The organism is Pseudonocardia sp. P-1 (assembly GCF_058111925.1).
Map to the genome: position 1 here is coordinate 55,856 of NZ_JBYJZH010000002.1, position 57,671 is coordinate 113,526.

A 57,671-nucleotide genomic window follows, 5' to 3' on the forward strand; every position below is an offset into this window, starting at 1 on the left:
TCGGCGCTGGCGTCGTCGCTACGCTCGATCGCAACGAGGCCGATGGCGTGGGGGCTGTCGAGGAAAGCGGCCTGCCAGCGCGCGACGAAACCCGTGCCGAGGCGCGGGAAGAAGCCGATCGGCAGGTGTGCGACATGCAGGCCGGCCATGGCGGACAGGTCGTAGGTCGTCGCGGTACGGACGAACACACTCGGACGGCGTCCGGCGGGGCGGGGAGGGCCGTTCGGTGCGGTGGGAACGGGAAGTGTCGCTGCGGATGCTCGATGCCGACACGTCGAGATGACGCCCATGACAGAACTCCAGGCGGGAAGCTCCGGAACACCGGAGACGGGGGTGATCGGGCCATGGGCCGCCCAAACACCCGTGCGAGATGTCTCGGCGAGGTCAGGCGGCGAGCGCCGACACCGGGGGGCCTCGTCGGGCGACGTCGCGGACGATCGACCACTGGGGCACGGGCAGTGCCGGCTCGTAGCCGACCAGGCGCGGCGAACGAACCGGCCGCTTGGGCGTCGAGACGATGCGCCGGATCAGCGCGACCAGCAAGGGACGTAGGGCAGCAACGAGGCTGCCGAGCTGCTGAACCTGGGTGATGGCAACGACGATCAGTACCGCCACGATGATGTGCACGACCGAAAGCGACACGTCCCCGGAGTGGTCCGTGGTCGGCGGGACCAGCTTGGTCGAGGCGTGCAACGCCGGCTGCGCCACGACAGCGCCGTTGACCATGGCCAGCAGTCCCTTGTACCGACGTGCGGTGACCAGGCGCGCGAGCGCAGCCGATGCCGCGACCCCGCCGACCGTCGCAGCGTGCACGGGGTGCTCACCGGCCGCGAGGTCCATCCCGATCGCGAGGACGGCGGTCGCGAGGGCGGCCACGAGCAGCGCCCGCGGCGAGGAAGGACGTGCGTCGGCCAGCACGACACTCCTCCCCTCAACCGGACCGAGTGGCATCACTCGGACGTTTTCACGGTAGCGCAGGGCAGCAATTGATCCGGCGCAGGCACAGATCGGCGATCGACTGTGCCGCTGGACGTACGACCTACCTCTTGTGGACGCGACCTGGCGATCCTGTGTCAGTCAATGGGTGGCTATGGCTTCTTGGTTCGGCACACGTCGCGTGCCGCCATCCGCTCGTAGTGTGACGGCCCGCAACAACCGATCACTGCAACATCAAGTAGGACGATGAGCTAACGAATTGAGCCCGACGCGCAGGCCTGGTTCCAGGAGCTGCAGATCGGCGACAAGGTCCAGGCCACCACCGCCTCGGTCGAAACGGGGAACGGGACGGTCGTTGCATGCTGGCTGAGGCGCCGCCGGCTCGTGCGCTGTGACAGACCGGCGGGACGAGGTCTTCAGACGGGGACGGGGCACCACGCGCGTACCGGACGACTTCACGCCGAGCCACTGGCGAGCTCAATCGGCGGGCGCGGCAGCCTTCACGATCGTGCGGGGCAGAACGGGGCGCACGCGTCGACCTCACACGTCGCGACGCCGCCGTGGTCGGCCACGATGTACTCGACCAGCACGAGGTGGTCATTCACGCCGCCGAGAACCCGGTGACGGGTCACTGGTCGCGGCCTTTCCACCCTGCCGCGCCACGCAGCACCACTCGCGCGCCGTCGAGCAGGACCGCGCCGAACAACGCCCAGATCAGCGGGGCCAGTGGCGCGAACGCGGTCCGGGTGCGCATCAGCCGCGCGGCGCGGTGGTGCGCCACCGCCGCACCGCCCCAGCCGAGCAGCCCGGCCGCGACCAGGCCGATAGCCCGGGCGCTTCGGCCGCGTCCGGATCGGCCCGGCGCCCGCGCCACCCGCCGGACCCGCAGCCCGCACACCACGGCAACCGGCCCGGCCAGCGACATCGCCGCGTGCGCCAGCCCGCCCCCGGCCAGCACGAGCACCGACCGTTCGGTCGCGGCCACCAGCGTCTTGCGGAACGACGCCCAGCCGGCGCCGAAAGGGTCCAGCCCGCTGGTGGTGACCAGGCCGCCGGCGTCGACCAGCCTGGTGCGGCCGCCGTCGTCGCGCACCCGGGTGGCCAGCAGCACGTCCTCGGTCCGGCGATCCCGCAGCGCCGCCCAGCCACCGACCGCGGCGAACCGGTCGCGGCGCACCAGTAGGCACTGCCCGATCGCGAACGCCCTGCGTGCCCGGCCCTGCGGGTCGGCGTGTTCGCCGATGAACACGATCCCGGTCGGCATCAGCAGCGACCACGCCGCCGACCCGCCCGGCGGCGGGGTGCCGGCCGCGGAGACCAGGTCCGCGTCGTGCCGCACCGCGGTGGCTCGCAGCCGGCCCAGCAGCTCGGGCGCGAGCTGCGTGTCGGCGTCGACGAACAGCAGCCACTCCGGTGGCGCAGTCTCGGACCGGTCCCGCGCGACGCGGTCGGCATCCAACCCGGTCTGCATCGCCGCGACCTTCCCGGACCAGCCGGGCGGCGGACCCTCGCCGCGCACGACCGTCACCCGCGGGTCGTCGTCTGCGCGCCGGGCCGCGATCTGCCCGGTGCCATCGGATGAGTCGTCGTCGAGCACGACTATCCGCACATCCGGCACGGTCTGCGCGCGCAGCGCATCGACGCAGGCCCCGATCCGGGGCGCCTCGTCCCGAGCCGGGACGACGATTGTCACCGAGCCGTCCTCGTCGCCCGCCGCCCCGACGAGGGGGGTGATCCGGCGCACTCGCTCGACCGTGCGCGTGCCGCGCCACGCCGTCGCCAGCGAGGCCGCGATCAGGAGGAAATGTCCACACCCACCCAGCACGAGCGTGATCGTCGCGCACCAAGGTTGGCGGGCGACGGACGGGCTGTTGGCCACGCTTGGGTGACGGTGACGGTGGCGGCCCCGGGCCGGCCGAACACAGGTAGAAATTCGGACAAGGCGGACGACGTGACGACGCGAGGGGTGTCGATGAAGGTTCTGGTCCTCGGCGGCGACGGCTACCTGGGGTGGCCAACAGCGCTGCACCTGTCCGACTGCGGCCATGAGGTGGCGGTGCTGGACAACGGGGCACGCCGCGGCTACGACGACGAGCTCGGCGTCACGAGCCTGGTCCCGATCCGCGGGCTCGACGAGCGCGTCACCGCCTGGGAAGAGCTCTCCGGTGCCCGGCTGGGTGTCTATCACGGCGATCTGCTCGACGCGGAGTACGTCCGCGCCACCCTCGCCGAGTTCCGCCCCGATGCGGTCGTGCACTTCGCCGAGCAGCGCTCCGCGCTGTACTCGATGCTGGACCGCGCCCACGCCGTCTACACCCAGCACAACAACGTCGTCGGCACGCTGAACCTGCTCTACGGGATCGCCGAGACCGACCCGGACATCCACCTGGTCAAGCTCGGGACCTTGGGCGAGTACGGCACCCCGAACATCGACATCGAGGAGGGGTGGCTGACCGTCGAGCACAACGGGCGCAGCGACCGGGTGCTGTTCCCGAAGCGACCGGGCAGCTTCTATCACCTGTCCAAGGTCCACGACAGCCACAACATCGAGTTCGCCTGCCGCGCCTGGGACCTGCGGGCCACCGACCTCAACCAAGGCGTGGTCTACGGCCACCACACCGCGCAGACCGGCCGTGACCCGCGGCTGGCGACCCGCTTCGACTACGACGCCGTGTTCGGCACCGTGCTCAACCGGTTCATCATCCAGGCCGTGCTCGGCGAACCACTGACCGTCTACGGCTCCGGCGGTCAGACCCGCGGCGTGATCGACATACGCGACACCGTCGACTGCGTGCGGCTCGCCGTCGAGAACCCCGCCGAGCGCGGCGAGTTCCGGGTGTTCAACCAGCTCACCGAGTCGTTCTCGGTCGGCGAGCTGGCCAAACTCGTCGCCGATACACACCCCTGCACCGAGATCACGCACCTGGACAACCCACGGGTGGAAGCCGACCAGCACCACTACAACGTCGTCTCCACCGGCCTCGCCGAGCTGGGCCTGCGCCCGCACCTGCTCGCCGACACCCTGATCACCTCGATGTTCGAGCTGGTCGAGCGGCATGCCGGCCGGGTGAACCGCGCCGCGCTGCTGCCGGCCACGCAGTGGCGCCTGCCCGGACGATGACGTCGGGGCGACAGTGGCCCGGGCCACTGAACACGCCGGTGGGGCTGTCGGCGGTGCACGCACCCGTCGCCGGACCCGCCGTGATCGGGTCCGCCACCGCTTCTCACGGACGCCACTGCAGCGACGAGAAATGAACGACGGGCGGTACCCATCCTGGAGCGGACGTCCCGCGTTGAGCACTCGCGGTCGAGGCGGTTGCCGTGCTCGTAGTCGCATCGGCCCGCCCGTGCTGCGGCGCGGTGGCGGTGGCGGCCGCCCCCAGTGGGCCGCGGATGTCGCCAGACCAGGCCATCCAGCGGGTGCAGCGTGCACCATCAGGACGAAGCGATAGCTATCGGCAGGTATACGTTAAGTGACGATCTTTCGTCGAAACGGGGACCGCATTCACCAATGGGGGGTCTTCGTCATGAAGCGGCGGGGGTCAGCCATCCACCGTGGTCGTCGACCTGCTGGCGCCTACGCCTCAGACGCCGCACTCTCTAACCGCTCTGACCTGCAGTGTTGGTTGAGACATCGATGGTCGTGTCCATAGCCGCGCCCCGATAGGACGTCGTGCACGAGTTGTGTGATGACGCACCAACGCTGGGATGCGCGGACGAGCCTGCCGATGACGCTGGTACGGTTCGGCTACTGTGAGCAACCTCGTCGGCGTGCTGGGGACACGGGTGCCAAGATCCGGTGCCCGCCGCGCCGTGGTACTCCTCGCCCTGTCGATGGTCATGCTGATCTGTGGGCTACACCTGCTCTTGCCGGTCCACGGCCCTGAGCTCGTCGCCGGTGAATCCTCGACGCAGCTGACAGGGTCGCAGGCGTCCGCAGGCGTCGCGGCTGACCAGTCGGCCGACCACCGAGACCAGATCGGTGCCGAGCGCCCCGCCGCTCCGCATTCGCATCCTGATGCTCCTGTGTGCCATCAGGACGGAGCCCACGACGAGTCGACTCTCACTGCTCGCGCTGACCGTCCCGTCCCACCGGACGTCTGCGCCGGAGCGGGCGTCGAGATCCGCGTAGCGGCCGCGATGCGGGCACCGCCGCGGATACACCGCGCAGTCAAGACCACGCCCGCTCGAGCAGAGGGTGGGCGTCACCACTTAGTCCTGGCACAGATCTCGCGGACGTAGAGGCCTCGGCGACCACGGACCAGATCCCGGTCGTCGTTCTCGCGCCCCTACATCGCTCCCTGGCGGTGCGGCACATGCCCGCGCCCGAATGAGGTCTGTCATGTCCACTCCTTTCACGACTCTTCCCGCCGATGCCCCCGGCGTCGCTGCGCGACGTTGCTTCCAGTTGACCGACGTCGTCGGCTCCACACCGACGGTGTGGATCGACGCACCCTTCAGCGCTGCCGGACGGGGGTTCTGGGCCAAGCTGGAAGGCACCAATCCCGGCGGGATCAAGGACCGCCCTGCCCTGCATATGGTCGAGCAGGCCCGTCAACGCGGTGATCTCGAGCCGGGCGGGCGGATCGTCGAGTCCACCAGCGGCACCCTCGGTCTCGGCCTCGCCCTGGCCGGGATCGCGTTCGGGCACCCCGTCACGCTGGTGTCCGACCCGGGTATGGAACCGCTGATGTATCGGCTCCTGTGTGCCTACGGTGCCGAGGTGGTGACCGTGCAGAGCCCGGCGGCGTGCGGTGGGTGGCAGCAGGCCCGCCGCGACCGCGTCGCCGAGGTGCTCGACCAGCATCCCGGCTCGTGGTGCCCTGACCAGTACAACAATCCCGACAACGTGAGCGCTTACGCGCCGCTCGCCGACGAACTGCACGCCCAGCTCGGAAACATCGATGTGCTCGTCTGCTCGGTCGGCACCGGAGGCCACTCGGCAGGTATCTCCCGCGCGCTCCACCAGCACCTGCCCGACCTGGAGGTCGTCGGGGTCGACACGGTCGGGTCGACGATCTTCGGTCAGCCCGCACGACCGCGCCTGATGCGGGGGCTCGGCTCGAGCATCCATCCCCGCAACGTCGACCACAGCATCTTTAGCGAGGTGCACTGGGTCGGCGCGGACGAGGCAGTCTCGGCGTGCCGGGCGATGGCCAGCGCCAGCTACTCCAGCGGAGGATGGAGCGTCGGCGCCGTCGGCACGGTGGCCGGTTGGCTGGCCCGGACCCGGCCGGAGGGCACCCGGATCGCTGCGGTCTTCCCCGACGGCCCGCAGCGCTACTTCGACACCGTCTACAACGACGAGTTCTGCGCGGCGAAGGGGATCACCGTCGGTGCCCCTCCGCTGCACGACCCGGACGAGATCGACCGGCCCGACGCGGTCGAGGTCCACCGCTGGACCCGCTGTGCCACCGTGCTCCGGCCTGCAGGACGCGAGAGCTGATGCGGGTACTCGACAGATACCGGTCGTTCGACCGGCCGGTCCAGCTGCTGCTGCTCAACCAGCTGACCATCAACCTCGGCTTCTACATGCTCATCCCGTACCTGGCCGACCACCTGTCCCAGGGGCTCGGGCTCTCGGTGCTGATGGTCGGCTTGATCCTCGGGGTACGGAACTTCTCCCAGCAGGGCATGTTCCTGGTCGGGGGCAGCCTGGCCGACCGGTTCGGCTACAAGCCGATGATCGTGGCCGGCTGCGCCTTGCGCACCGGCGGATTCGCGCTGATCGGCCTGGTCGACAACGTCCCGGCCCTGGTCGTGGCCTCGGCCGCGACCGGATTCGCCGGGGCGCTGTTCAACCCGGCCGTGCGCGCCTACATCGCCCATGACACCGGTGAGCGGCGCGTCGAGGCGTTCGCCCTGTTCAGCATCTTCTACCAGGCGGGCATCCTGATCGGCCCGATCGTCGGACTGGCACTGACCGGCATCGGCTTCGCCGTCACCTGCCTGGTCGCCGCCGCCGTGTTCGCCGTGCTCACGGTGCTGCAGATCCGGGCCCTGCCGGCCCGCCGCGGTGACGGCGGCGGCGACGCCGATCGGCGCCCGGTCCTCGCGCAGTGGCGCGACGTCGCCACGACCCGGGGCTTCCTGCCCTTCTCGGTCGCGATGATCGGCACCTACGTCTTGTCGTATCAGGTGTATCTGGCGCTGCCGTTGCACGCCCGAACCCTGGCCGGCGACGGGAACCTGGGCACGGCGTTGGTGACGGCGTTGTATGTCGTGTCCGGCGGGGTCACCATCGCGGCCCAGATGAAGGTCACCGCCTGGTGTCGTGCGCGGTGGGGGCCGGCGGGCTCGCTGAGCCGGGGCCTGGTCGTGCTCGGCGTGGCCTTCGTGCCGCTGCTCGCCGCCGACGGGTTGCTGGTCGCGCTGCCCGACGTCAGCGCGATGATCGCGACGGTGCTGGGGGTGGCGGCGTTGCTGTCGACCGCGGCGCTGCTCGCGATCGGGACCGCCGTGGTCCTGCCGTTCGAGATGGACACCATCGTCGGGCTCGCCCGCAACCGGCTCGTCGCGACCCACTACGGCTTCTACAACACCGTGTGCGGGGTCGGGATCCTGCTCGGCAACGCGGGGACGGGCTGGGCGATCGACCTGGCCCGCTCGCTCGGCGCCCCCTACGCGCCGTGGTTGGTGTTACTGGTCATCGGGCTGCTGTGCGGGTTCGCCCTCGCGGTGCTGTATCGGCGCGGACTGCTCACCGCACCCGCCGAGGACACCCAAGCAGCGCAGAGCGAACCGGATGGCGACCCCCCCACCACCCAACTGTGGGCGGTCGGCCAGCACGACGACAGCCCGACCCGCCCGCTACCGGCCATCGGTGCTGCCCAGCAGCAGCCGGCTCCCACGCCGGTGGAGACGACGCGGCCGCTGGCCGACCTGCCTGGGGCCGCCCGACGATGGTGACCCCCGCACGAGCGGACAAGCCCAGCCGTCCGCGACGACCACCGAGCGGCGCGTCCGTCATGGGGCGGTGAACGGCGTCGGACACGCCGCCGTGGCGTTGCGGCGGCTGGGTGTTCGGCTGCTCGCCGTCGGTGTCGTCGTGGGGGTCCTCGCCGCGGGGCTGGTGTTGGTCCGGATCGCGATGGGGCACTTCCTCACCCCGGTAGCGATCAGGCCGGGGTGCCTGCCCCCGGCAGCGGCCGTGCCCATCTCCGCGACCGGCCCCAGCGGACTCGGCGCCGAGCAACTGGCCAACGCCGCAACCATCGTCGCGGTGGGCCGGGACCGCGCGGTCCCGGAGCGGGCTGTGTGGATCGCCGTGGCCACCGCGCTGCAGGAGTCCGGCCTGCGCAACCTCGACTACGGCGACCGTGACTCGCTCGGGCTGTTCCAGCAACGCCCGTCGATGGGCTGGGGCTCGGCCGAGCAGGTCACCGATCCCCGGTACTCGGCCGCGATCTTCTACGACCGCCTGCTGCAGATCCCCGGATGGGCCGACATGGAGCTGTGGGAGGCCGCCCAGGCGGTCCAACGCTCGGCGTTCCCGACCGCCTACGCCAAATGGGAGGACACCGCCGCGAATGTGCTCACCGAGGTCGGTGACGGGGCGGCGCGAACCACCGGGGCACGCACGATCGCGGACGGCGGCAGCTGCGCCGACCCCTCGAGTGCGGTGATCGGCGACGACCCGCGGCCGCGCCCAGCCGGCTGCACCGAGGACGACCCCACCACCCGGGGCTGTGTGACCCCCACGACGCGGTTCGCACTGGAGCAGGTGCGGACCGCCTTCGGCGCGCTCAGCGAGACCACGTATCTGACCTCGACACGCTGCTTCGCCGACCGCCCGGCGAACCCGACCAGCGATCACCCCCTCGGGAAGGGGTGCGACCTGTTCCCCGGACCCGCCGGCAGCTTCGCCTCCGGCCGCGACGTCGACGACGGCTGGGTGATCGCCGAGTGGTTCCGGCGCAACGCCGTCGCCCTCGACGTCTCCTACGTCATCTGGCAGGGTCAGATCTGGCTACGGCCCCAGGCAGGTTCCGGTCGGTGGAGCGACTACACCGGGGGCGGGGTGTACGACCCCGCCGACCCGGTGGGCGGGCACTACGATCACATTCACGTGTCGTTCCGCCGCTAGCCGACCCACTGCTCAGGCGATGCGCGCCAGCGTGGCGCCGCCGTCGGTCGACCGGTGGATGCCGTCGTTGGTCACGATCGTCAACCGGCCCCCGGGCTCGGCGGTGATGGCCTGCGGCGGGCTCTCGGTACCGGCACGCCGCTGCCAGGTCGCGCCCCGGTCGGTGCTGGCGTGCACCGTTCCGTCCGGCCCGATCCCGTACACCGCGCCGTCGCCCGCCCACGACACGAAAGCCAACAGCGGGCTACCGGTGACGCTGCGGAAGGTGGAGCCACCGTCCTGGCTGGCGGCCACCCCGTTCTCGGTCGTGGCCAGTACCCGGGTCCCGTCGGAGGGGTCCACGGCGATGTCGAGGGCATCCAGCGCGGCGCGCTCCTGCCAGGTGCGACCGCCGTCGCTGCTGACCATCAGCAGGCCGCGGGTGGCGTCGAGCCCGACAACCGAGGTGCCGGCGGCGTCGAGAGAGTGGAAGTCGACCTGGCCCTGCAGGCTCACGGGCTCCCACGTCGTGCCCGCATCAGTGCTGCGGACGAGCCCGACCGGGTTCGGGGTGCCGGCGTCGTCGGGGGCGGGGTGTCCGCTGGCGAGGAAGGTGCGGGGCCCGGCGACGGTGAACCCCATCAGGTCCGGCCCCGCGGTCTCCGGTGGGTCCTGGCGAGGAACCAGTGTCCCGTCGGGGGCGAGGGCGAACAGCCCGTAGTGGCCGGCAACGACCACGCTGCCGCCCGCAGGGTCGACGCCCACTCCGTGTACGTGTCCGACCGGGGCGAAAAGATCTGCGGTGGTGGTGTTGGCGGCGGTGTCCGAGGTGTCGGACGCACTCCCTGCGCCACAGCCGGCCAGCACGAGGACGGTGCCGGCGGCAAGGAAGGCGTGGGCCCGGCGCGGTCGGACTCTGCGCTGGGGGAGACCTGTGCGGTGTGCGGGCGATCTGTTGACCATGGGACGGAGGATTACCTTTCTGCGGGGCGCGGGGATCCGACGATGCGTCCGCGACGTCGGGCTGCGGGGAGCCAAGCGACGGCGACGGCGGCGGCCGCAAGGATGATGTAGGGGCCGTCGCCGAGACGGGTGTACGGGGTGAGGCCGGTGCGCAACGTGACGGGCTCGCGCAGCAGCGCCGGATCACCGAGGGGCGACAGTGCGCGGACTGTCCCGTCGGGGTCGACAACGGCCGAGTAGCCAGTGGGTGCGGCTTGGATGACGCTGCGTGCGCTTTCCAGCGCGCGCAGGCGTGCCGCGGCGACTTCGATCGAGGGGACGTCGTCGGTGACATACGACGAGGCATTGGTCGGGACCAGGACGAGTTCGCCACCGGCACGGACCGCTTCCCGCACCCGGTCGGCGAACAGCACCTCGTAGGAGATGACGACTCCGAGCCTGCGGCCGGCGACGTCGAGAGCCGCCGTGCCGTCGCCCACGATGGCGTCGCGGGGGACCAACGCCGTCAGATCGGTGACCTTCTCCAGCAAGGCCCGACCGGGGATGTACTCGCCGAACGGCACACGATGTTCCTTCTCGTAGCGCCCGGTCTGCTGGCCGCGGGCGTCCCACAGCAGCGCGGCATTGCGGAACCCGCTGCCCTGCGTCTCGGTCACACCGGCGATGACCGGGGCGGCGAGCCGCCGAGCCAGTTCGGCGACGGCTCGGTCGTTCGGTCCGCCGATCACCGGCCCGCGGGAGGTGATCACGTTCTCCGGGAACAACACGAGGTCGGGAGATGCGGTGATGTCGCGGGCAACAGCCAGGTGCCGGTCGGTGGTGTCCTGCGGATCGGTGAAGACCGCCCGCAGCCCCCGCGGGCCCCCGCCCTGCACGATCGCGGTGTCCAGCCGGCCTGTGGCGGTGGTCGTGGCGGCGGCGACGGCGGCCCCGACCGGTGGGATGGCGACACTTCCGGCGAGGGTCGCGGCGAGAACGACGACCCGCTGTCGACCGGTGGCCGTGATTGTGGCCGCGAGCCCGGCCCCTGCAGCGGCGGCGAGCCCGGTGACCAGTAGTGACCCACCCACGGGGGCCGCATCGGCAAAGGGGCCGTCGAGCTGGCTGAGCACCAGCGCGGGGAGCGGGAATCCGCTGAAGGGGAACGCAGTCTGAGCGGCGTCGAGCAACATCAGCAACGCCGGCACCGCCCACCACCCGTGCCATGGGCGTCCCGGCGTCGATCCCGGCACGGCGCAGGCCACCGCGACGAGCAACGCCGTCTCGACAACCGTGACGGCCAGATAGCCGGCCACGGCGAAGTCGGACAACCAGTACAGCGACGAACTGAACCACACCAGACCGGTCGCCGCGCCGATGCCGGCGCGCTGGCGAAGCGTGCGACCTCGAAGCGCCAGAACCCACATCGCGACACCGAGTGGTACCAGTGGCCACCAGCCTCGAGGTGGAGCTGCTGCCGCGAAGGCGGCGCCTGCCGCGACCGCCAAGACGAAGCTTGCCCGGAGACCGAGCCGGCCCCGCCCGCGCCGTGACGTCGTTTCTGTGCCTGATGCCCTCTCGTGTCCTGACGCCGGAGAGTGCGGCGCACGCTGTCGTGGAAACCGGTCTCGGTTCGTCACGAGCCGGCTGCCAGGAGTGGGTGGCCTGCGTCCTGCCAGGCTTGCATCCCGCCGGCCAGGTCGGTGAGATTGCGGTAGCCGAGCTTGGCCAGTGTCGTCGCAGCGGCCGCGCTCATCGTTCCGGTCCGGCAGTACACGGCCAGCGCAGCGGCTCGATCTGCCGGCAGCTCCGCGACCCGCTCGCCGATCTGGTCGAACGGGATCGAGGCGTCGGTGCCGGCGATGGAGCCGTCGTCGGGCGTGTGCACGTTGACGACCACGACGCCGTCTCTGTCCACCAGTTCGGCGAACTGCGCGGCATCGACGAGCCGCACCGGGGACGCCGCAGCGCCGGTGGAGACGGTGGCAGCGCTCGGTGCTGCGGCCTCACGGGCTGTCGGGGTGCTGGCGCAGGCGGCAAGCAGGACCAGCGCGGCGAGAGCGATCGTTGCGGGACGCACGAGGCCGAGGCCGGGTCGACAGGTCATCGCGGTGCTGGCTCCAGTGGGCGCGTCGGCTCGGTCGAGGGAAACGAGACCCTCTTGTGGTCCTATGTATCGTAGGAGATGCCGTGATGGCGATGCCGCGCACTGCACCCCCCTCCGCGGTAGCGCACATCGGCACCGCCCGGTGCGGCGGGCGGACCGGTGGGCATCGGCCCACTGGTCCGTTCCCGCTGGCCCGCGATGTCTCACCGGTTGCGGACGTGGTCGCACGGCGAACCGTGCCGTACGAGGCACCAGTGGCACCCGCTGCGCTGCTGGCGCGGTTCGACGCGCTCGCGGCGTCGTTGCCACCGGGGGAGACGAGGCAACCCGGCTTGTTCACTGGTACGTCGCGTTGGAGCAGGTGGCGGCGCTTGCGATCTCACTCGGCAGCCAGACGTGCAGGTGGAAGGGGGCCAGGGTCTGATCGTCCACCCCTCGACGGCGTCGAGATCGACGAGCTGACCGTCGCCGTCGAGCATCGAAGTTCTGTCCGTCGATCGTGAAGGCCATCCCCATCGGGCCAGAACCCGTTGTTCCCATTCTCTGGTGCCCAACACACGACAACGCCTGCCTGCTCCGGGACCACCCTTCGATGAGGCAGGACAGCGGGCGGCGTCTCTCTCAACGAAGCGGCCCCACACCTGGGCTCGATGCTCTTCCAGTCACGGCGAGGGTCTCGTCGCGGACGGGGTCGATACCGATGATCCGGTGGCCGGCCGTCCGACCTCGCTTGCCCACGCGACACACGATGACCCAGTCAGTCGCGATCACCCCTCGACGTGCCCCGGCGCGAAGGCCCGGAGCACAGTCGTCACAATCAGCTCAGCAGCATCGGAAGGGTGGATGTTCGCCCTTCCGACCTCGTCGGCAGCACCGTGGATGAGCCGATGCAGAACCGCGACCATCCAGGAGATGGGGAGGTCATCGCTGAACACACCGTCAGCTTGTCCTCGTTCGAGCACGCGTACAGGACGCTCGGCCAACCTCTCATGGAGCTGGTGGATCCGCTCTGAGGCCAGTTCCTTCTCTGCGGCGGCGACAAGACTGAGGGAGCGACCGGTGTGCTCCCAACTGGCGCGGATGTAGCGCGCCAGTGCTTCCCGCGGTGGACCTTGCAGATCGACCGACTTCAGGGCGCCATCCACCTGCTCGAGTACGTGCACGACAGCGGCATCGACGAGTTCCGCCCGCGAAGGGAAGTGCCCGTAGACGGTCACCCGGCCGACCCCGGCCTCCTTCGCGACGTCGGCCACGCTCGCCTCCGGGCGTCGCCCTAGGCAGTCCGCCGCTGCCTCGACGATCGCATCGATGTTGCGGCGAGCGTCCGCTCGCCGGGGTCCACCCGAGGCCATCTGCTCTGAGCCAGCTCCCATGAGCTCGAACATACCTGTTTGACTTAGAACGGCAATTAGGTAACTCTGACAGCACTGTACGAGTTAAGGAGTTGCCATGCCCGACTCGACCGGCACGACGCCGGATTCCAGAGCGGTCGCACACACCGGACGCTGGCGGACGCTGGCGTTGCTCGGCGTTGCGCAGTTCATGCTGATCGTGGACGTCACCGTCGTTGCGATCGCGCTACCCCACATGGGTGCCGACCTGGGTCTGTCCCGCGACGCGCTGACATGGGTGACGAGCGCCTACACGCTCACGTTTGGCGGTCTGATGGTGCTCGGAGGACGCGTTGCGGACCTCATCGGACCACGCCGGCTCGTCCTCGCCGGCCTTGCGGTGTTCACGATCGCGTCGCTGACCGCCGGTATCGCCGATGGGTCGGCGATGTTGATTGTCAGTCGGATCGCGCAGGGCGTCGGCGCCGCCATGCTTTCGCCGGCGGCGCTGTCTTCGGTCGTGCGACTGTTCGCCGGCGAGGAGCGGAACAAGGCCCTCGGTATCTGGTCTGCCATGGGCGGCGCCGGCGGCGCGGTCGGAGTGCTGCTCGGCGGAGTCCTGACCGGCGGACCGGGATGGCCATGGATCTTCTTTGTGAACATCCCCGTCGGCGCGGTGATCCTCGTCCTTCTGATCCGCATGCTCCCGGCGTTGCCCGGGGTCCCGGTGCAGGAGCGCCAGGGAATCGACGTTCTGGGCGCCGTGCTGATCACCGGTGGGACCGGCCTGGTCATCTACGCTCTGATCGGGGCCGGTGATCGGGGCTGGCTCGCCCCCGTCACGGTCGGCCTCGTCGTCGCGGGCGCAGCACTGTATGCGGCCTTCGTCGTCTGGCAACGACGAGTTCGATTCCCGCTCATGGATGTCGAGCTGATGACCCGCCGCTCGGTGGGGTCGGGGACCTTCGTGATCCTGATGGCCACGGCCCTCATGGTCGCCATCTTCTTCCTCGGCTCCTTCTACCTGCAGGACGCGATGGGCCACAGCGCGCTCACGACCGGCCTCCTGTTCCTGCCGGTCGCCGGTGCGACGATGCTCGGCGCCAACCTCGCAGGCTGGGTCATGGCGCGCGTCGGCGGCCGAGCACTGGCGCTCGGCGGGTTGCTCCTCGCCGCACTCGGACTGGCCGTCCCCGCGCTGTGGGCGGGGACGCTCAGCATGGTGCTCGGGCTGAGCGCAGCCGCTGCGGGGATCGGCTCGCTGTTCCTCGTCGCCTCGGCGACGGCACTGGGGCAGGTCGAGCCGGAGAAGTCGGGCGTCGCGTCCGGCATCGTCAGCACCTTTCACGAGTTCGGAGCGTCTATCGGCACCGCCGTGGTCTCGAGCATCGCGGCAGCAAGTCTCATGACCGGCTCGGGCGAGGGGTTCGGCAGAGCCTTCGGCGTAGCGGCCGTGATCGCACTGGGCGCCGGCCTCCTCGCGACATGCTGGATTCCGGCACGCGTTCGCACGAGCGGACCGACCGATTGAGGCGGCCGGATCAACCCTGGTGCCGCGACGGCACCGCGGGCTCCGTGGATGGCTCGCCCCGGCCGGAATCAGGATGATGCTGAGGTTCCGCCGCTTCTCCGGGAACCTGGGGGAAGCTCAGTCGATCCACCAGCTCGTTCTCTCGGTGCGCCGGAGAGCGGGTCTCGGTCGCGACCGGGAGCAGCAGCGTCATCGTCGACGGGACGGTACCGACGGTGAGTCGTCCGCCTTCGCTCTCGGCGAGTCGACGAGCCAGCGGTAAGCCCATACCGTTCCCGATGTGTCCGTCCGTGAGAGCGGCCGTCGGGACACCGGACCCTTCGTCGCTGATCTCGACCGCGATCGCGCTCTCTCCCAGCTCGTGGACGGAGACCGACACCGCCCCTGCACCGTGGAAGTAGGCGTTGTCGAGGAGGACACCGACGATCTGGCGGACGGCGGCCGACGATGCGTCCGGCCGGGGAAGAGAATCCGGTAGCCGGATCGAGAACCTTCGGCTCTCCCGGGCGAGGCGAGAACGCCACTCATCGTTGAAATCGGCGAGCAGCGCAGGGAGATCGGCCGGTGCTGAGGTTGTCTGACGTTCGCGTGCCAGTACCAGGAGCTCGTCGATCGTGCGCTCGAGCCGGTCGATCGAACCCAGACCGTCCGCGATCTCTGCCTTCGTCATGCGCTCGGGCCGGTCGAGTGCAGACTCCAGCCGGAGCCGCAGGCCTGCCAGGGGCGTGCGTAGTTGATGAGAGGCTTCCGCTGAGAACGCTCTCTCGCGCGCGACGAGGTCGTCGAGCCGCCGCGCGGTTCGGCTGAGGGCGGCGCTCGCCCGGTCGGTCTCCGCGATACCGGTCGAATCCGGGGTGATACCGAAATCCCCGTCTCCCAGCCGGTCCGCGTCGTCGACCAGGCGCTCGAGCGGACGGGACAGACGGATCGCCAGCCGTCGTGCGAGTAGCCAGGCTGACACCAGCACGACAGCGGCGAGGCCCGCCATTCCCAGCCAGATGGGGACCAGGGCGCCGTAGACTTGAGACGGCGGTGTGGACGTACGAACCACGCCGATGATGTCGCCCGTGTCGCTGACCGGGACCGCGACGGTCAGGTCCTCGACCGGCGGTGGACCGGTGCGGCTGCCGAGGACGTACTCGACCGGCGGGTCGCCGTGCGCGGGGCCGTCTCCGAGCAGCCGCGTCCCCTCGTCGTCGTAGAGGGCGATCGCGGCTTCGCCGGGGCCGTCCGGCAGGCGTCTCGGCACGAGATCGTCGGTCATGTCCTCCTGCACCGTGCGAGCGGCGAACCCCGCGAGACGCTGCAGTGAGGAGCGTTCCTCCGCCACCGAAAACTCGGCCAGTCCGATGACAAGCGGTATCCCGAACAGCGCCACCGCGAAGGCCGCAGCGGTGACAGCGAGTGCCACGATCCGCGACCTCATCGATCGGACCCTCCGCTGTCGGGCAGCGGCATCGCCAGGCGATTGCCGTGCCCGCGCGGTCCTGTGATGGCGGAGCCCGATAGGGCGGGAAGGCGCGAAGCCTGCGCAGGATCCCGACCTGACTGTTGAATTACTCGGCTAGTGTGCACTGGTCAGCCATCGCAGCGAGCACCTCCCGCGGTCCCGTGTAGGGATCACGGCCGTGGGCAGTGCGGATGTTGTCGACGACCAGGAGGTCACCGCTCTGCCAGGGCTCGCGGACGGCGTTGGCGGAGTATGCCTGCATGATGTGGGATATGAGGTCCCAGCCGATGGGGGTGCCGTCCCCGAAGCAGGTGGTGGCCGGTAGCCCGTCGGGCCCGAGCAGGTCGCGCAACTCGTGGGCTGTTTCGGGGCCGAAGACCCACTCGCTGTAGTAGGCGATCTCGTTGAACCAGCAGCGCACTCCCGTGATCGGGTGCCGGACGACGGCCGGGCGGCGTTGCCGGGTGCGGAGCTGCCCGCCGCGGCGCCACTCGAAGTCGATGGAGTGTGCTCGGCAGTAGTCCTCGACGCCGTGTCGGTCACCGATGCCGAAGGCCTGAGACCAGGACGGACCGACGTCGCCGTTGTAGGTGCGCACCAGCATCCATCCCTCACGCTCACAACGCTTCACCAGACTCGCGGGCAAGGCTGCGAGCACGGTGGAGGAGTCGACGAGGACTGTGGCCCCGCCGAGGACGGGCGGGGACAGGCAGACGAACATCATCGAAGCGGGGAACCAGTCGCGGTACGACAGCTCGTGGTGCGGGCACATCGGGATCCCGTGTGGCCATCGCGTCGTCGAGTAGACGCGGTCGGTGTAGGGCACCCGCGGTGCGAAGGCCTCACGCTCGGCCATCAGGTCGTCGGCGAGCATCCGTACCACGTCGCCGGCCAGGATCGGGTCATACAGGCCCAGACCGCGGACCAGCACTGCGCCGTGGTCGACCACGGCCGCACGGAGCGCTCGCCTCGTTTCGAATGCCCACTGCAACGGGTCGTCCGGGTCGACCTGCAGGAGAGCAGGCGTGCCGGGGCGGCATTCGACCTGGAGCTCCACGTTCTGGGGAGGCCGGGACGAGAAGGACATGTCGACTCCCCATGGTGCGCGGTCGGCGCTCATGCCGACGCCGGGATGGATCTGGTGGGCAGCTCGCGGGCCGGGTTGGCGCCCCAGGTCTCGCCCGCGGGGACTTCCTCGCCCTTCATGAGGAACGAATCGGCCTCGATCACGGCGTCATCGCCGATGGTGATGCCGTAGTGCACGAAGGCGCCGATCCCGAGCGTGACCCGCGACCCGATGACGGTGTAGTCGGACTTGAACGCACCGTCTTCCTGCGAGTGGTTCTGGACGATGCTGCGCTCATTGAGCGTGCAGTCGTCACCGAACCTGATGAATGGTCGCTCGACGAACGCGGCGCCGTCGTCGAACAGGCGCGCGCCGACCCGCATGCCGAGCATGCGCAACAGCAGCCCCTTGAACGGGGTGCCGTTGAACAACAGCAGGTAGCTCGGAGCGGGTACCTTCCAGAACCGTTCGTGCCCCCAGAAGATCGGCTCGTAGATCGAGCACCCCTTCGGCGCCCGCAGGAGCAGTCGCCGCACCGACCGGTCGACCGCGGTGAACCACCCGACGGTGAGCACGGTGATCAGCACTTGGGCGACCAGGATTTCGGCAGCGCCGAGCGTGACCTCCCAGATCGCGATCCCGGGGACCAGCAGTGCGATCCCGAAGAAGTAGAGCCAGCGCGCGATCAGGTGCAGCGCGATCGTGACGGCGTTGTGCCGGTTCTTGCCCCGTAGCGCGCGTCGCAGGCCCTGCTCGTCGAGCTCGAGTTGTGCGTCGCGGGCGACCGTGCGGGGAATCTCGAAGCTCGGTGAGCCGAGCAGGCCGACGTCCTCTCGGACCGGGCCGTCGACGGGGATCATGACCTTGGTGCCGAGCAGGCAGTTGTTTCCGACCCTGCCCTGCGACGGGTAGGCGATCCGGTTGCCGAAGAAGCTGTTTGTGCCGATCGTGGTTTGTGACAGGCGGAAGGAGGTGTTCGAGTACTCCGCGTTGACGATCGAGAGGTCGTCGGCGACGACGGTGCCGGTGCCGATCCTGGTCAGATAGGGCGACTCGTGCTTGATCAGCATCCCGAAGTTGTTGCCGGTCTGTACCAGTGGCCGGAGCTGGTAGCCCACGGCCCGGAGGTAGTGCGGGATCGCGGAGCTGTCCCCGAGCAGCATCGTGAACGTGACGCTGTTGGTCAGCAACGCAACGGTCTGGTGCAGGAAGTAGTGCACTCCGTAGAGCGGGTAGACACGGTCCGGCCGCACCGCGCGAGCCAGCAGGCGTGGAACGGTGATCATCACCAGGAACGCCACGAGCAGGACGCCGAAGAACAGCACGAAGCTCAGAGCGAGGATCTCGAGGTAGAAGTACCAGTGGACGAACGCCTCCGGCCCGGGGAACAGCAGCGCCGTCAGCTGCGGAACCTCGCGCAGCAGTAGCGCGATGCCGCCGAGGGCGAGCGGGAGGGCCAGGCCCAGGATGATGGTCAACTGCACCAGCGAATAGACGATCTTGCGGGTCAGCCCGGACCTGGCGGGCGGGACGGTGCAGTAGTTCACGCCGGCCGGGCGGGCCGGTGATCCGTGCCAACGCTCGCCGGCGGGGACCAGCTGACCGCTCAGCAATGCGGAGGTGTGTCCGAGCTGGCCGCCGTCGTCGATGCGGGTGCCGAGCTCGAGGACCGTGGCTTCGCCGACGAACGCATCGGCGCCCAGGGTGACCGACCCGATCTCGATCAGACCATCGCGGGCGCGGTAGCCAGAGAACATCGCGTCCTTGCGGATCACCGTGCGGTCACCGATGGACAGCAGGTCGGTGCACACCGGCATGGATTGGGCGAACAGTGCCACGTCGCGGCCGATCCGGGCGCCGAGCGAGCGGAGATACAGCGCGTAGAGCGGTGAGCCGCGGAACAGAACCAGCGGGTTCATGCGCACCAGCGTCTTGACGATCCAGAATCGGACGTAGCCTAGGCTCCAGATTCGGATCGAGCGGGGCTTCCACCGACCGATCAGTACCCACTTGACCACGATCGGGAACAGGCACAGGAACGCGAAGCTCGCTGCGCCGACGACGACCGCCCGCGTGTAGAGATCGAGCAGGGTCGGCGATGCGACGAACCACTCGTACCCCAGGAACAACACCAACGCCATGAGATAGGACCAGCCCACGGCGAACGCGACCTGGAGCGCGCCGCACAGGACATATCCCGCGGTGCCGACCCGGCGGACCGAGGCCCACCGGTCGAGCACGACGGCCGGCTCCTCCGGTGGAGTCGACGCGGTGAGATCACCTCGTGCGGCCGGGGCGAGCGAGGCGGCCAGGCCGACGAGCGTCGGAGTGGCGTAGATGTTCTCCATCGACAGCGTCGGCAGCCGGGGGTCCTTGCGGACGCGGGCGCAGAACTTCGCCATCATCAGGGAGTCGGCGCCCAGGTCGTCGAAGAAGTTCGCCTCGTCCGGCACCTCCCGTTCCACCACCGCGGCGAGGACCTCGCCGAGCTGCACCGCCAGTTCCTGCGCCGCTTGTGCGGTCCCGTCGGCGGCGGGGGCCACGGCCGCCGCCAGGTCGGTCAGGGTCGGATGGCTGTAGACGTCCTGTATCGACAGCGTCGGCAACTCGGGGTCCTTGCGGACGCGGGCGCAGAACTTGGCCATGTCCAACGAGTCCGCGCCGAGCTCGAAGAAGTTCGCCTGCGGAGGAACCTCGTCACGGTCGAGTACCTCCGCCAGGATCTCGGCCAACTGTTCCTCCACCACGACCGGCGACGGCGGCGCCGGTGCCTCAGCCGGTGCGAGAGCGGTGGCCGGTAGTGCGAGAGCGGTGGCGAGGCGTCGCAGTGTCGGGTGCTCGTAGATGTACTGGATCGACACCGACGGTAGGTCCGGGTGTGTGCGTACCCGGGCGCAGAACTTTGTCATCAGCAACGAGTCGGCCCCCAGGTCGTCGAAGAAGTTCGCGTCGACGGGGACCCGTTCGCGGTCCAGCACCCCGGCAAGCACCTCGCCCAGAAGCGCCTCAGCGCCGGTGGGGGCGGTGGGGGCGGTGCCGGCACCCGGTGCGGGGACGGGGGGCATCGGTGCGGCGTGTTCTACCGCCATTGACTGCGTCGTGGGTGCCTCCGGGGCGAGGGCCTCCAGGTTCGGGGGTGCCGGCTCGAAGCGACGGCCACGTGCGGATGGCCCTTCCTCGAGTCGGGCTCGGTACTCGATACGACCGTCGGCGGTGATGCGGCCCAGGTCGCCGGTGCGAAAGATCCGCTGCGACGGATTGCCGGGCACATCCAGCGAGTCGGCAACGAACGCTGCCTGTGCCAGGTCGTCACGGTTGACGTAGCCGCGGGCCAGCCCGACCCCGGCGATCCCGATCTCACCGATCGCACCGCGCGGTAGCGCCGAGCGCGGATCCTCGACGTCCAGCACGACAACGCTGTAGGTCGGCAACGGAACGCCGAGCGAAGGGGGCCGGCCCGGCTCCAGCTCGGTCCAGGTGGTGGTCACGGTTGCTTCGGGCGGACCGTAGGTGCCGATCAGCCGACGTCCGGGACGGCGCCAGCGCCTGATCACCTCCGGTGGGCACGACGCGCTCGACAGCACCAGCCGCAGAGCGAGCAGACGCTCGTCGAGTGCAGCCAGTGTCGCGGCGTCGCTGCGCAGCACCGTCACACATCGCTCACCGAGGAAGCGCCACAACGGCTCTCCCTGCAGGTTCGACCCGGCCGGCGGAGCGACCACCGTGGCTCCGGCGACCCACGGCACCCAGGTTTCCTCCACCACCAGGTCCGACGCCGGTGACTGCCCCTGGAACACCCGGTCACCGGGCACGATGCCATACACCTCGGCTGCCACACGCACGAAGTTGCATACGCTGCTGTGGTCGATCGCCACTCCGTGCGGACGTCCGTCGGTGTCGAAGCTGTAGACGATGTAGGCGACCGGCCCGCCCGGCACGCCGCGTTCAACGTCGAGCAAGCGTCGTGAACTCTGTTCGGCGATGAAGCGCCCGGCGAGGTCGAGCTCGACCACGGTCGTCGCCGTCCGCGCATCGAGTTCAGGGATCCCGGCCGCGACTGTCGAGGTCGTGAGCACCAACTGCGCGCCTGCATCAGCGATGATGGCGACCACGTGGTCGCCATCGAGTCGCACGTCCAGTGGAACGTAGGCGGCACCGACCTTGGCCACGGCGAGCATCGCGACACAGAAATCAGCTGAGCCGCCGAGTAGCAGCGCGACTCTGTCCCCCCGGCCGATGTGGTGCAGTCGCAGGTAGCGGGCCAAGCGGTTTGCCTCGTCGTCCAGCTCCAGATACGAGAGGACACCCTCCGGGGCATCCACGGCCGAGCGGTCGGCGCAACCGAATCGGACCAACCACTCGCACTGCGCCTCAAACAGAGCCTCAAGTCGCTCGGTCGGGTGCGCACGCCTGCCCTGTGGCTCGTCCTGGTCGATCAGGATCCGTCCGGGTTCAGGGCTGCCCGCTTCCAGCCCGGTGGATCCCGACGTGCCGGGACCGCTGCGCAAGCCCGTCCGAACATCATCGTCGGGTGTCCGAATGAGTTGGTCCCAGCGGGTCATTGCGTTTCTCCGGTGCTGTCCCGCGGCACCGCGCCATCAGATTGAGCGACCGGACGTCGGATGCACGGCCCGATCCGTACGCTTTGCACGCCGCTGGGCATTCCGATCCTCGTGTCCGATTCCACTACGATTCTCGGGCGGCCGGTGATCGGATCGATGGCTCTCACTCGCTGCCGCAAGATCCCTCCGCTCGGACCGGCGAGCCTGGAAGAGCCGAAACGATCTATGACCGGAGCAGCGCAACCGCTACCTCCAACCACCTGCGCCGGGTCCGCCGTGCCGATTCCCCGCGCCTCGATGAACGAGCACACTGCGTTAACACCGCTCGCGCGTCCTCGCGAGTCGCATCGATGACGGCCCGGCCGGCCACTAAGAGCGTGTTTGAGAAGATCAAGTCGCGGGTGTGAAGACGTACTTCTGTTGGCGGGCGGCCGGCTTGCCGCGGGCGATGCGGCGGGTGATGGTGTTGATCGCGGCCCAGCGGATCATGGCCTCGGAGACGGCGGGGTGGCGTTCGTAGTCGCGGGCCAGACGGCGGTGTGCGGTCAGCCAGGCCAGTGTCCGCTCGACCACCCAGCGGCGCGGGAGGACGGCGAACCCGCGCTGCTCAGGCGGTTTGCGCACGACCTCGACGCTGGTGCGCAGGATCGTGTTCGCCCACTCCAGCAGGCGTCCGGCGAACCCGGCGTCGGCGTAGACGAACCGCACCCTGGTGCGCAGGTACAGGTCGAGCAGGATCGACTTCGCCCCGTCGCGGTCCTGCACCGACGCCGAGCACACCACAGTGGTCAACAGCAGGCCCAGGGTGTCGGTCACGATGAACCGCTTCCGGCCGTTGATCTTCTTCCCTGCGTCGAAGCCGCGCGAGTCCTGCCCGACGGTGTCGGCACCCTTCACCGACTGCGAGTCGATGATCCCGCGCTCGGTTCCGGGTCCCGCCCCTCGTCGGCACGTAGCTGACGGCGCACGACCGGGAGGATCTTCTCGGTGACCTTCTGCTGTTCCCACCGGTTGAAATACCAGTAGACGGTCTGCCAGGGCGGGAAGTCCGCTGGTAGAGCCCGCCAAGCGCACCCCGCCCGCACGACGTAGAGGATCGCGTCGACCACGTCCCGGCGCGGGTGCTTCTCCGGACGCCCACCCGCCCCGGCCTCGGGCAACAGCGGTTCGATCAACGCCCACTGCTCATCGCTGGTGTCCGAGGGATACCGCCGCTGACGCCGAGCCACCCGTCCACGATGGACCAGAGCGCGGCCCGCGCGGCGCAGACACGCCGACCCTTCTCAAACACGGTCTAAGGCGCGTGCGGTACCCCGCAAGGGTCGCCAGCGGCTGGGTGATCTCCGGTTGTCTCCCTGTGCGCACGACGAGAACTCCCCCAACAGGCCGGTGGCGTTTCCGTGCAGCTTCACGAAAAGTGGCGCCGGACTTGCTCGCGCTTCCCGCTGCATCGCGAAGGTCACCATTCTACTGTTGGCCGAGCAAGAGGAAGGTAAAATGATCGCCTGGAAAAGCAAGAGGAGGGTTAACGAAAGGCGATCACATTCGGCCAATTGGTCCTGTCTCGTCCAGGCGTGCCCGGCAGACTGCTCGGCGGAGGCGGCAGATGGCTGTCCGACGTGCCGTCCGAGGGACACGCCGCTGCGGCCTCGTCGCCACCCGAGGCCCCGCCTCTTCCGATCGCCGACCCGCGTCGTGGGGTGGGGCTGACTGTCGTGTTGCCGACACACCGCCATAGTGCGAGCTGCGTCGACCGGCTTGGTCCCGGGAGCCGCATCCTGGGCAGGTGCGATGCGCGCGAGGTGGTGCAGCCACTCGGCTGCACCACCTCGTCGTGATGGACCCGATTAGTCCGCGTGTCCTCGGAAGCGGCGCAGTCGCAGGCTGTTGCCGACGACGAAGACGGAGCCGGACGCCATGGCCGCGCCGGCGATCATCGGGTTGAGCAGGCCGACCGCGGCCAGCGGGATGGCGGCGGTGTTGTAGGCGAAGGCCCAGAACAGGTTGGTCTTGATCGTGGTCAGGGTCCGGCGGGAGAGCCGGACCGCGTCGGCGGTGGCGCGGAGGTCGCCGCGGGCCAGGTGTCCGAGGGATACCGCTGCCTCCGGCGAGCCGTCCGCCTACCGTGGACCAGGCCGACCTCCGGCCCTCACGCAAACATTCCGACGCTTCTCAACCACGCTGTCCAGCATCAGGACTGCTGGGTGCAGAGTTCGAAATAGCCGCAAGTGCCTGACCGGCTTCGGTGCCGGCGAACAGCCCACCTGGTCCCCTGTGTCGACGTCGAGGAAGGGGGCGCGTGGATCGGTAGGTCGAGTCGGCGTCGCTGGGAGGTCGAGTCGGCGTCGTTGGGCGCGAGCGTCTGCGGCCCTCGGCAGACCTGGGTCGTCGCAGACCCGGGTCCCGATCCCCGGCGTGTTGACCGATGAGCTAGCTTCTACGGAGCGTAGGAGTTCGGACTGCGGAGGGGAAGGAGGCCGGGGTGGCGGCGTACCGCAGGTTTTCCCACCAGCGCGGTGTTGTGAGCGCGCACAGGCGCCAGGTGCGCCCCGCTCTTGCAGCGATTGCGGTCATGGTGGTTCTGCTGTCGACCGGTTGTGGAGTTGGCCGGGACGCGGCCGGGTCGGGGCCGGGACAGGAGTTTCAGTTCGTGGCACCCGGCGGACAGACGCGGATCGCCTACGACCCGCCAGAGAGCCGTCAGCGGATCACCGACCTACGCGGCGAGAGCCTGATGAACCCGGGGACCGAAGTCGGTATCGGGGACTTCCCCGGCAAGGTCCGCGTGATCAATATTTGGGGTTCGTGGTGTGGCCCGTGCCGGGTGGAGGCGCCCGAGCTGCAGGCGGTGCAGGACGCCACGCGTGGCGATGCCGTTGTGCTCGGCATCGATGTTCGCGACGACCGGCAGGCTGCGCTGGACTTCAAAACCGACCGTGGGCTGACCTACGACTCGATCTATGACTTCTCGGGCCGCAGCCTGGCACGGCTCGACGGGTATCCGCGCAACGTGGTGCCCTCGACGATCGTGCTGGACCGCGAGGCTCGGGTGGCGGCGGTGTTCCTGACCCCGGTGTCGAGCTCGGACTTGCTGCCGCTGATCGCCAAGCTGACCGACGAAGCGGGGACAGGCCGTGAACGCTGAATCTCGACCGCTCCCGCGCACTTGTGGAGCGCGTGACTGATGGGTGCGACCACAACTCTCGCGATGTCGGGGCCGTTGGTACTCGCGGTCCTGGTCTCGGTGGCGGCGGGGCTGGTGAGCTTCGCGTCGCCGTGCGTCGTGCCGCTGGTTCCCGGCTATCTCGCCTATCTGGCCGGGTTGGTGGGCGCGCAATCACCGCCGGTGACCTCGGCCGAGGCTCGTGCCCGCGCAGCCGCCCGGCGCACAGGTACCGACGCCGATACCGTACTGGCGCTCGCCGACCCGGGCGCTCCCCGCGCCGCTGCCGGCGACCCGCCCTGGCCGGCGGCGGAGGACACGGCGGGCTCGCCTAGAACACGACCGGTCGACGGCCGCTGGCGTGTTGTCGGCGCGGTCGCACTGTTCATCGCGGGCTTCACCACCGTGTTCACCATCGTCATGGTCGGTGTGGTCTGGCTGTCCGATGTACTGATCGACAACGAGGCCGTGCTGCAGCGCATCGGCGGTGTCGTGATGATCGTGATGGGGCTGGCGTTCGCCGGGCTGATCCCGGCACTGCAGCGCGAGTACCGCGCGCACTGGGCGCCACGGGCCGGGCTGGCCGGTGCGCCGCTGCTCGGTGCGGTGTTCGGACTCGGCTGGGTGCCCTGCATCGGCCCGACCCTGGCCGGGGTCGTTGCCGTCGCCGCCGGGACCGGGGGCGGCTCGTTGCGCGGGATCGTCCTGATCCTCGCCTACTGTGCCGGGCTGGGGATCCCGTTCGTGCTCATCGCGCTCGGTGCCACCCGCGCCGTTGGCGCGCTGGGTTGGCTGCGCCGGCACACCCGAGCGGTCCAGGTCGCCGGGGGTGTGCTGCTGGTCACGGTCGGTGTGCTGCTGGTGTCCGGGTTGTGGGCACAGTGGCTGGTGAAGCTGCAGGTCTCGATCGCCGGGTTCACCCCGCCCATCTAGAGATGAGCTCACCACCTACCGCGCCCCCGACGCCGCCGCAGACCAGCTCCGGCGGCGAGCCCCCGTCGCGCCCCGGGCCCTTCCGGGCCGGGGCGGCCCTGCTGCGCAACACCTGGCGCGGCCTGACGAGCATGCGCACCGCGCTGGTGCTGCTGTTCCTGCTCGCCGTCGCCGCGCTGCCGGGCGCTCTGTTCCCGCAGCGCTCACTCAACGCGTTCCTCGTCGACGACTTCTACGCCGACTACCCCGCCGCGGCGCCGATCGTCGAAGCACTGGGCGGATTCGAGGTGTTCGCCAGCCCGTGGTTCGCCGCGATCTACCTGCTGCTGATGATCTCGCTGGTGGGGTGCGTGCTGCCCCGCTCGCGGGAGTACTGGCGCGGGATGCGCCAGCCACCCGTAGCGATACCGCGGAACCTGTCTCGGCTGCCGCACCACGTTTCGGGCGCCTCTGTCGAGGCTCCCGAAACGGTGCTCGGGCGCGCCCGCACACTCCTGCGTGGCTGGCGAACAGTCGAACGCAGCGAGGTCGACGGTAGCCGGACGGTGTCCGCCGAGAAGGGCTACCTGCGTGAGACCGGCAACCTGGTCTTCCACCTCAGCCTGATCGGGATCCTGCTCGGTCTGGCCGGGGGCAAGATGTACGGCTACGAGGGTGACGTCATCATCCGCGCGGACGGCACCGAGTTCTGCAACTCCTCCGTCCTCGGCTACGACACGTTCCGGGCCGGGCTGCGCGTCGACGGCACTGACCTCAACCAGTTCTGCGTGCGGGTCGACCGCTTCAACGGCAGCTGGCTGCCGAACGGCCAACCGGCCACCTTCGGCGCAGACGTCGCGTACCAGACCGGAGAAGACCTCCGCAACGGCAGAACCAGCTGGCGCCCGACCGACATCTCGATCAACCAGCCGCTGCGCACCGACGGCGACCGCATCTACCTCACCGGCTACGGCTACGCGCCGGAATTCACCGTCACCTGGCCGGACGGGCAGAGCCGAACCGGGGAGATCCAGTGGCGCCCGGTCGACCTGAGCGGCACCCAGCTCTCCGAGGGCGCGACCAAGTTCGAGCGCCCCGGCGTCACCGACCCGGAAGCCCGGCGCACCACCCAGCTCGCGGTGACCGGCACCTTCGCCCCGACCGGGGCGATCGACCAGCAGGGCCGCCTGGCCTCGGTGCACCCCGACCTGCGCGCACCGACCGCCGACGTCAACGTGCTGCTCGGTGATCTCGGCATCGACGACGGTCGCGGCCAGTCGATCTTCGCCGTGGACCAGCAGCAGATCGACGACGGTGAGCTGCGATCGGTCGCGCAGGACCGGCTCGGTATCGGGGACACCGTGCGGCTGCCGGATGGCACCGTCGTCCGGTTCGATGGCGTCACCCCGTGGGTGAACCTGCAGGTCGGCTACGACCCGGGGCAGGTCTGGGTGCTCATGTTCTCGATGTTGATGGTGGGCGGTCTGTCTCTGTCGCTGTTGATCAAGCGGCGCCGCTTCTGGGTGCGCGTGCAGGCCACCGACGGTGACCCCACGGGCAGCCGGGTCGAGCTCGGCGGCCTGGCTCGCACCGACCGAGCGGGCTACGGCGAGGAGTTCGACCGGCTCTCGACCGAGCTGCTCGCACCGACGCAGAACAAGGACGGTTGACATGCTCGTGGACCCGATCACCGCGATGTGGAGTGACCGCCTGTTCCAGGCGACGCTCGTCGTGCTGCTACTGGCGATGGTATTCACATCGCTGGAGTACGCGTCGCGCCGGATCGCCCGCAGCAGGCGCACGTCGGAAGCACCTGTGGCGGTCGGCGCCCCTGCGGCGGAGGCCGACGGGGAGACTGAGGTCGCGGTCGCCGAGCCGTCCCCAGCGGGCCTCACGCCCGACGGCGGCAAACCGGGTCGGGCCCGCGTCGACCGCTACGGCCGCATCGGCGTTTCGTTGATGATCCTCGCGGCGCTGCTGCACCTCGGGTCGATCGCACTTCGCGGCCTCGCGGCCTACCGCTGGCCGCTCGGCAACATGTACGAGTTCGTCTCGGCACTGTGCATGTTGGCCGTCGCCGCGTGGCTGGTGCTGGTCTACCGGCATCCCGCGATCCGTCCGGCCGGGGTGTTCGTGCTGACGCCGGTCGTTCTGCTGATGTTCCTCGCGGGGACGGTGCTCTATCTCGACGCTGCGCCCGTGGTGCCGGCGTTGCAGTCGTACTGGATCATCATCCACGTCACCACGATCACGCTGGCCTCCGGCATGCTGCTGGTATCCGGCGTCGCGAGCCTGCTGTTCCTGATGAAGCGCAGCGGGAAGCCCGCCGTGCTGGCCGCGAAGCTGCCGTCGGCCGAGACGCTCGACCGGCTCGCCTACCGGGTGACGGTACTCGCCTTCCCGCTCTACACCTTCGCCATCATCGCCGGCGCCGCGTGGGCCGAGGCCGCCTGGGGCCGGTTCTGGGGCTGGGACCCCAAGGAAGTCGTGTCCTTCGTCGCCTGGGTGCTCTACGCCGCCTATCTGCACGCCCGCGCCACGGCCGGGTGGCGGACCACGCGCGCGGCCTGGATCAACACCGCGGGCTTCGCCACAATCGTGTTCAACCTGTTCTTCATCAACATGGTGGTCGCCGGGCTGCACTCCTATGCGGGAGTGTGAGCGACTATCGGGCGAAGATTCACACCTCAAGCTGCACCGCAAGCCACGTCCTCGTCCGGTGCTGGATGGGCTCTCCTCGAGGCGGGCCAATCCCGCCGCCTGGTCGGCCAGGGCCGGAGTGACGACCGCGAACTCACTCGGTCAAGGATTCGAGGGCTGCGCGCAGGCGTGCGCCAGCGTCTGTGGCGGGGCCTCCTCGCCGAAGCGCTCGAGCGTGCCAGGGGTCGCGCCAACCACAGCAACGTACCCCCGCGGGGTATACCAACGTGCGTGCGGTGGAGTATCGCCGTTATGCGCTGAGCCCCGCCGTCGGCGCGGCGGTGCTCACAACTGCCAGCGATGTGAGGTCAACACGAGGAGGCCACGACTGTGATGGGTGAATCAATGATGGGCTGGGGCTGGATCTGGCCGATCCTCCTGCTGCTCGGGGTGTCACTGCTGGTTTATGGAACGGCACAGCTGGCTCGCGGGCGCGGCTCCTCCGGATCCGTGGTCGGTCCCGGTGCTTCCCTCGAGGCTGGGGTCACGGCCCGGCAGATCCTCGACGAGCGCTACGCGCGCGGCGAGATCGATGACGAGGAGTATCGGCGTCGCCGGGATGAGCTGACATGAACGCAGGCAGGGCGCAACCCGGGTGTGCTCGCCAGCCGCAACGGCAGGCTGGCCGGGTTACGTCCGCGGAGGTGGTGTACGGGTTCGTCGCTGGTGAGCGGCGTGGCGTCGTGACGTGAGACGGCCACCGCGTGATCTTTCTCGAGTACCGACCAAGGAACTCCAGGAAGGACCACCACGATGGCCGCACCACACAGTGTGGACCCTGCCCAGCTTGTCGAGGAGTTCGCCTCGGCGGGTGTGTCGCCGGATCTGTTGCAGACGATGATCGCGACGATGGCGAACGCGTTGATGTCGTCGCAGGCCGATCAGCAGTGCGGGGCCGGCTATGGCGAGCGCAGCAGCGAGCGGACGAACCAGCGCAACGGCTACCGGGCCCGGGAGTGGGACACCCGAGCGGGCACGATCGAGTTGGCGGTGCCGAAGCTGCGCCAGGGCTCCTATTTCCCGGACTGGCTGCTGACCCACCGCCGCCGCGCCGAGCAGGCCCTGGTCACCGTCGTGGCCACGGCCTACCTACTCGGTGTCTCCACCCGGCGGGTGGAGAAGCTGGCCGAACAACTCGGGGTGAAGTCGCTGTCGCGTTCGCAGGTCAGCGAGATGGCCACCCACCTCGACGGGCAGGTCGCCGCGTTCCGCGAGCGCCCGCTCGACCAGGGCCCGTACACGTTCGTGTGGGTCGACGCGCTCACGGTGAAGGTCCGCGAAGACGGCCGGGTGGTCAACGTGCACGCGCTGCTCGCGACCGGGGTGAACGCCGACGGGCACCGCGAGATCCTCGGCCTGGATGTGGCCTCCAGCGAGGACGGAGCGGGCTGGTTGGCGTTCCTGCGCGGTCTGGTCGCCCGCGGCCTGTCCGGGGTCCAGCTCGTCATCTCCGACGCCCATCCCGGCTTGGTGGCGGCGATCGCCTCGGCGTTGCCGGGTGCGGCGTGGCAGCGGTGTCGCACCCACTGGGTCCGTCAAGAAACAACTCGTTGCTTTAGATCTTGCTCGTCGTTGGTGTGGTATGGCGATCGACGCGGCGGTGGTCTCCCAGCTCGGGGACCGGTTCGGGGTGTTGTTGCCGCATCTGAACGAGCGCCAGCGGCGGCTGGCGGCGGCCACCGAGGCTCGGCTGCTCGGCCACGGTGGGGTACGAGTAGTGGCCCGGACCGCGGGGATGAGCGAGACCACCGTGCGGCGCGGGATGGCCGAGCTCGAGGCCGGCGAGGCCCCGTTGCCGCAGGGCCGGGTCCGCATGTCGGGCGGCGGGCGTAAGCCGGTCGAGCACAACGATCCCGCCGTGGCAGCGGCGCTGCTGGCACTGATTGAGCCGGACGAGCGCGGGGACCCCGAATCGCCGCTGCGGTGGACGACGAAGTCGTTGCGGCACCTGGCCGATGAGTTGTCCCGCCAGGGACATCAGGTGTCGGCGCCGACGGTGGGCCGGTTGCTGGGCGCGGCGGGGTTCAGCCTGCAGGCCAACACCAAGACCCTCGAGGGCACCCAGCACCCCGATCGCGACGCCCAGTTCGGCTACATCAACGATCAGGCCAAAGAGCATCAGGCCGCGGGTGAGCCGGTGATCAGCGTGGACACCAAGAAGCGTGAACAGCTCGGGCGGCTGCCGATGGCCGGGCGCGAATGGCGTCCGGCCGGGGAGCCGGTCGAGGTCGAAGACCACCACTTCTTCTTCACCGGCCCGGATGTGGAACAGGCGATCCCGTATGGCATCTACGACATCGCCCGCAACAGCGGCTGGGTCAACGTCGGGGTTGACCACGACACCTCGGTGTTCGCCGTGGAGTCCATCCGCCGCTGGTGGCGCGCCCGCGGCCGCCGCGATTACCCGGCCGCCACCCGGCTGTTGATCACCGCCGATGCCGGCGGCTCGAACGGCTACCGCTACCGAGTCTGGAAAAGCGAACTCGCGGCGCTGGCCGCTGAAACCGGTTTGGCGATCACGGTATGTCATTTTCCGCCGGGCACCTCGAAATGGAACAAAATCGAGCACCGGTTGTTCTCCCACATCACCCATAACTGGCGGGCTCGTCCGCTGACCAGCCACGAAGTCGTCATCAACACCATCGAAGCGGTCCGCACCCGCACCGGGTTGCGCGTCGAAGCTGCGCTGGACACCGGGGACTACCCGACCGGCGTTGCGATCAGCAAGGAGCGCTTCGCCGCCCTGCCCCTGCACCGGCACGCCACCCACGGGACCTGGAACTACACCCTGCGCCCCGACCCTCTCGACCCGGACGCGGCGGTCGTGGTCGGCGAGCAAGGTGGACCGGCCGAGCGCCGCCGGGACATGCTCACCCGGCTCGCCGACCCACGGTTGACCGGCATGACCGCCGCCGAGCTCGACGTGCTCGCGGCCGCGCTGGCACCAGCTCAGGCAGCCCGCGCGCAGCAGCGCTACAGCGAGCAGCGCGGCGGCCGGGCCCGCCGCGCCACCGGGAAACTCCGGGGCAAGCCGTTGTTCGACGATCCCGCCCGGCTGCTGCTCACCCTGCTTTACCAGCGGCAGGTGTGCTCGATGAGCCTGCTGGCCGACCTGCTCGAAGTCAGCCAATACGCCATCGGCGCCCCGATCCACGAGACCCGCGACGTCCTCGAAGACCACGGACACGACCCTGGCTTCGCCTCGGTCCGGTTCGCTACCGTCGCCGAGCTGTTGGCCTTCCTCGACCACGACACCCCGCCGGGGCGCACCGCGATCATCGAGGCGCTCAGCGACCCCACATTGACCGGCATGCCCCGCGACGAACTACGCCGGCTCATCGAGCGCCTTGCGCCCCGCCAAGCCGCCCAGGGCGAGCGGCTGGCTCACCAGCGCCGCGGCGGGCCTCGTCAGGCCGGCGCCCGCGGCGGCGTGTTCCCCCAGAAGATCCCCAACAGCGAACGGATACTGCTGGCCCTGCTCTACATGCGTAACCAGGCCACCCTCGACGCCCTCGCCGAAGCCCTGGGCGACGTCAGCCGCTCCTTGATCGGTGCCGTCGTCCGCGAAACCCGCCCGCTGCTCGAACGAGACGGCCACCTGCCAGCCGCCGCCGCAGTCCGCTACCGCACCGCCACCGAACTGCTCGCTGACACGCCGACAGGTTAATCCTTGACGGCTTCACTACCTGCGTAACCTGCTCTCCCGTGTTCCGAAGTCGGCGCAGCCGCATGTCGCTACGCAGGTGCGCACGATCTTCGACCAGCCCGACGCCGACGCCGTCACAGCCCAGTACGGACGCGTGGTCGACACTCTCACCGCGCGCTGGCCCGACGCAGCCGAGCACCTCGACAACGCCCGCGATGAGCTGCTGGCGTTCACCGCATATCCGCGCGAGGTCTGGCGCCAGATCTGGTCGAACAACCCTCAAGAGCGACTGAACAAGGAGATCCGCCGTCGCACCGACGTGGTCGGGATCTTCCCCGGCCGCGACTCCCTGATCCGCCTCGTCGGCGCCGTCCTGGCCGAACAGAGTGATGAGTGGACCGAGAACCGCCGCTACATGGGCCTCGATCTACTGGCCCGCTCACGCATCCGCATCGTCACCACCGAAGCCGCACCGACCGGCAGCGAGGCACTCATGACAACCGAGGCAATAACCGCCTAGAATCCCGAACCAAGATCACGCGGAGTCGATCTCATACACCACTCCGCCGGACGTGACCGACGGTTCAGCAGTGCGTACCTGATCGTGGGTCCAGCCTGCGCGAGTGCGCACTCGATAAACATCATCTCCTGCTGTTGAGCCAGACGACGCGAGCTGTCGATGAACCACGGCCACAGGCGTAGCGCTTCAGCCGATTCCGTTCCGGGTGGCCCTCGTCGAGTGGCCAGGCGTGCGGCGAGGACGACCGCGACCTGTGGATCGACATGCTGTGCTACGTCGATGCCTACTTCGGCGACGATCCAATGCCACAGGTCCGCAGGTACATTTCCCGGTCGACGTGGCAGCGAGTCCGCATCCTCGAGCACAGACACCTCCGAAACAACAGGATCAGCGGGCCGCAATCATGTGATACCGCCTCGGATACTCAAACGAGCGACTGCACGGACGGGGGTACCACATCCAGCGGTTCGGCACCCGGTCGCCGACGTTGGGCGGTGGCCCCTCAATCGCGGATCGTCGAATCGGGCGCGTTCGACATCTGCGTGCTGACGACTGCCGCGGTCGATAGCGTGGCTGGCGGGGACCGTCGGCGTTCGACAATTTGTTAGCTCGGGGGCGATGACGCCGGGACGGGTTGCGCGTCGCCTGCTCCTACGGCTCGGCATGGATCAGACGACCAGCAGGCCGCCCGCGACGGTGACCGCCACGGCGCTTGCCACGATGATGGCGGCACGGCCGTATCGGGTGTTCCGCGGTAGTGATCGCAGGGGAAACACGAGCTGGCGTGCGAGTAGGTAGGCCGCAAGTGTGGCGACGAACAGGGCGCCGACCGGCGCCGGTCGTGCTGACCAAGCCACTGTTGCGGCCGCCAGTCCGATCCCGGCAGCGGCGCTTGCTTCGATCAACTGCGTAGGGACTCGTCGCATCCCGAGGCGGCGATCAGAGGACCACAGACCCCAGCGCGACGCTGTCGGTCGCCCAGCGCAGCAGCCCCCGAACCAGCATCCGAGCCGGCCGATGCTTGCACCGATGACGAGGGCGGGAGCGCTCAGATCGAGGACAGCGAGGACCGGCACTTCGCCGACGACACTACCGATGATCATCGTTGCCATCGCGGCGAGCACGAACCCCTGCAGGCACATGCCCGTCCATCGAGCCGGCCCTGTGCGTGGCCGATCTCGGTGTTCGACCAGATAGTAGACCTTGGCGCCGACGAGCCCGACGAAGCAGGCGAGCAACGACGTGCTCAGCACCGCCACCATCGGCAAACCGCTGCGCAGCACCAACGCCGACTGCAGCCCCAGGGCCACGACCGCACCGAGCCCAACCAGCCCCGGCCAGGAGCCCAAGCGTGTCCCGGGCGCCTTCGCCGAGACGACCGGGGCGTAGCCCGTGCGGCCGGACGCTGTGGCGGACGAGGCCCGTCGCAGGTCTGCGGGCCCCGCGACGATGGAGGCTGTCACGTCCCATTCACCGGAAGGGATGTTCTCGACACGGCGGGTGAGCGTGATGGGCCCGGCGCTGGGCAGGACCGGGTCGATGACGTCGTGTGTGGTGAAGGTGTCTGGCGCCCCGGCGGTCGAGGAGCGGTGAACACCGTCGAACTGGACCGTGACCGGTCCGGGCGCACCGCTGGACGGGGCGCGGAAGGTGTAGCTCAGGCCCAACGACTGAGGGTCTGTGTCATGCAGTTCTTCGCACCCGACTCTCGTGACCTCGAGCGCGCTGGGCCCGCGGCTCGGACTGCCGTCGTCGACGTCGAGTGCGGCCGCTCCTGACGCGCTGGCGGCCTCGACACCACTGCCGTCGGTCACCTTCGGCGCTGCTACTGGACGGCGGCGCGGGCCACCTGTCGACGGTCGGGCCGAGCTGATCAGCTCCGACGACGGAGCAACGCTGCCAGATTGGAAGCCAGGAGCCAGGTCGACCGCCGTCGCCCCAGCGCGACCGGACTGCTTCGCCCGCCGAGCGGCACGACGCTTCTGTTTACGTCCCATGCTGATCATGCCTCCAAGCCCCAACTCCTACGCACCATAGTAGTTGGAGGTGCACTTGGGCGTGAGAGCGGAGAAGTCGAGGGCGTTGACCAGGGCGTGGCGCCGAGTACCTGCTCGAAGACTGCATCGTTCGGGCCGACCCGCCTGCAGGGCGCCGCGACGCGATCTACTACGCTCCGTAGGATACGCTGGCATGGGCACACCATTTCGATGCGCTGCCGAGGGGCGGTGCTGCCCGCGTTGCCGGCACCGACCACAGTGCACACAGAGGAGTACTCGGCGATGGACGCGGCCGACATGCCGTCGAAGGATCCTGCGGACTGTCCACGGAGACAGCCAGGCCAGGGGGCTCGGCGATGAACCACGACGCCGGGAGCAACGGTCGGCGCAGTGCTACCACCTGGAGTCGCCGGCGATTCTTGGGCACCACCGGCGGTGTTGGAGCGGGCCTGCTACTGACCGGCTGTGGCGAGTCGGTGGCGAGCCCCCGAACCGTCGCGCTGACCGATCGCATCGGCCCGGGCGGTCTAGAGGTCGAGGCTACCGAGCAGGCGCGGCGAGCCACGGCTGGCCGAACTCTGGCACGCACCCTTCAGGCGCAGCCCAGCACGATCGACATCGGCGGACGCACGGTGTCGACGTGGACCTACAACGGCGCTCTGCCCGGCCCGGAGATCCGTGCTCGGGTGGGAGATACGCTGAAGGTGCGCCTGGAGAACCAGCTACCCCAGCCGACAACCGTCCACTGGCACGGTATTGCCCTGCGCAATGACATGGATGGCGTCCCCGTGTTGACCCAGCCCGAGATTCCCCCCGGCGGCTCGTTCGAGTATCTCTTCACGCTGCCTCATGCGGGTACCTACATGTTCCACCCGCACGTCGGTACCCAGCTCGACCGTGGCTTGTATGCACCACTCATCATCGACGACCCGGCTGAGCCCGGAGACTATGACCTCGAGCACGTCGTGATCTTCGACGATTGGATTGACGGCACCGGACAAAATCCCGACCAGGTTCTGGCCGGCCTGCTCCGCAACGGCATGGGCGGGATGGCAGGTATGGGCGGGGACCATGGTGGGATGCAGATGCCGACGTCGTCCGTCCTCGGCGGGGATGCCGGCGACACCACCTATCCGCACTACGTCGCCAACGGCCGCACACGTTCCGCGCCGACCACCCTCGACGTCCGTCCCGGTCAACGTGTGCGCTTCCGGATGATCAATATGGGCGGCGACACGGCTTTCCGTGTCGGTGTCCCTGGCGCTCCAATGACGGTGACCCACACCGACGGATTTCCCGTTGCCCCTACCGACGTCGAGGCAGTGGTGATCGGAATGGGCGAGCGAATCGACGCTGTCGTCACCATTCCCGAGGCCCCGGCTGTGCTGATCGGGATCGCCGAAGGCAAGAACGACCATGCTGCGGTGAGGCTGTCGACTCCGCAGAAATCGCCGGTGGACACCGAAGCTGCGGCCTCCGCACTGATGTCCCGGTCAGCGGTTCTGTCACAGACCTTCGCTTCCGCCGAGCCGGTGACGCTACAGCGGCGCTCGCCCGATGTGGTGCACGATCTGGTGTTGGCCGGCCCCGGGGACCTCTACGATTGGACGATCAACGGAGAGCGATACGATCCGGCTCGCGGCCTGCCGATCTCAAGTGGCCAACGTGTGCGCCTTCGCATGGTCAACACGACCACGATGTTCCATCCGATGCATCTACATGGACACACCTTCCAAGTGGTCGGCCCCGACGGCCGGGGTCCCCGAAAAGACACTGTGTTGGTGCTACCCAACCAGACTGTCGAGGTGGACTTCGATGCGGACAATCCCGGTCAGTGGCTGACGCACTGCCACAATATCTACCACGGAGAAGCAGGCATGATGACCGTCGTCTCTTACGTCGCCTGACTGGACCGTGAGTACCTCGGCAGGCACGTGCAAGTTCCAGCCTGCCCATTCGTTCATCAAGGAAAAAAACTTGGTTCCGGGTACTGCTCGCCGAGCAACCACCATGGGTTGCCGAGCGTCATAGCAACTGAGCCCCTACTCCTGGTCTCAGAAAAGAGGGATCCATGACGCGCCACTTTCGTAACGGCACCAAGTTGATGGCGCTCGCCGCCACTGCCGCGGCTGCGCTCGCGGTGGTGGTGACTGCAGGTAGCGCCGGCGCCGATGCGGCGCCCGACTCGAACACCGCGGCTGCCCAGGCACATCAAGAGCCTGCCGCCCCTGGTACGCCGTGTTCGGTCTCGACCCGCGCCTGCGTCGATCTCGAATCACAACAGGCCTGGCTCATCGGTGACGGGAAGGTGATCCGCGGGCCGGTACGCATCGCTACCGGTGGTGCTGGACAGGAATCGCCAATCGGGCACTCGTTCCGGGTGTACCGCAAGGAAAAGGACCACGTCAGCGGCGAGTTCAACGGTCCGGACGGCCGTCCTGCACCGATGCCGTTCTCGGTGTTCTTCGCAGACGGCGGCGTCGCCTTCCACGGTGGAGACCGTTCCCGGTCATCTGCGGGATGCATCAAACTCGAGCTCGGGGACGCCGAGGCCTGGTTCAATGAGTTGCAGACCGGGGACAAGGTGCAAGTGGTCAACGCGTCCGAGGAGAACAAGGAGCGTGCACGGGCGCGCCAAACCGCAGGAGTCTGACCAGAGTAGCCGCACCATTCCTGGGGAGCGCCTTCCACGTCCGTAGGACGGACAAATCGTCGGCTGCCCGAAACGGACAGCCGACGGTCGTGCCCGTATAAACCGTACGCCCCGCGGCCGTCCGACACGCGTTACGTCAGCTATGACGGCTCGATCAGTGCTGTCCGGTCAGACACCGTGCTGACCGGGCAGTACCGGTCCATACGCGTGTCTATCTGGTTCGAGGGGAGTCACCCGGACCCCGGGCCCGTGCCTGTTCCAACGCATTGTCGGGTCAGCGATCCCGCCTGCGCGATCGTCGGGTGCTCATGACACTTCAGCCCAGCAATCGATAAAAGGCGGCTGCGTTAACGGTGCGCACGGGAGCGCCGAGAACGGCGCCTCAACACGGCTACCGACCAGATTGCTCCGAATAGAACCACCACAGCAATCCCGGCTCCACGTAGATCAATATCAGCCAGGAAGGTGAGAGTTTCGGTGGAAGCGCCAAGCTGGTCACGAAGCAGGCCGGCCAGTACGATGGTTCCCACGACAAGAGCCACGACGACCGAGAGCACCGTCACGGTCAAATTGTAGGCGAGTTTCCGCATCGGATCTGTGAACGACCAGCCGTAGGCACGAGCCATGAATGTGCCGTCCGCGGTGTCGCACAGAGTCATACCAGCGGCGAATAGAACAGGTAGCACCAGAATCGCGTACCACGGCACCGTCCAGGCTGCGGTGCCAGCGGCGAGCACCAAGAGCGCAACCTGGGATGCGGTATCGAATCCCAGCCCCATGAGCAGCCCGACTGGATAAAGCTGCCGTGGCGAGCGGATCCGATCGATCACGCCGCCGAGCAAGGGAGCTACGAGGCCCCGGTGACGGAGGTGCTCCTCCAGTCGGTTGTCTTCGAGCCGGCCCCGGCGCGCAGCCCCGTACATGCGGGCGATGCGGATCGCTGCGCTGAGGTTGGTCACGCCGAGGAGAATCAGAAAGACCGCAGCGGCGACCGTGCCGATGAACTCGAAGGTCGCGATCGTACTGGAGCCGCCGTCCTGAACGGCACCGCCGATCCCACGCAGGCCGAAGGCAAGCGCAACGCTCAAGCCGAACACGACGCTCGAGTGGCCCAGCGCGAACCAGAACCCGGCGGTCTCGGCGCGCCGACCGTCCCCAACGAGTTTGCGTGTGGTGTTGTCGATCACCGCGATGTGATCGGCGTCGAAGGCATGTCGAACGCCGAGCAAGTAGGCGGTGAGTCCCACCCCGATATCGAACACTCCCTCCGATCCGAGGCTGAGGTTCTGCGGAACCACCGCGACGATCAGCACCCCCCACCCCACCAGGTGGAGACCTCCCACCACGTAGACGGAACCGAGAAGTGAACCCCGCGCCCGGCGCGGTGCAACGGCCCACCGGCCACCCTGCGTGTCGGTCATGCCTGCAAGCATGAGCCATCATTGGGCTATTGCAAGGAACATGCGTCTGCGGCCTGGGCGTCCGGAGGGGCCGCAGGCGTGAGGACGAATCGCACCACCCGCTCGCCGACGTCCCTTCGGAGTCGGTGCGGTGGTGGTCGCTAGCATGTGGGGGTCAGTCGGCCCAGTCGCCGACGATCCAGGGGCAGGGAGCGTGGTGTGACGACGTCGATTCTGCTGGTCGCCGGAGCCCTGCTGACCGCCACGTTCGCACCACGTGTTCTGACGCGTCTGGAGTCGACCAACAGCGACCCGCTGTGCTTGCTGTGGCTGTGGTGGTCGATGGTCCTCGGCAACCTCACCAGCGCCGGTCTCGCAGTCGCCGTGCTGCTCATACCGGGCCATGCCGGGCCCGCACCGGTGATGTGGTTGGTCGAGCAGTGCCGCATGATCTTGCGCCTGACCAGTGCACACCAGGACACGGGCGTGGGGATCGGCCTGCTGGGGGCGCTGACACTTCTCACCTTCCGCTTTGGGCAGCGCGTCCGGCGCGGGACCGTGGCCAGCCGCGATCGCTCGACCACGACCATGCAGACGCTCGATCTGCTCGGACATCGTGAGCATGATGTGTTGTGGGTGAAACATGCCGGCGCGGTTGCTTTCAGCGTGGGTGGTCGGGCCAATGCGATTGTTGCGACCACGGGGCTACGCACCAGGTTGACAGTGGCTGAGGTCGATGCGGTACTGGAACACGAGCGGGCGCACCTGGCGGGCCGCCACCACCTGCACGTCGTTCTCGCCGACGCCGTGGGAGCCGTCGCCCGATTCGTGCCGCTGTATCGGCAACTACCCGTCGCGGTCAGGCGTCTGGTCGAGTTGGTCGCAGACGAAGAGGCCGCCCGGGTCAGCGGGCGGTCCGTCCTGCGGGGCGCGCTGCTGAAGGTCGCCGCCGCATCGGCGATGGCAGCACCGCCACGAGCGCTGTACGCGTCGGAGACGGCCGTGGAAGCTCGATTGCGACGCCTGTCGTCGAACCCTCCACAGCGCAGTTGGGTGCTACGAACAGCAGGTCGGGTCACCGTGGCCGTCGGTGGCGTGGCGTCATCGACGGTCGCTGCTGGCGTTACCACGGTGGCGCTGCTTCTCGCCTGTGTGTGGGGCGTCTAGCGGTGGCCTCTGGAGCCGGATGCGCCGTGCCGATCAGGTGTGGTCGTCGGTGAGTGCTTGCCGCAGGACCTCCTGTTCTCGGTCCGAGGACAGCCCCACGAAATGAAGCAGCGCCGCGTCGACCTCGTCGGCTGAGCGCAGCAGCGAATGCAGTAGCCGTGCCGCGGTCTGCTCCCTGCTGGTCGAGGCGATGTAGGCGAAACCACGACCCGACCGCTGGCGGCGGGCCCATCCCTTACGGACCAGCTTCTCGAGCACCGTTTGCACCGTGGTGTAGGCCAACGGCCGATCGGCGTCGCTGAGGGTCGCCAGCACGTCCCGCACGAGTTGCGGGGATTCGGCGTCCCAGAGGGCGTCGAGAACGGCGCGCTCCAAGTTGCCGAGTCCGATGGAGACGTGCGCCGCTGCAGGATCAGTGTTCACTCGGCCCCGCCTCTCCCCATCGCCTGCCTACCACTGCCGCAGCACGTGCTGACCGTCCTTGTGACGACGGTTCAGGATAGCCGCCCACAGCGTGGGCTCGATCGCCACGCGCGATGGGCTTCCCGGAGAGAGGGCCGCCGTCCAGTCGGTCACCGCTGTCCTGGCACTGGGTTGGGGCTCCGATCCTTGATCATCACCAACGTGATCAGTAGGCCGGCCGACATGATGCCGGCCGAGACAAGGAATCCGAGTGACCAGCCTTGCGTGATTGCACTGCGGGACGGACCCGCGTCCTCGGGCGTCAGGCTCGCGGTGCGGGCGGTGCTGACGGCGGTGAGGACTGCAAGTCCGATCGCCCCGCCGACCTGCTGCCCTGCGTTGAACAAGGCCGCGGCGACGCCACTGTCCCCCGGCGTGGCAGAGCCGACGGCCGCGGTGGTGAGTGCCACGAAGGCGAGGCCGAGGCCGCATCCGGCGAGGACGAAGGCGGGCAGCAGTGTGCTCAGGTAGGTGCTGTCGGGCGCGATGCGGGACAGGCTCGCGAGCGCGGCGGTGACGAGCAGCGCCGAGGCGACGAGCAGCGATCGCGCGCCGGTGCGGGCGAGCAGCTTGCCCGCGGCGGTCGAGGCGACCGCGATGGCGGCCGTCATCGGTAGGAAGGCCAGCCCCACGGCGACCGGCCCGTAGCCGAGGGTGCCGCCCATGAACAGGCTGAGGAAGTAGAACAGTGCATAGATCGCGGCGCCGAGGATGAGCCCGACGAGGTTTCCGCCGAGCACCGTCGGGTTGCGGATCAGTCGCAGGGGAACCAGCGCGTGCGGGCGCACGGCCTGCACCCGCGCGAACGCGAGCAGAGCCAGGACCGACATGACCAGAACGAGCAGCGCCGGCACCGACGTCCAACCCGACTCGGCAGCCTGTACGAGGCCGTAGACGAGTCCGGCGAGCCCGGCGGTGGCGAGCACGCCGCCCGCGAGGTCGAACCGCTCGGTCTGCTCGGGAGGACTGTCGGGCAGGACGACCCTGGCACCGGCGACGGCGATCGCGGCGATCGGAACGTTGACCCAGAACACCCACTCCCACGACAGCGCCTCGGTCAGGACCCCGCCGAGGATCAGCCCGAGCGCGGTGCCGCTGGCGGACACTCCTCCCCACACGCCCAGTGCCAGGGTCCGGTCGCGGCCGGGCGGGAACACCGCCATCAGCAGGGAGAGGGCGGCGGGCGCCAGCACGGCCGCGGCGAGACCCTGTATCACCCGGCCGCCGAACAGCACGACGGCGGTCTCGGCCAGTCCGGCGAGCAGCGATCCGGTGCCGAACACCGCGGCACCGACGATGAACATGCGGCGGCGGCCGACGCGGTCGGCGAGCCGCCCGCCCAGCAGCAGGAAGCCTCCGAAGGCAAGCACGTACCCGGTGACCACCCAGTGCAGGGCGGTGGGGGCGAGGTCGAGGTCGTCCTGCATGTCGGTGAGCGCGACGTTGACGATCGTCGCGTCCAGCACGATGAGCAGCTGGCTTCCGGCGAGCACCGCGAGCGCGAACCAGCGCCGAGCGCTCCTACCTGATGCCGCAAGGGGCGGGGTCATCAGTCTCCTTCACGAGTTCGACTCAACGACCGTAGAGTGAACTTCCTCCTTCGGTCAACGTCTGTAGAGTGAGAGCCGTGAGTGGAGATGCGGGGCCTGCGACGAGGGCCGAGCGACGACGACGCAGCGAGACGGTGATCCGCGATGCGGCCAGGGCGTTGTTCGCCGAGCACGGCTACGAGCGCACGACCATCCGCGCGGTGGCGGATCGGGCGGGCGTGGATCCCGCGCTGGTCATGCAGAACTTCGGCAGTAAGGAGGCCTTGTTCGCCGCGGCCGCGCGGTGGAGCACGCCGGTCGACGAGCTCGTCGGCGCAACTCGTACCGAGCTGCCGCAGGCTGCGCTGGACCACGTACTCGTTGCCTTCGAGGATCCTGAGCGGCGTGCGGCGGCGGAGGCGCTGCTGCGGAGCTGCCTCACTCACCCTGCGGCGCAGGCGGTACTGCGCGATGAGGTGATGGGCGCCGCGCAGGAACGGGTTGCCTCCACGATCGGCGGACCGGATGCCGCCCTGCGCGCGGCTCTGCTGAATGCGTGCGTGCTGGGACTGACGATCAGCCGCTACCTGGTGGGGGTTCCGGCGGTGGCGGATGCCACGGCTGCCGACCTGGAGCGCGTCCTGCGGCCCGCCCTCGAGCGGCTCGTCGAGCCGACATGAATCGTGCTGACGAAGGGACACAAGTCCATTCGATCGGCGCGGGACGCCGTCGATGAAGGCCGATCGATCGCAGCGGACACCGTGCTGATGCGCTATGCGGCGGGCTCTCGCCCACCGGGGCGTGCAGCGGGTGGTGACGGCGCTGTTCTGCTATCTGGCTGCCGGAATTGTCAGCCACGCGCTGCTGGGCAGTCGGGGCCAGTTGACGCCCTTACATCATCACGGACGTCGATGGCCTCGGCGTGGACGGCCTCGACAGCCGGCGCAGCCTGCTCGCGCTGACCGGCCTGTTGCCGAGGTCGCCTTCGTCCTCGGTCCGCTGATCATCGGCTTTGCCGCGGGGGTGATCGCCGGCCGCCGCGATGGCGGTCGCGGGTACGACCTCGTTGCTGGGCGCTTGGTGGCTGCACGGCGCGCCTGCGTTGCGGAGCGGCCGGGTGGAAACTCCTCGTCACCGGGTACGGCCCTGCCCGCATCAGCTCACCGGACACGTGAATCCGCACGTCTCGCCCGGTCGCGGAACGCATTTTCCAGGCCTGTGAGCGATCGGCGGCGGGCCCTCGACACGAGGAGGTGGTGCAGCCGGGCCGGCCGCACCACCTCTGTCGGGAGTGCTGTGATCAGGTAGCGCGTGCTCGGAAGCGGCGCAGTCGCAGGCTGTTGCCGACGACGAAGACGGAGCTGAACGCCATGGCCGCGCCGGCGATCATCGGGTTGAGCAGGCCGACGGCGGCCAGCGGGATGGCGGCGACGTTGTAGGCGAAGGCCCAGAACAGGTTGGTCTTGATCGTGGTCAGGGTCCGGCGGGAGAGCCGGACCGCGTCGGCGGCGGCGCGGAGGTCGCCGCGGACCAGGGTGATGTCGGAGGCCTCGATGGCGACGTCGGTACCGGTGCCCATGGCCAGACCGAGATCGGCCCGGGCGAGTGCGGCGGCGTCGTTGACGCCGTCGCCGACCATGGCCACGACCTTGCCCTGGCTCTGCAGCCGCTCGATGACCGCCAGCTTGTCGGCCGGCATGACGTCGGCGATCACCGTGTTCGGGCCGGCCGCGATCCCGACCTCGGCGGCCACCGACTCGGCGACGGCCTGGTTGTCGCCGGTCAGTAGCACCGGCGTCAGCCCGAGGCGGCGGAACTCGACGATCGCCTCGGCGGAGGTGTCCTTGATCGTGTCGGCGACGACGAGCACGGCGCGGGGCTGACCGTCCCAGGCGACGGCGACCGCGGTCCGTCCCTGCGCGGCCTCGGTCGCGGCGGCGTGGGCGAGTGCGCCGGACAGCGGGGTCGACCACTGCTCGAGTAGCCGGGGCCGGCCGACGAGCACGGCGTGGCCGTCGACCACGCCCTGCACGCCGAGGCCTTCGTGGTTGGTGAAGTCCTCGACGCCCGGCAGGTCCCCGGTGCGCTCGGTCGCGCCGTCGGCGATCGCCGCGGCGATGGGGTGCTCGGAGGCCTTCTCCAGAGCCCCGGCCAGCCGCAGCGCGGTGGCCTCGTCGACCCCGTCGGCGGTGTGGACTCCGGCCAGTGCCATCTTGCCGGTGGTCACAGTGCCGGTCTTGTCCAGCACGACGGTGTCCACCCGTCGGGTGGACTCCAGCACCTCCGGACCCTTGATCAGGATGCCCATCTGGGCGCCGCGACCGGTGCCCACCAGCAACGCGGTGGGTGTGGCCAGGCCCAGCGCGCACGGGCAGGCGATGATCAGGACGGCGACGGCGGCGGTGAACGCGGCCGTCGCGCCGACACCGGCGCCGAGCCAGAAGCCCAGCGTCACCACGGCGACGGCGATCACGATCGGCACGAACACCCCGGAGATGCGGTCGGCGAGGCGCTGCACGGCGGCCTTGCCGTTCTGGGCGTCCTCGACCAGCTTCGCCATCTGCGCGAGCTGGGTGTCGGAGCCGACCCGGGTGGCCCGCACGACCAGCCGGCCCCCGGCGTTGACGCAGGCGCCGACGACGGTGTCGCCGACGGCGACCTCGACCGGCACGGACTCGCCGGTCAGCATGGACGCGTCGACCGCGGAGCGGCCTTCGACGACCTCGCCGTCGGTGGCGATCTTCTCGCCGGGGCGGACGACGAACCGGTCACCGACCGCGAGCTCGGAGGTGGGGATGCGCTTCTCGATGGTGCGCCCGTCCTCGTCGCGCAGGACCGTGACGTCCTTCGCGCCGAGTTCGAGAAGCGCGCGCAGCGCGGCGCCGGCGCGGCGCTTGGAGCGCATCTCGAAGTAGCGCCCGGCCAGGACGAAGGTGATGACGCCGGCCACGACCTCGAGGTAGATATTCCCGGCGCCGTCGGTCGGGGAGACCGACAAGGTGAAGGGGTGGGTCATGCCAGGGATCCCGGCGGTGCCGAAGAACAGGGCGTAGACCGACCAGGCCATCGCCGCGGTGGTCCCCATGGAGATCAGTGTGTCCATGGTGGCGGCGCCGTGGCGCAGGTTCGTCCAGGCCGCCCGGTGGAACATCGCACCCGCCCAGGCCCAGACCGGGACGGTGAGAACCAGCGACAACCACTGCCAGTTCACGAACTGCAGTGCTGGCGCCATCGCCATGGCGATGACCGGCACCGCGAGCACGGCGGAGACCACCAGCCGGTGCCGCAGGCTGCGCAGCGCCTCGTTCTCCCCGCCACCGGCATCGCCACCGGCATCGGCGGCCGGATCAGTCGGCAGCGTGGCCGTGTAGCCGGCGGAGGCGACGGCCGCGACCAGCCGGTCGGCGTCGACCCCGGTCGGGGCCGAGACCTTGGCCTTCTCGGTGGCGTAGTTGACGGTGGCGGTGACGCCGTCGAGCTTGTTGAGCTTGCGCTCGACCCGGTTCGCGCAGGAGGCACACGTCATGCCACCGATCGCGAACTCGATCTCCTGGACGTCCTGGCCGGGCTGCGGCAGTGTCGCGGTCACTGGTGTCCCCCCTCACTGTGCGCGGGTGAGTTGATGTCCGCGATGGCAGGAGCGCTGTAGCCGCCCGCGTGACCGGCGGCGCCGCTGGGAGCGGGCTGCAGGTGTGCGGTCGGGACATCGACAGCGGATCCGGTCGCAAAGGCTCCTGCGCCGAGCAGGACAGCGACCGCACCGTAGGCAGAAAGTCGCGCGACGGTATTCATGGGATCGTTCCCTCTTGTCGGACCCGATCCGGGTGGACGTCGGTGGCGCCGCTGGGGCAGCGCGTGCCTCGGTGACCCGTACCGGGTAGGTGGTCAGGTCGTGATCAGGAGTCGGATACGACCTGGTAGCCGGCCTCGGTGACTGCGGCGCGCACGGAGTCAGGGGAGACCTCGCCCTCGCCGGTGACGGTGACCGCGCCGGTCGGCAGATCCACGGCCACATCGGTCACGCCGACGATCTCACTGATCTCCTCGGTGACCGAGGCGATGCAGTGGCCGCAGGTCATGCCGGTGACGGTGTAGGTGGCGGTACTCATGGCTCGGATACCTCTCTCGTGACGGCCCGCGGCGCGGGCCGCAGTTGGCTTCGGCGCCCGGGGCGGTGATGCCACACCCTGCGTCGGGGCTGTGAAGGGCCGGTCAGGACCGGACCAGGCGCGCGATGGCGGCGCTGGCTTCCTCGATCTTCTCCTCGGCGACCGCCCCGCCCTCGGCGGCGGCATCGGTAACGCAGTGCTTGAGGTGCTCGTCGAGCAGGCCGAGCGCGACGGCCTCGAGTGCCTTGTTGACCGCGGAGACCTGGGTGAGGATGTCGATGCAGTACTTGTCCGACTCGATCATCTTGCTGATCCCGCGGACCTGCCCCTCGATCCGGCGCATCCGCTTGACGTGCGCTTCCTTGTTGTCGGCGTAACCGTGCTGCATCGCCTACCTCCTCGTGTCACTCACACTGTACCCCTAGGGGGTACCCGCATCAAGGTGGTCGAGTGTCCGGCCCAGCTGTGTCGGGTTACGGTCAGCGTGGCCTCGGGCACGGCGCGGGTGGCCCCCCACCCCCTGGTCCCCGCGCCGCGAGTACCGGCAACGCCAACGGGTAAGACCACGACAGTGTGACTTGCACAGATGCTGTGCCCGGGTAGGGTACGCGCCTGTTGCCGCTGATCAGGGGGTGCGAGGTGGAGTCATTTGTGCCGCTGGCGGTCCTTGCGGGCGCAGTCGTCCTGGTCGTGTCAGTAGTCATTGGAATGTCTCAACTGGTCTCGGTCGGGCCCGTCCTGAAGGGCCGCCTGCCACATCTGGGGGGCCCGCCGCCGGTGGAGCATGCGGTCTCGCGCTTTCACGTCCGCTGGTACGCGGTAACGATGATCTTCCTGGCCTTCGACATGGAGATGATCTTCATGTACCCGTGGGCCGTCGTCGTCGCGACGATGGGGACGGCGGCGGTCGTCGAAATGTTCCTGTTTCTCGCGATCCTGCTCGCCGGCGTCGTCTACGCGTGGCGCGAAGGGGCCCTGCGATGGACCTGACTGCCGTCCTGCTGAGGTTCGCGGCTGGGGTGCCGCACGTCCTGCTCGTTGCGGTGCCCGGTCGCCCCGGGCTGCGCATGGATACCGAACTCCTGCTCAGGCGGCGCGGGTGGCCGGAGGCGACGAGCCCAGCTGAGGCCGATGTGCTGCTCGTCGCCGGGCATCCGGGACCTGAGCTGGGTGAGGTCGTCGAGAGCCTCTGGCGGGGGATCCCCGCGCCACGGGTTCGGCTCGACCTCGGCGACGACGCTACGATCGCGCACCTCGAGCGGCTGCTCGATCGGCTCCCCGCACGGCTGGCGGATGTTCGACTTGCTCGCGAGGAAGCCATAGCTGCCGCTGCCGTCTCCGACGTGGCGGACGAATCACACGCCGACCTCGCACAGCACGGCGAGCACGGCGAGCACGGCGAGCACGGCGAGCACGGCGAGCACGGCGAGCACGGCGAGCACGGCGAGCACGGCGAGCACGGCGAGGATACGCACGCAGCTGGTCACGAAGCCCACCTCAACGAGCACTCAGGCCATGCCGGCGACGGTGAGCCGCCCGACCAGGGCGGGGATACCGCTCATGGCCGGCACGAGCACCACGAACGCGATCACGCCGAGCACGCGGACAGCGGCTCCGGCCACGAGGACGACTCGGGCCACGCCGGCGACCACCAGCATCACCACATGGACATGCCGCTGCCCGGGGGCCTGGCCATGGCCGACGTCGCGGAGGATCGGGACGGTCTGGCACTCGACGTGCTCCATCTGCCGCTCGGTCCGGTGCTCCCGGACTGGCCGGCCGGCCTGGTCATCGACGTCGAGTTGCAGGGCGACGTGATCTCCTCGGCCGAGGCCCGCGTCCTCGACGTCGCCGAGCTGCGACCCTCGGCGCCGGTCGCTGCGGCGGTACGTGACCTCGATGTGGTCGCCCGCGTCCTCGCCGTCGCCGGTTGGCCGGGCCCGGCCGCCCGGGCACGCGACCTCCGTGACCGTGCCCGGGCCGGTGAACCGGCCGACGGCCTCTCTGGGCTGCTGCGCCTGGTCCGGCGGTCCCGCGTACTGCGGCTGATGCTGCGCAGGGTGGAATTCGGTGACGGCGTGGACGTGGCCGAGCTGCTCGAGCGTCGCCTCGCCCGGATCGAGGCGCACGCCGCGGGGCGGACGGTCGGGGAGCCGGAGCGTCCGGTCCTCGCCGAGCTCGGCGGGCGTCTCGCGGGAGCGGAGTTCACCGCCGCCCGGCTGCTGGTCGCGGCACTCGATCCCGACGTCGACGGCGCAGCGACCCCCGCCGGCCTCCGCGACCGGGAGCCGGGCGAACGATGAGTGCCACGACCCTGCTGCTCCCGGCCCTGATGATCGCCGCCGTCTGGTTCCTCGCCGCACTCGACGGCGCCCTGGCGGGCCGGGCCGCCGGGCGACCCGTCGGGCCCGCCGCGGCCGCCGTCGAACCGGTCCGCGCCACGGTGCGGCTGCTGGTCGGCCAGCGGCGCAGCACGCTCGCCGCCGATGGTCTGCTGCGGTGGGCAGGGATCGTGTCGTTGATCGTCGCCGCGGTGCTGGCGGCAGCGGTCGTCCCGCTCGGTGAACGTCCGCTGGTCGACCTGTCGGTCGGCGTCGTGTGGTTCAACGCGATGGAGGTCGTCGCGTGGGCGGCGGTGTGGCTGGTCGGGTGGGGGCCCAACGGGGCGTTGTCGCTGGTCGGCGGGTACCGGTTCGTCGCCCAGGGCCTGTCCTACGAGCTCCCGCACATGTTCGCGATCATCACCGCAGCCCTGGCCGCGGGCAGCCTGCAGATCACCGACATCGTCGACGCCCAGGCCGGCCTGTGGTTCGTCGTCCTGATGCCGGCGGCGTTCGTCGCCTATCTGCTCAGCGCGGCCGCGATGGCGTTCTGGGGGCCGTTCGATGCCCCGGTCGCCCGCGACACCGCAGGGGGCGCGGGCTCGGAGCTCGCGGGTGTGGACCGGCTGCTGTTCGCCGGGGGGCGCCGGCTGCTGCTCGTGGCCGCGGCGGCGATGGCGGTCCCGCTGTTCCTCGGCGGCGGTCACGGGCCGTGGCTACCTGCGTGGGCGTGGGTGCTACTCAAGACCGCCGCGGTGCTGGTCGTGCTGGTCTGGCTGCGCCACCGGCTCCCGACGATCCGGATGGACCGCTGGGCCGAGATCTCCTGGATCGTGCTCGTACCGCTGACGATCGTGCAGGCGCTCGTGGTCGCACTTGTCGTGCTGGCCAGGGGAGGGATGTAGATGGTTCTCGCCGTGTTCTGCGTGCTGAGCCTCCTGGCGATCTCCTCCGGTGTGCTGGTGTTCGTCGTCGACTCGATGGCGCGCGCAACGTTCTGCCTGCTGGTGTCGTTCCTCGCGGTCGCCGCGATGGTGCTGATGACCGGGCTGGCCTACCTCGGTGTCGTCATCATCCTGATGATGATCATCGAGATGGTGATCATGGCCGTGTTCATGGTCATGTTCATGATGAACCCGGCCGGGCTGATGCCGATGTCGATGTTTCACAACACCCGCGGCGCGGCCGTCATCTCGGGCCTGGTGTTCACCGGACTGGCCGCGGGGATCCTCGTCGTGGACTGGCCGCAGCGCCGTGGTGTGCCTGCGCCGGATCCGACCGTCGCGCTGGGCGAGGCCCTGATGGGCGGCCACATGCTGACCATGATGACCCTCGGCGTGACGCTGTTCGCCACCATCGTGGCCACCGTGGTCCTGTCCACCGGGCGTGGCCGCTACGACCGGCTCGGCGACGACCTCGACGCCGAGCGAGCCGATGACCCGGCCGGTGGGGGTGTCGGTCGATGATCCTCGAGGCGTTCCTGCTCGTGGCCGCCGCACTGTTGTGTATCGGGCTGTTCGGCGCACTGACCCAGCAGTCGATCGTGATGCTGATGATGGGCCTGGAGCTGATGATCAACGGGATCATCCTGGCCGCGGCCGCGTTCTGGTACTTCCTCGCCCCGGCCTCCGACGGCCAGGTGATCGTGGTGGCGGTGGTGACCGCGATGGCGATCGAGATGGCGATGGGGTTCGCCGTGGTCACCGCCATCTACCGTGCCCAGCGGATCGACATGACCGACTCGGCCACCGAGCTGGAGGGCTGAGCGGTGCTGCTCGCGGTGCTCATCGGCCTCCCGGCTGTCGCCGGCGCGGTGCTGCTGCTGGCCCACCCGGCCCGCGGCGCGACCGCGGCCGGTGTCGCCACGGCGGCGGCCACCCTGGCGCTCGCCGTGGCCGCCGCGGCGACGCGGCCTGCGTCCGAGGTGTCGTTGCTGGCCGGTATTCGGGCCGGGTTTGCCGTCGACGGGCTCTCGGCGGTACTGGTCGTCCTGGTCGCCGCGGTGCTGCTGGCCGCGCTGGTCGTCGCTGCTGCCGAGCCGGGCCTGCGGACCGGCCGGTTCCACGGCCTGATGCTGGTCTTCGCGGCCGCGATGCTGGTCACCGTCACCGCCACGACATTGCCGGCGCTGCTGATGGCCTGGGAGGTGATGGGCGCGACGAGCTGGGCGCTGATCGGCTACCGGCTCGACGACCGGGTGGCCGCCCGCGCCGGCACGGTCGCGTTCCTGACCACACGGGCCGCCGACCTGGGCCTCTACGTCGCGGCCGGGGCGATGCTCGCCGGCGGCGCGGGCGCGATGGCGCTGACGGATCTGGCCGGTCTCGACGGCGTCTGGGGCGACGTCGCGGTCGCCGGTGTCGTCGTCGCCGCGCTGGGGAAATCCGCGCAGCTGCCGTTCAGTTTCTGGCTGTCCGGGGCGATGCACGGACCCAGCCCGACCTCGGCGCTGCTGCACTCCGCGACGATGGTCGCGGCCGGTGGCTACCTGCTGCTGCGGATCGCCCCATCCCTGGAAGCCGCCGGCTGGGCGGCCCCGCTCGTGGCGTGGATCGGGGTGGCGACCGCGCTGCTGCTCGGCCTGGTCGCCGCGGTCCAGGACGATCTCAAGCAGCTGCTCGCCGCCTCCACCTGCTCACAGATCGGGTTCATCGTGCTCGCGGCCGGGACGTCCGGTGTGTCGGCCGGGGCGCTGCAGACCGTGGCGCACGCCGCGGCGAAGAGCCTGTTGTTCCTGGTCGCCGGCCTGTGGCTGGCCACACTCGGCACCCGCAGCCTGACCGGCGGTCTGCGCGGGGCCGCGCGGCGGCACCCCGTGGTCGGGGCCGCATTCACCGTCGGTGCGCTCACGCTGGCCGGGCTGCCGCCGTTCGGGCTCTGGGTCGGCAAGGACGCCGTGCTGGCCGCCGCCCTGGGCTCCTCGCCCGCGCTGTACCTGGTCGGACTGGTCGCCGGGTGGACCGCGGCGTTCTACAGCGGACGCGCACTGTGGTTCGCCTGGCAACCCGCCGACCGCCCGGCCACCGGTGCTGCTCCGGTCCGGATACCGCTCCCGGCGGTGACCACGACTGTCGTGCTCGCCCTCGCCGCCGCGGGGGCCGGAATCCTGGCACTGGGCCCTGTGCGGCCGGACCCGGCTCCGCAGGTCTGGGAGCTCGTGCTTTCCGGCGTCCTGGCCGGTGCCGGCGTGCTGCTGGTGTGGCGGTTCGCCGAGCGCGTCCCGACGCCAGGCCTGCTGGACCGGTGGCTCGGCCTCGAGGCGTTCGCGCTCCGCTACGTCGTCGGCCCGGTCGTGACCTTGGGAGCAGCTCTGGCCGTGGTCGACGACCGCGTGCTCGCCCGTGTCCCGGCGGGCGCGGCGAGTGCCACCTCGCGGCTGGCCGCGGTCGTGGCCGGGCACGGTGAGCGCGGCGTCGACCGGGCCGTAGCCGGGCTCGCCGACGGCGCCCGCGCGCTGGGCCGAGCCGCCCGTCGTCCGCAGACCGGGCAGATCCACCAGTACTACGCGCAGGCCTCGGTCGGGTTCGCCCTGCTCGCGGCGCTGGCCGTCCTCGTGATCGTCGTGAGGTGACCCCGGAATGCTCTCGCTGATCGTCTTCCTGCCCGCGCTGGTCGCGGTCGCGCTGTGCGCGGTTCCGGCGCGGGCGGGCACGACGGTGTTCGCCAGTGCGTGGCTCGCGGCGGGGCTCGCGCAGCTCGGGCTGATCGCCGTGGTCTGGGCGGGCCTGCCCGCGTCGGGGTACGGCTTCGTCGAGCGCTACGCGTGGATCCCCAGCGCCGGGATCTCCTACCACGTCGGCGTGGACGGGCTGTCGCTGCCGCTGCTGGCGCTGACCGCGGTGCTGTTCACCGCGACCGCGGTCTACACGCTGCGCGGCATCGCCCGCCCGAAGGGCTTCGTGCTCCTGTTCCTGGCGTTGCAGGCGGTCAGCGCGGGCCTGTTCGTCGCGCTCGACCTGATCCTGTTCTTCCTGTTCTTCGACCTGTCGATCGTGTTCATGTACTTCGTGATCGCCGGGTGGGGCACCGGCGCGCCGGCGCGGCGGGCGGCGCTGACGTTCTTCCTCTACACCTTCCTGGGCTCACTCGCGCTGCTGCTCGGGTTCATCCTGCTCGCCCTGGCCGGACCGCAGGTCACCTTCGACATCCCGACCCTGGCAGCGCAGAACCCCCTCGCCGGCGGCGGCGGGTACGCCGGGCTGACCCTGCTGGTGATCGGGATCGGGCTGGCGGTCAAGACCCCGCTGTTCCCGTTCCACACCTGGCTGCCGCCCGCGCACACCGAGGCGCCCGCGGCCGGGTCGGCGATCCTGGCCGCGATCCTGCTCAAGATGGGCACCTACGGCTTCGTCCGGATCGCGATGCCGCTGCTGCCCGCGAGCTGGCGCCAGTTCGCGCTGGTCGCCGTCGTGGCCGGGGTGGTCTCGGTGCTCTGGGGTGCCCTGGTCGCGCTCGCCCAGACCGACCTCAAACGCATGATCGCCTACACCTCGGTCAACCACATGGGCTACGTCCTGCTCGGCCTCGGCGCAGCCGGCCTGATCACCGCCGACGACGAGCAGGCCCGCCAGCTCGCCACCTCGGGCGCGACCTACCAGATGGTCAGCCACGGCCTGATCACCGCGGCGCTGTTCCTGCTCGCCGGGTCGCTGCACGAGCGCGGCCACACCTACGAGATGAGCGCCTACGGTGGGCTCGCGACCCGCACACCGCGCTTCGCCGGGCTGTTCGCCGTCGCCGCGTTCGCCTCACTCGGCCTTCCCGGGTTCTCCGGGTTCATCGCCGAGTTCCAGATCTTCGCCGGAGCGCTGGGCGCCGTCCCGGTCGCGACCGTCGTCGCGGTGACCGGTGTCCTGCTCACCGCCGCGTTGTTCCTGGTCGCCATGGGGCGGATGCTCTCCGGCGATGTCCGCGTCCCGGACGCCCCCGGCACCCCGCGCCCGTTCCCCGACCTCGACGCCCGGGAGCTGCTGGCCATCGGCGCGCTACTGGTCCTGGCGACCGTGCTCGGGCTGCTGCCGCGGGTCCTGCTCGACGTGATCGAACCCGCCGCCCGCACCCTGGGCGACCTGGTGACGCGGTGATTCGGCCGTGACAGTCCACAGTGACCCGTCCGCTCTGATCCCGGAGATCGCGTTGCTGCTCGGCGCGGTCGCCGGGCTGCTGCTCGGTGCCTGGACCCCACGCCGACGCCAGTGGACGATCCGGGTACTGGCCGCACTGGCCTGCACCGTCGGCCTGGCCGCGACCGCCGTCGCCGCGACCCGACCGGTCGACGTGGTGTTCGGGACCTACGTCCTCGACACCGCGACCCACGCCACCCGGGCGATCGTGCTCGTCGCGACGCTGCTGCTGCTCGCCCTGTGCGGCGACACCGTGGCCGGGCACCGCCGCGAGACCGAGTTCGTCGTCCTCGTGCAGCTCGGGGCGCTGGGTTCGATCCTGCTCGGCGGCGCCGCCGATCTGATTTTGCTGTTCGCTGCGTTCCTGCTCGCCAGCGTCCCGCTCTACGCCCTGGCCGGCTGGGCCAAGCAGGGCACCGCACCCGAAGCGGCGCTCAAGTACTACCTCGCCGGCGCGCTCGCCGGGGTCACCACCGTGGCCGGGGTGACCCTGCTGTTCGGCACAGCGGGAGCAACCGGCTACGACGCGGTTGCCGACGGGATCGCCTCCGGACCGGGCGGCGCCGCTGCGGTCGGACTGATCGCCGTGCTGGTCGGGCTGGCGTTCAAGGCTGGAGCGGTTCCCGCCCACTTCTGGGTGCCTGACGTCGCCGACGGCACACCGCCGGCGGTCGCCGCTGTGATCACCACGCTGCCGAAGATCGGCGCCCTGGTCGCCACCTACCGGCTGCTCGACACCGCGGTCCCGGCCGACGTCGTCGACTGGCCTCTGATCATCGCGATCCTGGCTGCGGTGAGCATGACACTCGGCAACCTCGCCGCGTTCGCCCAGACCTCGGTGCTGCGGCTGCTCGGCTACTCGACCATCTCGCAGGTCGGCTACATGCTCATGGCCCTCGCCGTCGCCGGACGCGCCCCGCTGGCGCAGCCGGCGCTGCTGTTCTACCTGGCCGCTTACGCCATCACCAACATCGCCGCGTTCGCCGTCGTCGCCGCCACCGGGCAGCGCACCCTCGCCGGCCACCGGGGACTGTTCCGCCGGGACCCGCCACTCGCGATCGCGCTGGTGGTCGCGCTGCTGGGGTTGGTCGGGACTCCGCCGACCGCGGTGTTCCTCGGCAAGCTCGTCGTGTTCACCGCGACCGTGGACGGGGGGCTGGTCTGGTTGGTCGCGCTCGCCGTGGTCAACACCGTCGCGTCGCTGTTCTACTACCTGCGCTGGATCGCGCCCGCCTTCGGCGAACCGGGCCCCGACCACGAGCGGCCGGTGACCCGGGCTCGTGGCTGGGCGCGTGGGACCGCGCTCGGTGCCGCCGCGCTGTCGCTGCTGCTCGGCCTCGGCGGTGGGGTGGTGTTGAACACCGTTGTGTGAGCCCCCGAAGTCGACATGCTTCACCGTCGGTACCGTGGCCGGGGTGAGTAATCAACGGGTTGAGCTGCGGTTGCTGCTCATCGTGCCCGTGTTGCTCGCGCTGCTGGGCATGCACGCGTTCGTGGCCGCCCCGCCGGGCGAGACCGGGCACGCCGCGACCACGGCCGCCGTCCCGTCGGATGGTGCTGCCGGGATCCCTGCGATCTCCGACCTGACGTTACCCGGCCACGACCCGGCTGACGTGCCCGGCGACCATGGCGCCCGGTCGGATCCGGAGCACGCCTTGCACTTGTGCCTGGCCATCCTGACCTCCCTCGGTGTGCTCCTTCTCGCTGCCGGGCTCCGCCTCGGTGGCCCCATGCTCGGTTCGCTGGTCGCACCCGTCCGGAGCTCACTTCGACGGTGGTCTGTTGCCAGACCGCCACCTATGTCTCGTCGTCTTGCCCAGCTGTGCGTGATGCGGAGCTGATCGGCCCCCAGCGCGGAAGAGCGCTGGATTCCACCAGCTCACGACCGGTCACATGCAAGGGAGTCCACCATGAAGATCAAGAAGATGGCGCTCGCCACGACGGCGGTCACCGCGGCCCTCGCCCTGTCCGCGTGCGGCGGTGGGGAGGCCACCGGCTCGGCCGGCCAGGCACCGCCCGCGCCGACCTCGTCCGCGGCGGGCCAGCAGGTTTCCGCCGATCACAACGAGGCCGACATCGCTTTCGCCCAGGGCATGATCCCGCACCACCGGCAGGCGGTCGACATGGCCAATCTGGCGGCCGACCGTGCCGAGAGCGACCAGGTCAAGCAGCTCGCCACCGCGATCCAGCAGGCGCAGGGTCCCGAGATCCAGCAGCTGCAGGGCTTCCTCGCCGCATGGGGCGCGCCCGAGTCCGGCGGCATGCCGAACATGAGCCAGGAACACAACATGCCCGGGATGGAGCAGAACGGCATGTCCGGGATGTCGGGCATGATGAGTGATCAGCAGATGCAGCAGCTCGAGCAGGCATCCGGTGTCGAGTTCGACCGGATGTGGCTGCAGATGATGATCGCTCACCACGAGGGTGCCGTGCAGATGGCGCAGACGGAGCTGCGCGACGGGCGCAACCCGGAGGCGAAGGCGCTCGCCCAGACGATCATCGATGCCCAGCAGACCGAGATCACTCAGATGCAGGAGATGCTCGGCTAACAGCGCGACTCGGCGGCGGTGCGTCCGTCATCGGCGACGGCCGCCCACCGCCCGACCCATGCGCACGTGCGACGGCGTGATGGGGCCGGTGTGGCTCGGTGCGTCGCCGTACGTTCTGTGGTGCCCACTGGGGCCGCTCAGCGGCGCGGGCCCTCGTCCCGCGCCGTAGCCGGGAACGGCACGGCCGGAACACCACCTCAGGTTGTTCGCGTCGACTTCCCGGCACGGTCTCTCAGCGTTGTCACAGGGCCCAGAGGGAGAGTGGTGGGCATGGCAGCGGTCGCGCAGTCCCGAACGAGGACCGCGTGCGTCGGCGGCGTACCGCAGTCGCGAGGCGCCATGACCTGTGGTGTGATCGCCACGGTCGGGGCGGCACTGGTGGTTGATGTGCTCGCCGGCGAACACCCGATCCACACCCTTGCCCTCGTGGTACTGGTCGGGGCCGTCACCGGGCTGCGCCGGTGGATCGCGCCGCGATTCCGCGGTCTGTTGAGCCTTCTCAACGCGACCATCGTCGCCCAGCCCGCCCTGCATCTCGCGGGCAAGTGGCTGGGGCGCTCGGCTGAAGGATCTGGGCTTGAGTGGCCGGCACCGGCTGGTGTCTGGCACGGCCTCGTTCCGGATGGGGTGACCGGAACCCAGCTCGCCGCCACTGTGCTGATCGTCGCGATGGTCCTGATCTGCGGCGCTGCCGCGGACCTGGTGGTCGGCTACTTGCGAGCGCGATTTCCCCGCCTGGCCCAGCGCAGCCGATCGGTGCGACGCCCCGGCGTGCGCCTGCCCCGGGTGCGCCGACACGGATCGATGCTGCGTTGGTGCGGTTGGAGGTTGCAGTCAGCTCGTCGGGGGCCCCCGGGCGCTGGGGCTCCCGGCTGCTGAGTGCTCTCGCGACGCTCGGTCGCCGCCCGGGGCTCAGTGGCCGGACGGGCTCTGCACCGACTGCGCCTTCGACACCCTCTGAGCAGCGACCACGCGGGAACCGGGTAACGCCGCTCAGAACCGCGGCTACCGGCCGGCATCATCCTTCGCCAGAGTCGAACGGGTCGCGACCCGCACCCCGCAGCCGAGGCTGAGGCACACCTCGACGCCATCGCTGACTGCCTCGCCCCAGCCCATCGCACACGTCGCTGTCGTCCGACCGACTCGCAAATGGCTAGGCCGGACAGCCACGACCCCACCTGAGATCACGGGCCACGTCGCAACGGTCGCCGGTATCGGCAGCCACGAGGCCGTCGCGGATCACCGCCTGCCTCTCAACCTTCGCCCGCTGCTGCCCCATCCTCCTCGGATCCGGCGGCCGCTCGCGGGTATCGACAACATGGAGCAGCATTCATGCACGACGACTCTGACCGCTTCCGCTGGATACGAGACACCGTGCTCTCGGTCCTGCGGAGCGATTCACTGCTGAACGGACAAGGTCGCCGGCAGGT

46 protein-coding genes and 4 pseudogenes (2 of these 50 running past the window's edge) are annotated in these 57,671 nt (G+C 69.7%); 29 read left to right on the forward strand and 21 right to left on the reverse strand.

From position 1 onward, the window contains the following. The 3 genes from AC0GKK_RS26975 to AC0GKK_RS26985 all read right to left on the reverse strand — a co-directional run. Window positions 1–188: the 5' portion of a GNAT family N-acetyltransferase gene (locus AC0GKK_RS26975; RefSeq protein ID WP_489884107.1), read on the reverse strand. Its footprint begins 484 nt before the window's first position; the window shows 188 of its 672 coding nt (coding positions 1–188); its start codon is at window positions 186–188; its stop codon lies beyond the left edge, outside the window. 196 nt (window positions 189–384) lie between these two features. Then, a complete protein-coding gene (locus tag AC0GKK_RS26980; protein ID WP_179763261.1) occupies window positions 385–918 on the reverse strand; it encodes a hypothetical protein in 534 nt (177 codons plus the stop codon). A 646-nt stretch (window positions 919–1,564) separates the two neighbouring features. Next, window positions 1,565–2,815 (reverse strand): glycosyltransferase family 2 protein, encoded by a 1,251-nt coding sequence (locus AC0GKK_RS26985; RefSeq protein ID WP_337826750.1) that lies wholly within the window; start codon window positions 2,813–2,815, stop codon window positions 1,565–1,567. 93 nt (window positions 2,816–2,908) lie between these two features. On the opposite strand from AC0GKK_RS26985, the gene AC0GKK_RS26990 reads away from it, so the two are divergent. The 4 genes from AC0GKK_RS26990 to AC0GKK_RS27005 all read left to right on the forward strand — a co-directional run bounded on the left by AC0GKK_RS26990 (window position 2,909) and on the right by AC0GKK_RS27005 (window position 9,022). Beyond that, complete coding sequence (locus tag AC0GKK_RS26990; RefSeq protein ID WP_489884108.1) at window positions 2,909–4,057, forward strand: NAD-dependent epimerase/dehydratase family protein; 1,149 nt, start codon at window positions 2,909–2,911, stop codon at window positions 4,055–4,057. A 1,221-nt stretch (window positions 4,058–5,278) separates the two neighbouring features. Beyond that, complete coding sequence (locus AC0GKK_RS26995; RefSeq protein ID WP_489884109.1) at window positions 5,279–6,382, forward strand: PLP-dependent cysteine synthase family protein; 1,104 nt, start codon at window positions 5,279–5,281, stop codon at window positions 6,380–6,382. Next, window positions 6,382–7,845, forward strand: a complete 1,464-nt coding sequence (locus tag AC0GKK_RS27000) for an MDR family MFS transporter (RefSeq protein WP_489884110.1) — start codon at window positions 6,382–6,384, stop codon at window positions 7,843–7,845. Before AC0GKK_RS26995 ends, AC0GKK_RS27000 begins: the two co-directional genes overlap by 1 nt. Window positions 7,846–7,912: 67 nt before the next feature. Further along, window positions 7,913–9,022 (forward strand): VldE C-terminal domain-containing protein, encoded by a 1,110-nt coding sequence (locus AC0GKK_RS27005; RefSeq protein WP_489884111.1) that lies wholly within the window; start codon window positions 7,913–7,915, stop codon window positions 9,020–9,022. A 12-nt stretch (window positions 9,023–9,034) separates the two neighbouring features. Here AC0GKK_RS27005 and AC0GKK_RS27010 read toward each other — a convergent pair whose 3' ends face one another. The 4 genes from AC0GKK_RS27010 to AC0GKK_RS27025 form a co-directional block, all read right to left on the reverse strand. Then, complete coding sequence (locus AC0GKK_RS27010) at window positions 9,035–9,964, reverse strand: F510_1955 family glycosylhydrolase (RefSeq protein ID WP_281010819.1); 930 nt, start codon at window positions 9,962–9,964, stop codon at window positions 9,035–9,037. An 11-nt stretch (window positions 9,965–9,975) separates the two neighbouring features. After that, window positions 9,976–11,451 carry an apolipoprotein N-acyltransferase gene (gene lnt, locus AC0GKK_RS27015; RefSeq protein WP_256493486.1) on the reverse strand — a complete coding sequence of 492 codons (1,476 nt, stop codon included), beginning with the start codon at window positions 11,449–11,451 and terminating at the stop codon, window positions 9,976–9,978. A gap of 128 nt (window positions 11,452–11,579) precedes the next feature. After that, on the reverse strand, window positions 11,580–12,050 hold the full coding sequence (locus AC0GKK_RS27020; protein ID WP_179763254.1) for a rhodanese-like domain-containing protein: 471 nt from the start codon (window positions 12,048–12,050) through the stop codon (window positions 11,580–11,582). 767 nt (window positions 12,051–12,817) lie between these two features. Beyond that, entirely contained in the window at window positions 12,818–13,435 is a 618-nt protein-coding gene (locus AC0GKK_RS27025) for a TetR/AcrR family transcriptional regulator (protein ID WP_489884112.1), read from the reverse strand. 64 nt (window positions 13,436–13,499) lie between these two features. Between AC0GKK_RS27025 and AC0GKK_RS27030 the strand changes: the two genes are divergently transcribed. Next, on the forward strand, window positions 13,500–14,912 hold the full coding sequence (locus AC0GKK_RS27030; RefSeq protein ID WP_489884113.1) for an MFS transporter: 1,413 nt from the start codon (window positions 13,500–13,502) through the stop codon (window positions 14,910–14,912). A 10-nt stretch (window positions 14,913–14,922) separates the two neighbouring features. Here AC0GKK_RS27030 and AC0GKK_RS27035 read toward each other — a convergent pair whose 3' ends face one another. The 5 genes and pseudogenes from AC0GKK_RS27035 to AC0GKK_RS27055 form a co-directional block, all read right to left on the reverse strand. Further along, window positions 14,923–16,323: a sensor histidine kinase gene (locus AC0GKK_RS27035; RefSeq protein WP_489884114.1), complete on the reverse strand. Its 1,401-nt coding sequence runs from the start codon at window positions 16,321–16,323 to the stop codon at window positions 14,923–14,925. A 145-nt stretch (window positions 16,324–16,468) separates the two neighbouring features. Next, on the reverse strand, window positions 16,469–17,449 hold the full coding sequence (locus AC0GKK_RS27040) for a TauD/TfdA family dioxygenase (protein WP_179763290.1): 981 nt from the start codon (window positions 17,447–17,449) through the stop codon (window positions 16,469–16,471). A gap of 29 nt (window positions 17,450–17,478) precedes the next feature. Then, window positions 17,479–21,990 (reverse strand): Pls/PosA family non-ribosomal peptide synthetase, encoded by a 4,512-nt coding sequence (locus AC0GKK_RS27045; protein ID WP_489884115.1) that lies wholly within the window; start codon window positions 21,988–21,990, stop codon window positions 17,479–17,481. Window positions 21,991–22,394: 404 nt separating this feature from the next. Beyond that, window positions 22,395–23,258 (reverse strand): annotated as a pseudogene (locus tag AC0GKK_RS27050) (IS5 family transposase); the annotation flags it as partial. 579 nt (window positions 23,259–23,837) lie between these two features. Then, window positions 23,838–24,071 (reverse strand): annotated as a pseudogene (locus AC0GKK_RS27055) (heavy metal translocating P-type ATPase); the annotation flags it as partial. Window positions 24,072–24,562: 491 nt separating this feature from the next. Here AC0GKK_RS27055 and AC0GKK_RS27060 point away from each other — a divergent pair. The 8 genes and pseudogenes from AC0GKK_RS27060 to AC0GKK_RS27095 all read left to right on the forward strand — a co-directional run. Then, window positions 24,563–25,135: a TlpA family protein disulfide reductase gene (locus AC0GKK_RS27060; protein ID WP_179763288.1), complete on the forward strand. Its 573-nt coding sequence runs from the start codon at window positions 24,563–24,565 to the stop codon at window positions 25,133–25,135. Between the two features lie 39 nt (window positions 25,136–25,174). Further along, window positions 25,175–26,086, forward strand: a complete 912-nt coding sequence (locus AC0GKK_RS27065; protein ID WP_246354006.1) for a cytochrome c biogenesis CcdA family protein — start codon at window positions 25,175–25,177, stop codon at window positions 26,084–26,086. Window positions 26,087–26,088: 2 nt separating this feature from the next. Next, on the forward strand, window positions 26,089–27,735 hold the full coding sequence (gene resB / locus AC0GKK_RS27070) for a cytochrome c biogenesis protein ResB (protein WP_179763251.1): 1,647 nt from the start codon (window positions 26,089–26,091) through the stop codon (window positions 27,733–27,735). Between the two features lies 1 nt (window position 27,736). Further along, a complete protein-coding gene (gene ccsB / locus AC0GKK_RS27075; RefSeq protein WP_179763250.1) occupies window positions 27,737–28,726 on the forward strand; it encodes a c-type cytochrome biogenesis protein CcsB in 990 nt (329 codons plus the stop codon). A gap of 369 nt (window positions 28,727–29,095) precedes the next feature. Then, window positions 29,096–29,338: an SHOCT domain-containing protein gene (locus AC0GKK_RS27080; RefSeq protein ID WP_179763249.1), complete on the forward strand. Its 243-nt coding sequence runs from the start codon at window positions 29,096–29,098 to the stop codon at window positions 29,336–29,338. 180 nt (window positions 29,339–29,518) lie between these two features. Continuing rightward, window positions 29,519–30,295: pseudogene (locus tag AC0GKK_RS27085) on the forward strand (IS256 family transposase); the annotation flags it as partial. A 52-nt stretch (window positions 30,296–30,347) separates the two neighbouring features. Beyond that, entirely contained in the window at window positions 30,348–32,432 is a 2,085-nt protein-coding gene (locus tag AC0GKK_RS27090) for an ISAzo13 family transposase (RefSeq protein WP_489882741.1), read from the forward strand. A 7-nt stretch (window positions 32,433–32,439) separates the two neighbouring features. Beyond that, window positions 32,440–32,931 (forward strand): annotated as a pseudogene (locus AC0GKK_RS27095) (transposase); the annotation flags it as partial. 668 nt (window positions 32,932–33,599) lie between these two features. On the opposite strand, the gene AC0GKK_RS27100 reads toward AC0GKK_RS27095, so the two are convergent. Further along, entirely contained in the window at window positions 33,600–34,745 is a 1,146-nt protein-coding gene (locus AC0GKK_RS27100) for a prolipoprotein diacylglyceryl transferase family protein (protein ID WP_179763245.1), read from the reverse strand. Between the two features lie 539 nt (window positions 34,746–35,284). Between AC0GKK_RS27100 and AC0GKK_RS27105 the strand changes: the two genes are divergently transcribed. Both AC0GKK_RS27105 and AC0GKK_RS27110 read left to right on the forward strand, forming a co-directional pair. Then, window positions 35,285–36,835: a multicopper oxidase family protein gene (locus tag AC0GKK_RS27105; RefSeq protein ID WP_489884116.1), complete on the forward strand. Its 1,551-nt coding sequence runs from the start codon at window positions 35,285–35,287 to the stop codon at window positions 36,833–36,835. Window positions 36,836–36,999: 164 nt separating this feature from the next. After that, window positions 37,000–37,581 carry a L,D-transpeptidase gene (locus tag AC0GKK_RS27110; RefSeq protein ID WP_246354005.1) on the forward strand — a complete coding sequence of 194 codons (582 nt, stop codon included), beginning with the start codon at window positions 37,000–37,002 and terminating at the stop codon, window positions 37,579–37,581. A gap of 347 nt (window positions 37,582–37,928) precedes the next feature. Here the strand turns inward: AC0GKK_RS27110 and AC0GKK_RS27115 are convergent, their stop codons facing one another. Then, entirely contained in the window at window positions 37,929–39,002 is a 1,074-nt protein-coding gene (locus tag AC0GKK_RS27115; RefSeq protein ID WP_489884117.1) for a HoxN/HupN/NixA family nickel/cobalt transporter, read from the reverse strand. A 198-nt stretch (window positions 39,003–39,200) separates the two neighbouring features. Here AC0GKK_RS27115 and AC0GKK_RS27120 point away from each other — a divergent pair, with 198 nt between their 5' ends. Next, window positions 39,201–40,148, forward strand: coding sequence for a M56 family metallopeptidase (locus AC0GKK_RS27120; protein ID WP_093357671.1), 948 nt, complete (start codon window positions 39,201–39,203; stop codon window positions 40,146–40,148). A gap of 33 nt (window positions 40,149–40,181) precedes the next feature. Here the strand turns inward: AC0GKK_RS27120 and AC0GKK_RS27125 are convergent, their stop codons facing one another. Further along, window positions 40,182–40,571 (reverse strand): BlaI/MecI/CopY family transcriptional regulator, encoded by a 390-nt coding sequence (locus AC0GKK_RS27125; RefSeq protein ID WP_245774002.1) that lies wholly within the window; start codon window positions 40,569–40,571, stop codon window positions 40,182–40,184. A gap of 149 nt (window positions 40,572–40,720) precedes the next feature. Then, entirely contained in the window at window positions 40,721–42,160 is a 1,440-nt protein-coding gene (locus tag AC0GKK_RS27130; RefSeq protein WP_179763241.1) for an MFS transporter, read from the reverse strand. A 134-nt stretch (window positions 42,161–42,294) separates the two neighbouring features. Here AC0GKK_RS27130 and AC0GKK_RS27135 point away from each other — a divergent pair, with 134 nt between their 5' ends. After that, complete coding sequence (locus tag AC0GKK_RS27135; RefSeq protein WP_218913774.1) at window positions 42,295–42,819, forward strand: TetR/AcrR family transcriptional regulator; 525 nt, start codon at window positions 42,295–42,297, stop codon at window positions 42,817–42,819. A gap of 620 nt (window positions 42,820–43,439) precedes the next feature. Here AC0GKK_RS27135 and AC0GKK_RS27140 read toward each other — a convergent pair. The 3 genes from AC0GKK_RS27140 to AC0GKK_RS27150 form a co-directional block, all read right to left on the reverse strand. Next, window positions 43,440–45,728 (reverse strand): heavy metal translocating P-type ATPase, encoded by a 2,289-nt coding sequence (locus AC0GKK_RS27140; protein ID WP_489884118.1) that lies wholly within the window; start codon window positions 45,726–45,728, stop codon window positions 43,440–43,442. Window positions 45,729–46,035: 307 nt separating this feature from the next. Next, on the reverse strand, window positions 46,036–46,248 hold the full coding sequence (locus tag AC0GKK_RS27145; RefSeq protein WP_179763239.1) for a heavy-metal-associated domain-containing protein: 213 nt from the start codon (window positions 46,246–46,248) through the stop codon (window positions 46,036–46,038). A gap of 103 nt (window positions 46,249–46,351) precedes the next feature. Continuing rightward, entirely contained in the window at window positions 46,352–46,636 is a 285-nt protein-coding gene (locus AC0GKK_RS27150) for a metal-sensitive transcriptional regulator (RefSeq protein ID WP_093357462.1), read from the reverse strand. 320 nt (window positions 46,637–46,956) lie between these two features. Here AC0GKK_RS27150 and AC0GKK_RS27155 point away from each other — a divergent pair, with 320 nt between their 5' ends. After that, entirely contained in the window at window positions 46,957–47,238 is a 282-nt protein-coding gene (locus AC0GKK_RS27155; protein ID WP_489884168.1) for an NADH-quinone oxidoreductase subunit A, read from the forward strand. A 365-nt stretch (window positions 47,239–47,603) separates the two neighbouring features. Here AC0GKK_RS27155 and AC0GKK_RS27160 read toward each other — a convergent pair whose 3' ends face one another. Both AC0GKK_RS27160 and AC0GKK_RS27165 read right to left on the reverse strand, forming a co-directional pair. Then, window positions 47,604–47,735 (reverse strand): hypothetical protein, encoded by a 132-nt coding sequence (locus AC0GKK_RS27160; protein ID WP_489884119.1) that lies wholly within the window; start codon window positions 47,733–47,735, stop codon window positions 47,604–47,606. Window positions 47,736–47,756: 21 nt separating this feature from the next. Then, a complete protein-coding gene (locus AC0GKK_RS27165) occupies window positions 47,757–47,912 on the reverse strand; it encodes a hypothetical protein (RefSeq protein ID WP_281010828.1) in 156 nt (51 codons plus the stop codon). Here AC0GKK_RS27165 and AC0GKK_RS27170 point away from each other — a divergent pair, their 5' ends adjacent. The 11 genes from AC0GKK_RS27170 to AC0GKK_RS27220 all read left to right on the forward strand — a co-directional run. Next, a complete protein-coding gene (locus AC0GKK_RS27170; RefSeq protein ID WP_179763168.1) occupies window positions 47,913–48,551 on the forward strand; it encodes a hypothetical protein in 639 nt (212 codons plus the stop codon). Then, the gene (locus AC0GKK_RS27175; protein ID WP_489884120.1) at window positions 48,548–49,474 is read left to right on the forward strand and encodes a complex I subunit 1 family protein; all 927 of its coding nucleotides are present in this window, start codon (window positions 48,548–48,550) and stop codon (window positions 49,472–49,474) included. Before AC0GKK_RS27170 ends, AC0GKK_RS27175 begins: the two co-directional genes overlap by 4 nt. Continuing rightward, a complete protein-coding gene (locus AC0GKK_RS27180; protein WP_179763237.1) occupies window positions 49,475–50,035 on the forward strand; it encodes an NADH-quinone oxidoreductase subunit J in 561 nt (186 codons plus the stop codon). It abuts the gene before it with no gap. Next, window positions 50,032–50,334, forward strand: a complete 303-nt coding sequence (locus AC0GKK_RS27185) for an NADH-quinone oxidoreductase subunit NuoK (RefSeq protein ID WP_253066750.1) — start codon at window positions 50,032–50,034, stop codon at window positions 50,332–50,334. The genes AC0GKK_RS27180 and AC0GKK_RS27185 overlap by 4 nt, the downstream gene beginning before the upstream one ends. Before the next feature lie 3 nt (window positions 50,335–50,337). Continuing rightward, window positions 50,338–52,140 carry a proton-conducting transporter transmembrane domain-containing protein gene (locus tag AC0GKK_RS27190; RefSeq protein ID WP_489884121.1) on the forward strand — a complete coding sequence of 601 codons (1,803 nt, stop codon included), beginning with the start codon at window positions 50,338–50,340 and terminating at the stop codon, window positions 52,138–52,140. A gap of 7 nt (window positions 52,141–52,147) precedes the next feature. After that, the gene (locus AC0GKK_RS27195; protein ID WP_179763234.1) at window positions 52,148–53,653 is read left to right on the forward strand and encodes a complex I subunit 4 family protein; all 1,506 of its coding nucleotides are present in this window, start codon (window positions 52,148–52,150) and stop codon (window positions 53,651–53,653) included. A 7-nt stretch (window positions 53,654–53,660) separates the two neighbouring features. Next, window positions 53,661–55,064: an NADH-quinone oxidoreductase subunit N gene (locus AC0GKK_RS27200; RefSeq protein ID WP_253066747.1), complete on the forward strand. Its 1,404-nt coding sequence runs from the start codon at window positions 53,661–53,663 to the stop codon at window positions 55,062–55,064. A gap of 88 nt (window positions 55,065–55,152) precedes the next feature. Beyond that, window positions 55,153–55,533 carry a hypothetical protein gene (locus AC0GKK_RS27205; protein ID WP_357440414.1) on the forward strand — a complete coding sequence of 127 codons (381 nt, stop codon included), beginning with the start codon at window positions 55,153–55,155 and terminating at the stop codon, window positions 55,531–55,533. Window positions 55,534–55,602: 69 nt separating this feature from the next. Next, window positions 55,603–56,241: a DUF305 domain-containing protein gene (locus tag AC0GKK_RS27210; RefSeq protein ID WP_281010830.1), complete on the forward strand. Its 639-nt coding sequence runs from the start codon at window positions 55,603–55,605 to the stop codon at window positions 56,239–56,241. Window positions 56,242–56,592: 351 nt separating this feature from the next. Then, complete coding sequence (locus tag AC0GKK_RS27215) at window positions 56,593–57,120, forward strand: hypothetical protein (protein ID WP_179763231.1); 528 nt, start codon at window positions 56,593–56,595, stop codon at window positions 57,118–57,120. A gap of 453 nt (window positions 57,121–57,573) precedes the next feature. Continuing rightward, window positions 57,574–57,671: the start of a hypothetical protein gene (locus AC0GKK_RS27220; protein ID WP_179763230.1), read on the forward strand. It continues 577 nt past the right edge of the window; the window shows 98 of its 675 coding nt (coding positions 1–98); its start codon is at window positions 57,574–57,576; its stop codon lies beyond the right edge, outside the window.

What these genes read in the sequence shown, in the direction of transcription:
- AC0GKK_RS26990 (WP_489884108.1), top strand. Translation starts at nt 2,909, where the DNA reads ATGAAGGTTCTGGTCCTCGGCGGCGACGGCTACCTGGGGTGGCCAACA.
- AC0GKK_RS26995 (WP_489884109.1), top strand. Translation starts at nt 5,279, where the DNA reads ATGTCCACTCCTTTCACGACTCTTCCCGCCGATGCCCCCGGCGTCGCT.
- AC0GKK_RS27000 (WP_489884110.1), top strand. Translation starts at nt 6,382, where the DNA reads ATGCGGGTACTCGACAGATACCGGTCGTTCGACCGGCCGGTCCAGCTG.
- AC0GKK_RS27010 (WP_281010819.1), bottom strand. Translation starts at nt 9,964, where the DNA reads ATGGTCAACAGATCGCCCGCACACCGCACAGGTCTCCCCCAGCGCAGA.
- AC0GKK_RS27020 (WP_179763254.1), bottom strand. Translation starts at nt 12,050, where the DNA reads ATGACCTGTCGACCCGGCCTCGGCCTCGTGCGTCCCGCAACGATCGCT.
- AC0GKK_RS27025 (WP_489884112.1), bottom strand. Translation starts at nt 13,435, where the DNA reads ATGTTCGAGCTCATGGGAGCTGGCTCAGAGCAGATGGCCTCGGGTGGA.
- AC0GKK_RS27030 (WP_489884113.1), top strand. Translation starts at nt 13,500, where the DNA reads ATGCCCGACTCGACCGGCACGACGCCGGATTCCAGAGCGGTCGCACAC.
- AC0GKK_RS27040 (WP_179763290.1), bottom strand. Translation starts at nt 17,449, where the DNA reads ATGTCCTTCTCGTCCCGGCCTCCCCAGAACGTGGAGCTCCAGGTCGAA.
- AC0GKK_RS27045 (WP_489884115.1), bottom strand. Translation starts at nt 21,990, where the DNA reads ATGACCCGCTGGGACCAACTCATTCGGACACCCGACGATGATGTTCGG.
- AC0GKK_RS27060 (WP_179763288.1), top strand. Translation starts at nt 24,563, where the DNA reads ATGGTGGTTCTGCTGTCGACCGGTTGTGGAGTTGGCCGGGACGCGGCC.
- AC0GKK_RS27065 (WP_246354006.1), top strand. Translation starts at nt 25,175, where the DNA reads ATGGGTGCGACCACAACTCTCGCGATGTCGGGGCCGTTGGTACTCGCG.
- resB (WP_179763251.1), top strand. Translation starts at nt 26,089, where the DNA reads ATGAGCTCACCACCTACCGCGCCCCCGACGCCGCCGCAGACCAGCTCC.
- ccsB (WP_179763250.1), top strand. Translation starts at nt 27,737, where the DNA reads ATGCTCGTGGACCCGATCACCGCGATGTGGAGTGACCGCCTGTTCCAG.
- AC0GKK_RS27090 (WP_489882741.1), top strand. Translation starts at nt 30,348, where the DNA reads ATGGCGATCGACGCGGCGGTGGTCTCCCAGCTCGGGGACCGGTTCGGG.
- AC0GKK_RS27105 (WP_489884116.1), top strand. Translation starts at nt 35,285, where the DNA reads ATGAACCACGACGCCGGGAGCAACGGTCGGCGCAGTGCTACCACCTGG.
- AC0GKK_RS27110 (WP_246354005.1), top strand. Translation starts at nt 37,000, where the DNA reads ATGACGCGCCACTTTCGTAACGGCACCAAGTTGATGGCGCTCGCCGCC.
- AC0GKK_RS27115 (WP_489884117.1), bottom strand. Translation starts at nt 39,002, where the DNA reads ATGACCGACACGCAGGGTGGCCGGTGGGCCGTTGCACCGCGCCGGGCG.
- AC0GKK_RS27130 (WP_179763241.1), bottom strand. Translation starts at nt 42,160, where the DNA reads ATGACCCCGCCCCTTGCGGCATCAGGTAGGAGCGCTCGGCGCTGGTTC.
- AC0GKK_RS27145 (WP_179763239.1), bottom strand. Translation starts at nt 46,248, where the DNA reads ATGAGTACCGCCACCTACACCGTCACCGGCATGACCTGCGGCCACTGC.
- AC0GKK_RS27150 (WP_093357462.1), bottom strand. Translation starts at nt 46,636, where the DNA reads ATGCAGCACGGTTACGCCGACAACAAGGAAGCGCACGTCAAGCGGATG.
- AC0GKK_RS27155 (WP_489884168.1), top strand. Translation starts at nt 46,957, where the DNA reads ATGTCTCAACTGGTCTCGGTCGGGCCCGTCCTGAAGGGCCGCCTGCCA.
- AC0GKK_RS27170 (WP_179763168.1), top strand. Translation starts at nt 47,913, where the DNA reads ATGGACATGCCGCTGCCCGGGGGCCTGGCCATGGCCGACGTCGCGGAG.
- AC0GKK_RS27175 (WP_489884120.1), top strand. Translation starts at nt 48,548, where the DNA reads ATGAGTGCCACGACCCTGCTGCTCCCGGCCCTGATGATCGCCGCCGTC.
- AC0GKK_RS27180 (WP_179763237.1), top strand. Translation starts at nt 49,475, where the DNA reads ATGGTTCTCGCCGTGTTCTGCGTGCTGAGCCTCCTGGCGATCTCCTCC.
- AC0GKK_RS27185 (WP_253066750.1), top strand. Translation starts at nt 50,032, where the DNA reads ATGATCCTCGAGGCGTTCCTGCTCGTGGCCGCCGCACTGTTGTGTATC.
- AC0GKK_RS27195 (WP_179763234.1), top strand. Translation starts at nt 52,148, where the DNA reads ATGCTCTCGCTGATCGTCTTCCTGCCCGCGCTGGTCGCGGTCGCGCTG.
- AC0GKK_RS27210 (WP_281010830.1), top strand. Translation starts at nt 55,603, where the DNA reads ATGAAGATCAAGAAGATGGCGCTCGCCACGACGGCGGTCACCGCGGCC.